This is a genomic window from Peptoniphilus indolicus (assembly GCF_900454665.1).
GTDB lineage: Bacteria > Bacillota > Clostridia > Tissierellales > Peptoniphilaceae > Peptoniphilus > Peptoniphilus indolicus.
In genome coordinates, this window is record NZ_UGTH01000001.1 from 1,093,112 (window position 1) to 1,150,782 (window position 57,671).

General features: G+C 32.9%; 52 protein-coding genes and 1 pseudogene (2 of these 53 running past the window's edge). 16 read left to right on the forward strand and 37 right to left on the reverse strand.

Annotation, left to right across the window (positions count from 1 at the left end; genetic code table 11):
* Both DYE58_RS05230 and pdxR read right to left on the reverse strand, forming a co-directional pair.
* Positions 1-1,326, reverse strand: the 5' portion of a protein-coding gene (locus DYE58_RS05230; protein WP_004820199.1) for a hypothetical protein. 837 nt of this gene lie to the left of the window's left edge; the window shows 1,326 of its 2,163 coding nt (coding positions 1-1,326); it begins with the start codon at positions 1,324-1,326; its stop codon lies beyond the left edge, outside the window.
* Positions 1,327-3,333: 2,007 nt separating this feature from the next.
* A complete protein-coding gene (gene pdxR, locus DYE58_RS05235) occupies positions 3,334-4,692 on the reverse strand; it encodes a MocR-like pyridoxine biosynthesis transcription factor PdxR (protein ID WP_004820196.1) in 1,359 nt (452 codons plus the stop codon).
* 89 nt (positions 4,693-4,781) lie between these two features.
* Here pdxR and pdxS point away from each other — a divergent pair, with 89 nt between their 5' ends.
* Positions 4,782-5,642, forward strand: a complete 861-nt coding sequence (gene pdxS, locus DYE58_RS05240; protein ID WP_004820195.1) for a pyridoxal 5'-phosphate synthase lyase subunit PdxS — start codon at positions 4,782-4,784, stop codon at positions 5,640-5,642.
* A gap of 220 nt (positions 5,643-5,862) precedes the next feature.
* On the opposite strand, the gene DYE58_RS05245 is transcribed toward pdxS, so the two are convergent.
* Positions 5,863-7,833 carry an S-layer homology domain-containing protein gene (locus DYE58_RS05245; protein WP_004820192.1) on the reverse strand — a complete coding sequence of 657 codons (1,971 nt, stop codon included), beginning with the start codon at positions 7,831-7,833 and terminating at the stop codon, positions 5,863-5,865.
* A 151-nt stretch (positions 7,834-7,984) separates the two neighbouring features.
* Here DYE58_RS05245 and DYE58_RS05250 point away from each other — a divergent pair, with 151 nt between their 5' ends.
* Complete coding sequence (locus DYE58_RS05250) at positions 7,985-9,010, forward strand: NAD(P)-dependent oxidoreductase (RefSeq protein ID WP_004820190.1); 1,026 nt, start codon at positions 7,985-7,987, stop codon at positions 9,008-9,010.
* Positions 9,011-9,075: 65 nt separating this feature from the next.
* On the opposite strand, the gene DYE58_RS05255 is transcribed toward DYE58_RS05250, so the two are convergent.
* The 10 genes from DYE58_RS05255 to gloB form a co-directional block, all read right to left on the reverse strand.
* On the reverse strand, positions 9,076-9,387 hold the full coding sequence (locus DYE58_RS05255; RefSeq protein WP_004820189.1) for a DUF1904 family protein: 312 nt from the start codon (positions 9,385-9,387) through the stop codon (positions 9,076-9,078).
* Positions 9,388-9,581: 194 nt separating this feature from the next.
* A complete protein-coding gene (locus DYE58_RS05260; protein ID WP_004820188.1) occupies positions 9,582-10,544 on the reverse strand; it encodes an alpha/beta hydrolase in 963 nt (320 codons plus the stop codon).
* 487 nt (positions 10,545-11,031) lie between these two features.
* A complete protein-coding gene (aroQ, locus tag DYE58_RS05265; RefSeq protein ID WP_004820187.1) occupies positions 11,032-11,466 on the reverse strand; it encodes a type II 3-dehydroquinate dehydratase in 435 nt (144 codons plus the stop codon).
* A complete protein-coding gene (locus DYE58_RS05270) occupies positions 11,447-12,658 on the reverse strand; it encodes a shikimate kinase (protein WP_004820186.1) in 1,212 nt (403 codons plus the stop codon). The genes aroQ and DYE58_RS05270 overlap by 20 nt, the downstream gene beginning before the upstream one ends.
* Positions 12,659-13,732, reverse strand: a complete 1,074-nt coding sequence (gene aroC, locus DYE58_RS05275) for a chorismate synthase (RefSeq protein WP_040552232.1) — start codon at positions 13,730-13,732, stop codon at positions 12,659-12,661.
* A complete protein-coding gene (gene aroA, locus DYE58_RS05280) occupies positions 13,722-14,960 on the reverse strand; it encodes a 3-phosphoshikimate 1-carboxyvinyltransferase (protein WP_004820184.1) in 1,239 nt (412 codons plus the stop codon). Before aroA ends, aroC begins: the two co-directional genes overlap by 11 nt.
* Positions 14,957-16,003, reverse strand: coding sequence for a 3-dehydroquinate synthase (gene aroB, locus DYE58_RS05285; protein ID WP_004820182.1), 1,047 nt, complete (start codon positions 16,001-16,003; stop codon positions 14,957-14,959). Before aroB ends, aroA begins: the two co-directional genes overlap by 4 nt.
* A gap of 24 nt (positions 16,004-16,027) precedes the next feature.
* Positions 16,028-17,038 carry a 3-deoxy-7-phosphoheptulonate synthase gene (aroF, locus tag DYE58_RS05290; protein WP_004820180.1) on the reverse strand — a complete coding sequence of 337 codons (1,011 nt, stop codon included), beginning with the start codon at positions 17,036-17,038 and terminating at the stop codon, positions 16,028-16,030.
* Positions 17,039-17,298: 260 nt separating this feature from the next.
* On the reverse strand, positions 17,299-19,035 hold the full coding sequence (locus DYE58_RS05295) for a glycerophosphodiester phosphodiesterase (protein ID WP_115312082.1): 1,737 nt from the start codon (positions 19,033-19,035) through the stop codon (positions 17,299-17,301).
* 92 nt (positions 19,036-19,127) lie between these two features.
* Positions 19,128-19,823, reverse strand: a complete 696-nt coding sequence (gloB, locus tag DYE58_RS05300; RefSeq protein WP_004820173.1) for a hydroxyacylglutathione hydrolase — start codon at positions 19,821-19,823, stop codon at positions 19,128-19,130.
* Between the two features lie 81 nt (positions 19,824-19,904).
* Here gloB and DYE58_RS05305 point away from each other — a divergent pair, with 81 nt between their 5' ends.
* The 4 genes from DYE58_RS05305 (at position 19,905) to DYE58_RS05320 (ending at position 22,328) form a co-directional block, all read left to right on the forward strand.
* A complete protein-coding gene (locus DYE58_RS05305) occupies positions 19,905-20,417 on the forward strand; it encodes a hypothetical protein (RefSeq protein WP_004820172.1) in 513 nt (170 codons plus the stop codon).
* A 67-nt stretch (positions 20,418-20,484) separates the two neighbouring features.
* Positions 20,485-20,904, forward strand: a complete 420-nt coding sequence (locus tag DYE58_RS05310) for a MarR family winged helix-turn-helix transcriptional regulator (protein ID WP_040552229.1) — start codon at positions 20,485-20,487, stop codon at positions 20,902-20,904.
* Between the two features lies 1 nt (position 20,905).
* Positions 20,906-21,760, forward strand: coding sequence for a pirin family protein (locus tag DYE58_RS05315; RefSeq protein WP_004820168.1), 855 nt, complete (start codon positions 20,906-20,908; stop codon positions 21,758-21,760).
* Position 21,761: 1 nt separating this feature from the next.
* Positions 21,762-22,328, forward strand: coding sequence for a nitroreductase family protein (locus tag DYE58_RS05320; protein ID WP_040552227.1), 567 nt, complete (start codon positions 21,762-21,764; stop codon positions 22,326-22,328).
* Between the two features lie 99 nt (positions 22,329-22,427).
* Here DYE58_RS05320 and DYE58_RS05325 read toward each other — a convergent pair whose 3' ends face one another.
* From DYE58_RS05325 to DYE58_RS05335, 3 genes are all read right to left on the reverse strand, one after another.
* Positions 22,428-23,645 carry a Zn-dependent hydrolase gene (locus DYE58_RS05325; RefSeq protein WP_004820164.1) on the reverse strand — a complete coding sequence of 406 codons (1,218 nt, stop codon included), beginning with the start codon at positions 23,643-23,645 and terminating at the stop codon, positions 22,428-22,430.
* A 201-nt stretch (positions 23,646-23,846) separates the two neighbouring features.
* The gene (locus DYE58_RS05330) at positions 23,847-25,004 is read right to left on the reverse strand and encodes an amidohydrolase (RefSeq protein ID WP_004820163.1); all 1,158 of its coding nucleotides are present in this window, start codon (positions 25,002-25,004) and stop codon (positions 23,847-23,849) included.
* A gap of 9 nt (positions 25,005-25,013) precedes the next feature.
* The gene (locus tag DYE58_RS05335) at positions 25,014-26,402 is read right to left on the reverse strand and encodes a YfcC family protein (RefSeq protein ID WP_004820160.1); all 1,389 of its coding nucleotides are present in this window, start codon (positions 26,400-26,402) and stop codon (positions 25,014-25,016) included.
* Between the two features lie 110 nt (positions 26,403-26,512).
* Between DYE58_RS05335 and DYE58_RS05340 the strand changes: the two genes are divergently transcribed.
* Positions 26,513-27,436, forward strand: coding sequence for a LysR family transcriptional regulator (locus tag DYE58_RS05340; protein WP_115312083.1), 924 nt, complete (start codon positions 26,513-26,515; stop codon positions 27,434-27,436).
* Positions 27,437-27,687: 251 nt separating this feature from the next.
* Here DYE58_RS05340 and groL read toward each other — a convergent pair whose 3' ends face one another.
* Positions 27,688-29,307, reverse strand: coding sequence for a chaperonin GroEL (gene groL, locus DYE58_RS05345; RefSeq protein ID WP_004820157.1), 1,620 nt, complete (start codon positions 29,305-29,307; stop codon positions 27,688-27,690).
* Between the two features lie 19 nt (positions 29,308-29,326).
* Entirely contained in the window at positions 29,327-29,608 is a 282-nt protein-coding gene (locus tag DYE58_RS05350; RefSeq protein WP_004820155.1) for a co-chaperone GroES, read from the reverse strand.
* 339 nt (positions 29,609-29,947) lie between these two features.
* Here DYE58_RS05350 and DYE58_RS05355 point away from each other — a divergent pair, with 339 nt between their 5' ends.
* Entirely contained in the window at positions 29,948-30,670 is a 723-nt protein-coding gene (locus tag DYE58_RS05355; protein WP_004823545.1) for a hypothetical protein, read from the forward strand.
* A 524-nt stretch (positions 30,671-31,194) separates the two neighbouring features.
* Here the strand turns inward: DYE58_RS05355 and DYE58_RS05365 are convergent.
* Genes DYE58_RS05365 through DYE58_RS05375 form a run of 3 tightly spaced genes read right to left on the reverse strand, consistent with a single transcriptional unit; the run spans position 31,195 to position 32,893 of the window.
* Positions 31,195-31,341, reverse strand: coding sequence for a DUF554 family protein (locus DYE58_RS05365; RefSeq protein WP_004820154.1), 147 nt, complete (start codon positions 31,339-31,341; stop codon positions 31,195-31,197).
* Positions 31,338-32,201, reverse strand: coding sequence for a DNA-3-methyladenine glycosylase family protein (locus tag DYE58_RS05370; protein ID WP_040552224.1), 864 nt, complete (start codon positions 32,199-32,201; stop codon positions 31,338-31,340). The genes DYE58_RS05365 and DYE58_RS05370 overlap by 4 nt, the downstream gene beginning before the upstream one ends.
* Before the next feature lie 47 nt (positions 32,202-32,248).
* The gene (locus DYE58_RS05375; RefSeq protein WP_004820150.1) at positions 32,249-32,893 is read right to left on the reverse strand and encodes a redox-sensing transcriptional repressor Rex; all 645 of its coding nucleotides are present in this window, start codon (positions 32,891-32,893) and stop codon (positions 32,249-32,251) included.
* A 73-nt stretch (positions 32,894-32,966) separates the two neighbouring features.
* On the opposite strand from DYE58_RS05375, the gene DYE58_RS05380 reads away from it, so the two are divergent.
* Entirely contained in the window at positions 32,967-34,856 is a 1,890-nt protein-coding gene (locus tag DYE58_RS05380; protein ID WP_115312085.1) for an ABC-F family ATP-binding cassette domain-containing protein, read from the forward strand.
* Positions 34,857-35,569: 713 nt separating this feature from the next.
* On the forward strand, positions 35,570-36,208 hold the full coding sequence (locus DYE58_RS05385; RefSeq protein ID WP_040552222.1) for a YitT family protein: 639 nt from the start codon (positions 35,570-35,572) through the stop codon (positions 36,206-36,208).
* Between the two features lie 410 nt (positions 36,209-36,618).
* Here DYE58_RS05385 and DYE58_RS05390 read toward each other — a convergent pair whose 3' ends face one another.
* Entirely contained in the window at positions 36,619-36,885 is a 267-nt protein-coding gene (locus tag DYE58_RS05390; RefSeq protein WP_115312086.1) for a hypothetical protein, read from the reverse strand.
* A gap of 93 nt (positions 36,886-36,978) precedes the next feature.
* Between DYE58_RS05390 and DYE58_RS11680 the strand changes: the two genes are divergently transcribed.
* The gene (locus DYE58_RS11680) at positions 36,979-37,284 is read left to right on the forward strand and encodes a DUF1294 domain-containing protein (protein WP_115312087.1); all 306 of its coding nucleotides are present in this window, start codon (positions 36,979-36,981) and stop codon (positions 37,282-37,284) included.
* A gap of 52 nt (positions 37,285-37,336) precedes the next feature.
* On the opposite strand, the gene DYE58_RS05400 is transcribed toward DYE58_RS11680, so the two are convergent.
* The 9 genes from DYE58_RS05400 to DYE58_RS05440 form a co-directional block, all read right to left on the reverse strand.
* The gene (locus tag DYE58_RS05400) at positions 37,337-38,482 is read right to left on the reverse strand and encodes a 2-hydroxyacyl-CoA dehydratase subunit D (protein ID WP_004820140.1); all 1,146 of its coding nucleotides are present in this window, start codon (positions 38,480-38,482) and stop codon (positions 37,337-37,339) included.
* Positions 38,483-38,490: 8 nt separating this feature from the next.
* A complete protein-coding gene (locus DYE58_RS05405) occupies positions 38,491-39,819 on the reverse strand; it encodes a 2-hydroxyacyl-CoA dehydratase subunit D (RefSeq protein ID WP_004820138.1) in 1,329 nt (442 codons plus the stop codon).
* 27 nt (positions 39,820-39,846) lie between these two features.
* Complete coding sequence (locus DYE58_RS05410) at positions 39,847-40,668, reverse strand: acyl-CoA dehydratase activase (RefSeq protein ID WP_004820135.1); 822 nt, start codon at positions 40,666-40,668, stop codon at positions 39,847-39,849.
* 128 nt (positions 40,669-40,796) lie between these two features.
* Positions 40,797-42,557 carry an acyl-CoA carboxylase subunit beta gene (locus DYE58_RS05415; RefSeq protein ID WP_004820134.1) on the reverse strand — a complete coding sequence of 587 codons (1,761 nt, stop codon included), beginning with the start codon at positions 42,555-42,557 and terminating at the stop codon, positions 40,797-40,799.
* A gap of 17 nt (positions 42,558-42,574) precedes the next feature.
* On the reverse strand, positions 42,575-43,372 hold the full coding sequence (gene gctB, locus DYE58_RS05420; protein WP_004820131.1) for a glutaconate CoA-transferase subunit B: 798 nt from the start codon (positions 43,370-43,372) through the stop codon (positions 42,575-42,577).
* Positions 43,372-44,334 (reverse strand): glutaconate CoA-transferase subunit A, encoded by a 963-nt coding sequence (gene gctA / locus DYE58_RS05425; RefSeq protein WP_004820130.1) that lies wholly within the window; start codon positions 44,332-44,334, stop codon positions 43,372-43,374. Before gctA ends, gctB begins: the two co-directional genes overlap by 1 nt.
* Before the next feature lie 65 nt (positions 44,335-44,399).
* Complete coding sequence (locus DYE58_RS05430; RefSeq protein WP_115312341.1) at positions 44,400-45,485, reverse strand: sodium ion-translocating decarboxylase subunit beta; 1,086 nt, start codon at positions 45,483-45,485, stop codon at positions 44,400-44,402.
* 75 nt (positions 45,486-45,560) lie between these two features.
* Entirely contained in the window at positions 45,561-45,977 is a 417-nt protein-coding gene (locus DYE58_RS05435; protein ID WP_004820125.1) for a biotin/lipoyl-containing protein, read from the reverse strand.
* 18 nt (positions 45,978-45,995) lie between these two features.
* On the reverse strand, positions 45,996-46,289 hold the full coding sequence (locus DYE58_RS05440) for an OadG family protein (protein ID WP_040552221.1): 294 nt from the start codon (positions 46,287-46,289) through the stop codon (positions 45,996-45,998).
* Positions 46,290-46,569: 280 nt separating this feature from the next.
* On the opposite strand from DYE58_RS05440, the gene DYE58_RS05445 reads away from it, so the two are divergent.
* Both DYE58_RS05445 and DYE58_RS05450 read left to right on the forward strand, forming a co-directional pair.
* Positions 46,570-47,484 (forward strand): hypothetical protein, encoded by a 915-nt coding sequence (locus tag DYE58_RS05445; RefSeq protein ID WP_050794612.1) that lies wholly within the window; start codon positions 46,570-46,572, stop codon positions 47,482-47,484.
* Positions 47,481-47,678 (forward strand): DUF1858 domain-containing protein, encoded by a 198-nt coding sequence (locus tag DYE58_RS05450; protein WP_004820119.1) that lies wholly within the window; start codon positions 47,481-47,483, stop codon positions 47,676-47,678. Before DYE58_RS05445 ends, DYE58_RS05450 begins: the two co-directional genes overlap by 4 nt.
* Positions 47,679-47,916: 238 nt before the next feature.
* Here the strand turns inward: DYE58_RS05450 and DYE58_RS05455 are convergent, their stop codons facing one another.
* The 3 genes from DYE58_RS05455 to DYE58_RS05490 all read right to left on the reverse strand — a co-directional run bounded on the left by DYE58_RS05455 (position 47,917) and on the right by DYE58_RS05490 (position 53,452).
* Positions 47,917-48,600: a hypothetical protein gene (locus DYE58_RS05455; RefSeq protein WP_004820118.1), complete on the reverse strand. Its 684-nt coding sequence runs from the start codon at positions 48,598-48,600 to the stop codon at positions 47,917-47,919.
* A 483-nt stretch (positions 48,601-49,083) separates the two neighbouring features.
* Positions 49,084-51,534 (reverse strand): S-layer homology domain-containing protein, encoded by a 2,451-nt coding sequence (locus DYE58_RS11045; protein ID WP_004820115.1) that lies wholly within the window; start codon positions 51,532-51,534, stop codon positions 49,084-49,086.
* Between the two features lie 373 nt (positions 51,535-51,907).
* Positions 51,908-53,452, reverse strand: a complete 1,545-nt coding sequence (locus DYE58_RS05490) for a stalk domain-containing protein (protein WP_004820113.1) — start codon at positions 53,450-53,452, stop codon at positions 51,908-51,910.
* 361 nt (positions 53,453-53,813) lie between these two features.
* On the opposite strand from DYE58_RS05490, the gene DYE58_RS05495 reads away from it, so the two are divergent.
* The gene (locus tag DYE58_RS05495) at positions 53,814-54,524 is read left to right on the forward strand and encodes a hypothetical protein (RefSeq protein ID WP_004820112.1); all 711 of its coding nucleotides are present in this window, start codon (positions 53,814-53,816) and stop codon (positions 54,522-54,524) included.
* Positions 54,525-54,548: 24 nt separating this feature from the next.
* Here the strand turns inward: DYE58_RS05495 and DYE58_RS05500 are convergent, their stop codons facing one another.
* Positions 54,549-55,295, reverse strand: a complete 747-nt coding sequence (locus DYE58_RS05500; protein ID WP_004820109.1) for an NADPH-dependent oxidoreductase — start codon at positions 55,293-55,295, stop codon at positions 54,549-54,551.
* A 165-nt stretch (positions 55,296-55,460) separates the two neighbouring features.
* Here DYE58_RS05500 and DYE58_RS05505 point away from each other — a divergent pair, with 165 nt between their 5' ends.
* Positions 55,461-56,765 (forward strand): SLC13 family permease, encoded by a 1,305-nt coding sequence (locus DYE58_RS05505; protein WP_004820107.1) that lies wholly within the window; start codon positions 55,461-55,463, stop codon positions 56,763-56,765.
* A gap of 53 nt (positions 56,766-56,818) precedes the next feature.
* On the opposite strand, the gene DYE58_RS05510 is transcribed toward DYE58_RS05505, so the two are convergent.
* Together DYE58_RS05510 and DYE58_RS05515 are read right to left on the reverse strand one after the other, a co-directional pair.
* Complete coding sequence (locus tag DYE58_RS05510; RefSeq protein ID WP_004820105.1) at positions 56,819-57,133, reverse strand: thioredoxin family protein; 315 nt, start codon at positions 57,131-57,133, stop codon at positions 56,819-56,821.
* Between the two features lie 83 nt (positions 57,134-57,216).
* Positions 57,217-57,513 (reverse strand): hypothetical protein, encoded by a 297-nt coding sequence (locus DYE58_RS05515; protein WP_004820103.1) that lies wholly within the window; start codon positions 57,511-57,513, stop codon positions 57,217-57,219.
* A gap of 61 nt (positions 57,514-57,574) precedes the next feature.
* Here DYE58_RS05515 and DYE58_RS11345 point away from each other — a divergent pair.
* Positions 57,575-57,671 (forward strand): annotated as a pseudogene (locus DYE58_RS11345) (IS481 family transposase); its annotated part runs 309 nt beyond the window's last position; the annotation flags it as partial.

A 57,671-nucleotide genomic window follows, 5' to 3' on the forward strand; every position in this document is an offset into this window, starting at 1 on the left:
TGGCAATACTGTACCTGTGTCTTCATTGTTTCCCTCTTCAAGTTTAGCAATTATTTCTTTAATTTTCGATTCATCATTAAAATCTATATTGTCAAAATTTATGCCTAATTTGTTTAATCTCTCTATTTGAGCTTTTGTCAACATAGTTATTTTATCTAATGAATCATCATCTTCAGCATCTACATCCATATTCCATTTAGGAGAATTGTTAGGAACTTCTTTAATGATTTCTAACGGTTTTATTTCCATTCCGGCAGATGCTTCTTCTACTTGTTGTTCAATCTGTTGTTTTAATGTGTTTAAATAACTTATTCTTTTGTCATCAGTGTCTTTAATTTTTTCATAATCTCGTTCATCTAATCCCTTAAGGTCTTTAGGTCTAACTTTGCCTATAGCTTTAAAGAAGTCATTTAATGCTCCGTCTAAATTATCTTTAGCTTCTCTTGCCATTCTCAAATTTACTATTCCATTGAGCCATAATCTATCCCTGGCATTATATAAATCATTATCTGTTATATAGTTATAATAATCTTCTTTTACTTCCCCACCTGCTATACCTAGAGATAAATTCTTTTCTATTTCTAACATCTCTCTAGCTTCTTTTGCATCTAACGCATAATCAGATTTTAAAATAGCCATTATTTGATTATGCTTATTATAAATTTCTCGCATTATATCATTGTACTCTTTAAATTTAGAATCTCTACGATAGTACATTCTCCATAATCTATCGTCATCTGTATTATAAATATCTATATATCTTCCTAGATCTTCTTTTTTAATATTTTCTCTATCTATCTCTTTAATAAAATCTTTCATTGCCTTATTTATTTGAGACTTTACGTATTCAAACATTCCTACATCTAATTGATCTAAACCAGCTGTCAGGTATTCGTTAGCTATTTTTGCATTATTTTTTTCTTTTAAAGGCATATCTTTATTCCCTACTATTTTCCTATATTTTTGTATAAAATCAGTCTTTTGTTCGATGCTCTTCTTCTGCATAATCTTAAGAAAATTTGTATATGCCCCTATTTCATCTACATATCTATTTAAAGCCTCTAGATATTCCGGTTGATCATATTCTCTTTGATTGGCTAAATTATTAGCTTGAAAAATTAAATTATCCAATTCTTTAAAAGCTTGTCTAGCCCAATGATCTTTATCTATACGACCTCCCCTAGAATAATTTTTCACTTCCGCTTCAACATCTCTATATGTTCTATTTACTATTGCACTTACATTTGTTGAAGATAATATCATAACCCACAGAGATATTATCGCCACTGTCTTTCTCAATTTTCTGCTATTAAAATTTATTTTCATCTCTTCTCCTATTTCAATTTATTTTTGCTTATATTTAAGCCACTTATTGTTACATAATTTAGTACACTTTCGTTTTGTAAATATACCCTATGATTTTTAATTTCGCAATAGATTTCAACTAATCATACTGTTTTTTAAATGTTTCCGCTTATATTTTTTAAATACTTTTCTTCGTATTTATTTTCAAACTAATTTCTTAAAATTTTCTTGACTTATGTTCCATATTAAAAAAGTGTACTTTCCAAAACAAAAAAGTCCTCAAATGTAGTATTTAAGAACTTCTAATAATTTATGTGCTGTTTTTCTATTTTGCAAAAAATATTAAAGTATAAGTCAATCAATTCATGTAAACAAATTTTCATTTCACCAATTTATTTTATATAAATCGCCTGACCTATACTATTTTGTTATTTATTATTTTTATTTGTTTGTCTATATATTAATTCTCTATTTTTCTAGTGGATACCTGCCACCATTACACTTGTTGGATAGTCATGTTTTCTATATTTTTATATTTCGTTTTATTTTGGTTTGCGGATAGGTCTCACGCATTTGTGTTTATTAACCTCGTACGATTTTGAAAGCATGGTTGTTTTTGCGAGGTCCGCCCGTTAATGACATATGAAACAAATTTATAGGCCAGTTTTTTGTTTGCGTGAAATGATTTATGTTTTTTATATTTCGTTATTGATGGTGGATGGATCGATATCATCATTTAGTATTCGTGTGAGTCTGAAGGATTTTATAAATGCATATTTTTATTGAGGGCGGGCCTATACTGTTTTGTTATTTATATTTTTTATTTTTCTATTTTTGTTTTAATTCTTTATTTTTTTTGTAGCCACGTGCCGCCCCTACGGTTGTTGTTTATATTCGTATTTTTTATAAATATACAATTTGGTTTTGGTGTATCAATCTCTCTGTCACATTCGTGAGACATAAGTTTTTTATTGCCGGATTTGTTTTGGATTTGTTAAATTTTTTTAATGTGGTATAATGTGTTTAAAGAGGACACCGTTTAAGACGGTCGCCCTAAAGGTTTATTTTAATAAAAAACCACCTATGGTCGCGATACAGGTGGTATTTTTATATCCTAATTTACTTTAATAGTGTTAGGATGGCTATTATAAGTGTTGTTATCTTTATCACTAATGATAAGATTTCATAATCACTCATAATACACCTCCCAATTTTGATATTGGGCGACCATCTGTATGTCCTCATCTTTATTATAGTCATTTATTTTTTATTTTCAATTTATTGGTCCTTTTTTGGTTGACGGGCGGGCCTTTGTTGTTTTGATGTTTAAGTTTTTTATTTGTCTATTGTTTTTTAATTTCATAAATTTTCTTGCAGTCACGTGCCGCCCCTACGGTTGTTGTTTATATTGATATTTTTAAAATTTTTGATATTTCATTTTATTATGTTGACGGGCGGACCTTTGTTGTTTTGTTATTTATATTTTTTATTTTTCTATTTTTGTTTTAATTCTTTATTTTTCTTGCAGTCACGTGCCGCCCCTACGGTTATTGGTTATATTCGTATTTTTTATAAATATGCAATTTGGTTTTGGTGTATCAATCTCTCTGTCACATTCGTGAGACATAAGTTTTTTATTGCCGGATTTGTTTTGGATTTGTTAAATTTTTTGAATGTGGTATAATGTGTTTAAAGAGGACACCGTTTAAGACGGTCACCCTATGTGATATTTTTATTTAATACCATCTGTAGTGATGATACAGGTGGTATTTTTATATCCTAATTTACTTTAATAGTGTTAGGATGGCTATTATAAGTGTTGTTATCTTTATCACTAATGATAAGATTTCATAATCACTCATAATACACCTCCCAATTTTGATATTGGGTGACCATCTGTATGTCCTCATCTTTATTATAGTCATTTATTTTTTATTTTCAATTTATTGGTCCTTTTTTGGTTGACGGGCGGACCTCGCTTCTCTCGTACCGCCCCTACGGTGTAATAATTTTATTTTATGCATGGTCTTAATAACTAATAATCTCCAACAAGTTTCTGATCGCTTCTTTTAATTTTTCTTCTTTTAATCCACCAAAACCTATTATCAAATCTCTTTCGTATTTTCCTTGCGAGCTATAATCGGCAACTGTATTTAGTTTGATTGAATTTTTTGACAACTTCTCTTTTAAATTTTTCAAGTTCCAGATTTTTTCGTCAACTCTCATTACAAAGTATGTGCCGGCATCGGCTCCCAATATTTCAATGCCTTCTCTTTTCAATTCTTTTATTATCACACTTCTCTTTTTTCTGTAATGTGCATTCATTCTATTGATATGTTTTTCAAATGCTCCGGTTGCCATAAATCTTTCCAAAATATTTTGCTGAATAATTGAAGCTCCTGAGGTTGTGATTTGAATTTTATCGTATTTTTCTTTTAGCTTTTGTGGTAATACCAAGTATGAAACTCCTAAAAATTTGCCTACTATTTTTGAAAATGAGCCGGATAATATAACTTTGTCGTCTTTATCCAAACTCTTTAGGGCAGGTATTGGATTTCCGGCGTATTTGAAATCGCTGTCGTAGTCATCTTCAACTATGTATCTACAATTTTTATCTGCCCATTCGAGCAATCTCTGCCTACGTCTTAAAACCATAATTGTACCTGTTGGAAATTGATGGTTCGGTGTGACTATTGCTATATTTGCATTTGTCTTCTCCAAGTCTGCAACTGAAAAACCATATTTATCAAGGGGGATTCTATTTATTTTTTCGCTTAAACCATTTATTAAGTCCATTGTCTTGTTGTACCCCGGGTCTTCTACTGCAAATACGGGTTTGTCTATTAAAGACATGAGTATAAAAATATGTTCTCCATATCCACCTGTTATAATTATATTCTCCGGCGATACCACCACTCCTCTATGTTCTTTTAAATATTTTGCTATCTCAATTCTAAGCGTCCAAATCCCACCTTTTGGCAATGAAAAGTTTTTTAGGGAGTTTTCAATTGCTTCATTTGAGCATTTTTTAAGTATTGAAATTGGAAGTTTATCGGCATCTATTAAACTATGGGAAAAATTATATTTATATTCTGTAGCTGTTCTTTCTTCAAATACTATTTCAGGCTCGGGCATTTTCAATCTTTCTGCGTACAATTTATCTACAAAAAAACCTCGTCTTTGGTCTGAAACAATATAACCTTCTTCGGTGAGTTGGTCGTATGCAGTTTTGACTGTGTTAAGACTCACTCCCAAGTGTTGCGCCAATGAACGCCTTGATGGAAGTTTATCTTTCCATTTTAAATTTCCATTTTTTATTTCGTCTCTAAAGTATGTATAGATTTGTTCGTATAAATTTTTATTTTCTTCAAAGTGTATTGTAATCATATCTGGGTCCTTTATTTTTTATTCTTTTGAATCTTTCTACAGTTTCATTTTACCATTATAATCGTCTTATATAAACATGGAGGTATGAAATGACTAAATATTCTAGAGAAGAAATACATAATCAATTAGCCGGCGGAGTTATCATGGATGTAACTAATCCTGAACAAGCTAAGATTGCTGAAGCTGCGGGTGCTGTTGCCGTAATGGCGCTTGAAAGAGTGCCTGCTGATATAAGGGCTGCCGGTGGTGTGAGCCGTATGAGTGATCCTCAAATAATTCTCGATATAATGAATGCAGTTTCAATCCCGGTTATGGCTAAGGCGAGGATCGGACATTTTGTGGAGGCACAAATTCTTGAGTCTTTGGGGATTGACTATATAGACGAATCTGAAGTTCTTTCTCCCGCAGACCATGAACACCACATATACAAGAGAGTTTTTAACACTCCTTTCGTTTGCGGTTGTAGAAATTTGGGTGAGGCTCTTAGAAGAATTTCCGAGGGTGCCGCAATGATTCGTACAAAGGGTGAAGCCGGGACCGGAGACGTTGTACAAGCTGTTACTCACATGAGAACTATCCAAAGGGAAATGGCTGAGGTTGCTGCGCTTCGTCCTGATGAGTTGTATCACAGAGCCAAGTTACTTCAAGTGCCTGTTGATTTACTTGAATATGTGCACAAAAACAGAAAGTTACCTGTTTTAAATTTCTCTGCCGGCGGAGTTGCTACTCCTGCTGATGCTGCTCTTATGAGACAACTTGGTGCTGAGGGTGTGTTTGTTGGAAGCGGTATTTTCAAGAGCGGTAATCCTGAAAAGCGTGCTCAGGCAATTGTTAAGGCTGTTGCCAATTTTGATAATCCATCTGTTATTGCTGAGGTTTCTAAAAATCTTGGTGAAGCTATGGTTGGTATTAATGAAGATGAAATTGAAATTTTGATGGCTGAAAGATAATTTTATTGTGTTGGTTTTATGGGCGGTTGTTCCGCCCATTTTTTATTGGTTTTTATTTGGTTGGCGGGCGGGCCTATGCTTTTTTACTATCTATTATTTTCTTGCAGATACGTGCCGCCCCTACGTTTGTTGGTTATATTTATATTTTTTATATTTTGTTTTATTGCACAAAAAGAGACTCAAATTTGAGCCTCTTTAATTTGACACAGACTATTTAATTTTATCTAAGACCTCTTGAATAATAGTTTCCATAAATTGTTCTTCCATAGTTATCTCTAACTTCAAGAACACTCCAATCTCCATTAGAAAGTCTTGTTCCAATGACCTCTACTAAATCTCCTCTATTAATTGCCCTACCATTATCATAAGTTGTTTGAAGTGTAAATGAGTCATTGTTTCGTATATAGTTATTATCTGAATCTTTTACAGTTAAGTAGTAAGTTGTTCCGGCTTGATTAAATGTCGGGTCAATCCTGACATCATCTACTATGGCTCTTACTCGGAAATTAGAACCTCTTTCCAAAATCTCAACCAGCTTAGCATAGTTGCCACGCTCTCTAACTACGCTAACTTCTCTTCCTTGAAGGTCTCTTGGTGATAATTGCGTTCTTCCAATTCCATTTTCTCTGTAGTCTGTATTTCTACTTGTGTAAACTGTTTCAATATTTCCATTAAATGTTCTCACGTCAATTTTGTAACCATCGTAATCTTGGCGAACATCCACTATAGTACCTGTTAAGTTTTGTCCATTTACATAACCATTCCCAACGTTTGTTACTATTTTATAGTTTGTTGATAGTGTTATTCTTTCGCCTCTTCGAAGGTTGTCAAATAATCTTGTGTTTGTGTAGAATGGATTGTTTCTATTCAATTCACTTCCGTAGAATGTATAAGTTTTACCGTCTTGAAGTTTTATTTTTATATATTCTCTTGTTGTTGAGGACCCGTAATAAACGTCTGTTATTTCTCCTGTTACTCTTCCATTTTTAGGATATGCTACAACTTCTGAAACTTTTCCTGAGTTATCTGTTTTAAATTCCACTAAATCATCAAGTTGCAATTGAGATACTCTTGTTTCAACTCCCAGCGAATAAACTTTTGCCTTATTAGCTAAAGTAAATGTTGCTGTATCTGTTGTTGAAATTTGAGTTGCTGTTGTTGTATCTACTTTGCTGTCATCTACTCTGTACTTAGCTGTGAAACCGTCTTGCGCTCTATTTGTAATATAACCGACTAAATTCTTAGCTGAGTTTGTAACTTCCAATGTTGTGATTACATTGTTTGTGCTTTCATCTCCGGATTTTTGATATGTTACTTTAACTTCTTGATCCGGTTTCAAGTCTGTAAATTTCCAAGTTGTTCCATTGCTTGTAATCTTAGTGTTTGAATTTGTCTTTAATTGAATTGTAGATTTATTGCTTTGCTCAATAATAACTGTATCTACATTACTGATATTTGTAGCAACTACTATTTTCCCTGTAATCGTTGTAAGTTCAGGTGCTTTTTTCTTATTAGTCTTTAGATAGTCATAGGAAAGTTTAGTGATTTTTGCCATCTCACTTCTTCTTATACTTCTCGTTCCTTCGAACTTACCGTCTGAACCTGTTGATGAGAAAACTCCTTCTTTTACTAAATTAGCTAGGTATCCTCTTGTTGAACTTGGTATTGAGTTTTTATCTTCGTGTCTTAGGTATGATTCATCTCCTGTAGAAGATAATTTAAGGGCTCTTGCAAAGTAAACTGCGATAGTGTTTCTGTCAGGAACTATTTTACCTTTTTCTTCGCCTATAAATCCTTTTGTTGCTGCTTCTTTAACTGTTGCTTCTGAAAATACATTGTTTTCAATTGCAATTGCAAACGCATCTCTCGCCCATTCCGGAACTTTCGCTTCTTCTAATAAAGATTTATACTTAGCTCTTGCAGATGAAATTTCTGAACTGCTTGGACTCAAAAGACCTTTTATAAGTTCAACCGTCTCTTCTAAACTAACTGAATTATCCGGCTTAAATTCTCCGCTTGGATAGCCATTTATAATCCCTCTATCGCTAAGTTCGTCTATATACCCGTAAGCCCAACTATAAGGACCGTTTTTGGCAACGTCTTTGAATTCTTTAGCACTAACTAAACTTGGAGCAAGCACAACAGCACATAATCCAATTGAAAGTGCTTTTGTAATCTTATTTATTCGCATTTAAAAAACCTCCCTTGTTTTTTGTTATTATACCACATGTACATATAATTAATGTTACAAGATTGTTTCAATAAATTTAAAATAGTGCTAATATAGTTTTAAGATAGATATTTACTGTCAATTCGGTTATGAATATGAAAGAGGTGATCTTATGAGATATTTACCAATTAGTTATAATACTAAAGATAAAAATCTTCTTGTTTTGGGTGGAGGGTTATTAGCTTTGTCCAAAATAAAAAAAATGCTAGAAACTGAATTTAAGATTTACGTTATTGCTGAAAGTTTTGTAAATGAAATTTTAAATCTTCAAACTCAATATCCTGAACGGTTATTCCTAAAAGAAATGCAAATCAGTAATGATTTTGTCTTCTTTTCTTATGATTTTCTCTTGATTGCGACTACTAATTTCGAGCTCAACAATGCACTTGAAAATAGAGCAATAAAGACTAAAATTTTATATGAAAGATGTGATGTTGTTTCAAGTTCTTCGGCATTATTAAATGATTTTGTTTCCAGAGAGGATATTGTGGTTGGAATTTCAGATGAAAAGTTGAATCCTGCAATAGCTGAAATCATTAAAGATGATATTATCGAGCTTCTTTCTACTTACAATATGGATAAGATTAAAATTTTAAATAAAATAAGAGCTGAGTTAGTCAGAAAGAATGCACCTGATGTAGACGAAACTATCAAAAAATTATTTGATGAGGAAAAGATAAAGGCTGAGGACTTTTTAAACAATCTTCAACATCAAGATGCTCTTGAAGAAACTCATATTGAAGCTCCGATTGAATTTTCAGAAGAAAAGTCCGGCGATATAACAGATTCTCTTGAGCAAATTTCCAATGAAAGTATAGATTCTACAGAATCTAAACAATATGAAAGTGTTGAGCACCCGGAAATTTCGGAAAAAGAAAAACCTATTGTCGAGGAACTTGAAAGTGAAGTTATAAATGAGCCAAAGCTTGAAACTATCCAAGATTTTGAAGTTCAATTCGAAAGAAAACATACTTCAAGCTCACCTTATGATACAAGCAAAGTTGAAAAAATCAATGATGAATTAAATAGCTCTGAAAATTTTTCAAAAGAAGAGACTAAAAATACTGAAACTTTTCAAACCAAATTAAAATCAGGTTGGAATAAATTTTCTAAGTTTGATTTCTTTAGAAAAAAATAAATTTTAAAATTAAAAGCCCTTTAAGTTTAGGATAAAATTTTATCTTTTCACTTAAAGGGCTTTTTTTATTCGTAATAATCGTCTTCACTCACGTGTGTAAAGTAAACTTCACACTCGCTATATCCTAAATTTTTAACTTCTGTCTGTATTAATTCTGCCATTTTCTTTTCTAAGCTGAGACCTCTGTCAAATTGAATCACTTCAATTAGAGGGTACATTTCAAATTCTTTACCGTTCGAAAAATATTCTGTCATAGGTCGTTCAATTGTAAAATAGTCTATTGGCGTTCCTGTCATCTCAGATAACTTTTCAGGAAGTTTGGAACTTAACTCAATAGTGTCTTCTCTCTTAACTCCCTTAAATATCAACTGCGGCATAAATACCTCCTATTATTTCTACTGTTTTAGATAATTGTACTATGTCTTTATCACACAAAACTACATAATTTGAATTTTTTGTAACTTATAATCTCTGTGAAAGATCTATTATTTATCTTTATTCAGATTATTTTTTCATCTTTCTGCTGTATAAAAGAATGAAATTATAAATTAATCTCACTCTTATATAAATATTATTTATTTTCATCTATGAATTTAAAAACTTCATTCCAATATTCTTCACCTAGAGAATATTTTGCTTCTGTATGTCCGGCATTTTTTGCAACCAGTTTTTTCTTAGCTCCCATCTGTTTTGCATTATACAATTCATCAAGCATTCTAAATGGTACAAAGTTGTCATTCTCGGCGTGAATAAACATGACTGGCTTAGTTGATTTTGCAATTTGCTCAACTGCTGATGCCCCTTTAAAAGCATAGCCCGCCTTTATTTTGCTTATCATTCCGGCAACATTTAAAATCGGAAAGCTTGGCAAATTAAATCTAACTTTTAACTCGGATTTGAAAATATCATAAACGGAAGTATATCCGGCATCTTCTATAAATACTTTAACATTATCCGGAGTTTTTTCTCCTGCCAACATCATAGTCGTAGCTGCCCCCATAGAAAGACCGTGTACTACAATTTCCGGATTTTCATTATTTTTAACTATCCAATTCGCCCACGACCCACTGTCGTATTTATCTAAATACCCCATTCCTATATACTCGCCCTCTGAATTTCCGGATCCTCTTAAATCCGGCATCAACACGTTATATCCTTTTTCAAAATATCTTTGAGCATATGCATACATATCTTCGTGAGTATTTCTGTAACCGTGTATTATCAGCGCCCACTTTTCAGAGTCATTATTCAAATAGCAATATCCTTTTAAATTAAGTCCATCAAAGCTCTTTATGTTTATTTCTTGTGGTGTGTTTTTGTCCAAAAACTCGCTATTTTTCTTTTCTTGAAGTGTTTTATTTTCTTTTACAATTGGATTTTCTATCTTTTTTAGAGGTTTTACTTTTCTGTTTCCCCCATCACCTTGTCTTGCAAGTGCATAATTTACAAGATAATTTCCTGTTAATATGCTTCCCACTATAATCAAAAATAAGAAAACTCCAACTATTTTTTTTAGTATGTTTTTCTTTTTCATGCTACCCCCAAAGCACTGTATGAATATATTAAATTTAAATTATTTTTCATTTAATATTTTATAGCGTTTTATTCTAGTTCGCAAATTTTTTTGATATTGTAGTTGGTTGGGTTTGTTTTTATTAAATCAATTTTCGCGGGCGGGCCTTTACTGTTTTATTATTTATATTTTTTATTTGTTTATTTCTTTTTTAATTCTTTATTTTCTTGCAAATACGTGCCGCCCCTACGTTTTTTCAACCAAATCAACATAGTTTCAAAAAAGTATTAAAAACTTAGCAATATTACATACGAAAACCAGCCCAAAAGCGTTTTGAGGGTGTAGGGGGAGGGTGCTCGAGGGAGGGCGTGAGGGAGAATCGAAAGGTGAATTTTTTCGACAGAAAAAAGAGAGGTTGCCCTGGGGTACAACGCCCTTAGCCCTCCCTCGAAATAATATAATTATATAATAACCTAAAATATACAATAAATAAGTTTAATCAGTATTTTTATATTCTTAATTTCTCATTCAGATAGTCTATTGCTTCCAAATATCCTGTTAATCCTCTTCCCTGAATTGTATTCTCTGCAAAGAGCCTAATGTATGAAATTTTTCTAAAGTCTTCTCTTTTTGATGTATCTGTTATGTGAACTTCAACTGTCGGTATGGCAACTGCCTTTAACGCATCTAGTATTGCCACTGATGTGTGCGTGTATGCCGCCGGATTAATTACTATTCCATCATAATTTCCATAAGCTCTTTGAATTTCATCTACAATCTCTCCTTCGTGGTTCGATTGAAAAAATGAAACTTCAATTTGCTCTTTTCTACAAAATTCACTTATCATGTTCAACAAATCTTGGTATGTCTGTGTTCCGTATATCTCTTTTTCTCTTATCCCAAGCATGTTTATATTCGGTCCGTTAATAACTAATATTTTCATTAAAATCCTCTATAATTTCTTCAGCTGCTTTTTTTACACTTGTATTTTCTATTGTCTTGTCTGCAAATCTTAAGTATTGTTTCTCTCTTTTTTGCCAAAGTTGTTCAGCTGTCCCATATTCTTTTGAAAGCGGTCGATTTTCAAGATGTAATTCGTTCAATTCTCTTTTTAAGAGATAAATTTTTCCATTTTGTTTTAGTGGTTGATAGTTTTCTTCTCTGATCACAACTCCGCCACCTGTTGAGATTACCAATCCATTTAGCTTTCCAAATTTTTTACAAACTTCTGTCTCCATCTCTCTAAATTTAGCTTCACCGTATTTTTTAAATATATCATCTATTTTTTCGCCACTAAATTTTTCAATTTCCAAATCTAAATCTACAAACTCTCTACTCATTTTCTCAGCTATCAAAGGAGCAATACTACTCTTTCCGGAGTCGGGCATCCCAACTAAAACAATATTTTCTTGTTTCATCATCTCACTTGTGATTTCACGTATGTTTTCGATTTTAGTTTCTGTAAATATTTCAGCTGCCTTAACGGCCTGCGCTACCAACATCATAAGTCCATTTGAGTGTGGAATGCCCATCTCTCTTGCCTCAAATAAAAGCGATGTTATCAATGGATTATACACTACGTCTATCACACCTTTTAAATTTTTAAAATTTTTGATTGATATCAAGTTTTCTCCATTGTTTGGATACATTCCAATCGGCGTTGTATTCACAATGAGTTCAACGTTTAAAAATTCTTCTATCTGAGAATAATAAGGAGTTTTTTTTCGAGATATCTTCTGAAATTCAATTTTCTTATCTTCAAGAACTGTCGCTACCGTCTTAGATGTAGCCCCATCTCCAAGTATTATCGCCGAAGATATTTCCTCTTTCAAACTCTCCAATGTGTATTTAAATCCAAAGTAGTCTGTGTTGTCTCCTATCCACTTCCCATCTTTCTTGTATACAGTATTTACACACCCTATCTTTTTTGCAATTGGACTTATTTCGTCTAAATATTTCATAATTTCTATTTTATATGGAATGGTGACATTAAATCCGTATATGCCACTCTTCAAAAAATCTTCTATCTCATCTATTTTCTTTTCATATAAATCATATTGGTATTTTCCTATTAAATTGTGTATTTCTTTTGAAAAACTGTGTCCCAATTTTTCTCCGAGCAATCCGTATTCCATTTAATTCTCCATAAAATCTAAGATAGTCAATGCACAAACGGACTCTATAACCGGCAGTATCCTAATACCTATGCAAGGGTCATGTCTTCCCTTTATTTCCAAATCTTTCTCGACATTTTCCGATATTGAAAATGAGCGTTGGCTCAAACCTATGGAAGCTGTCGGCTTTATTGCCGTTTTAAAAACTATGGGCATTCCGTTGGTTATCCCCCCGACAACTCCACCCGCATTATTTGTGGTGGTCTTAACTCCATCATTCAATTCATATTCATCGTTGTGTTCTCTTCCGGTCATGGAGACTGCATCAAAACCGGCTCCGAATGAAAAACCTCTCACTGCCGGCACTGAGAACACAAGTTTGGCAAGCACTGCATCAAAACTGTCATAGTTCGGTTCTCCAAGGCCTATTGGCACTCCTGTTGCAAAACATTCTATTTCTGCTCCTATTGAGTTTTCTTCTTTTCGTATTTTTTCTATGCACTGTTTAATTTTTTCTGAAACTTCTTCTGAAATTACAGGAATCTCTTTTTTCTCGCATTCTTTTAAGGCTTTCATATCCGGCTTCGCATAGTCAATCTCAACATCTCTTATTCCCCCTATGGAACTTATATGAGACTGCACTTCTATTCCTTTTTTCTCCAATATTTGTTTTGCAATTCCACCAGCTATACAGAGCGGTGCTGTAAGCCTGCCTGAAAATGAACCTGAGCCTCTCATATCCATTTCAGTTCCATATTTTACATATGCAACATAATCTGCGTGAGAAGGTCGCGGAGTGTCTTTAAACTGCTCATAATCTGATGACCTTTGATCACTGTTTTCTATAATTGCACATATTGTATTTGCAACTATCTTTCCATCTTGAACTCCTGCTACAAATTTTGGTAAATCTCTCTCTTTTCGTTTAGTTCCAAATCTGTTTTTCCCGGGTGCTCTTCTCGACATAAACTCATTTAATTTTTCCATGTCAATTTGTGTTCCAATTGGCAACCCATCTATGACCACTCCTATATAATGACCATGAGACTCCCCAAATATTGTAACCACTATATTCTTTCCAAAACTAGAGCTCATATTTACCTCCCAATTTTTTAAAATCTTCATAGAACTTGGGATAAGATTTGTTTACTGCACTTGCTCCACTTAAGTATATCTCTCCGCCACTTATAATTGAAGCAATGCTACTTGCCATGGCTATTCTATGGTCATTATATGAGTCGACTTCTCCACCTGAGAGTCCGTTTGTTCCATAGACTAACAGCTCACTTTCTCTCTCTTCAACTTTCCCGCCCAAGTTCCTAATCATTTCAGCAGTTGAACTCAATCTGTCACTCTCTTTTAATCTAAGCCTTCCTCCGTTATAAAATTTAGACACTCCTCCATCTACTGAAGTTGCCAAAACCGACAAAATTGGAAGTAAATCTGGTACATCTTTCAAATCTACTTCTATATTTTTTCTAAATTTCGGTTCTATTGTGACTCGGTTTCCCATCTCAACTTCAGCCCCAAAATCTCTCAGTATATCTAAAATCTTTCTATCGCCCTGAAGACTTTCTGCATTCAAATCTGACATTGAAATCTTTCCTCCCAATGCTCCGGCAACTAAAAAGAACGCCGCATTTGACCAATCCCCTTCAACTCTATATTCTCGTGATTTATATCCGGTTGGCAAAATTTTATATGCATCATCTTTGAAACTTACTTTTGCGCCAAATTCTTTCATAACTTGCAAAGTCATATCGACGTAGTTTTTAGATTCTAAACTCGATGTCAATTTCAATTCTGATTTCTCGTTCATTATGCTCGCCGCCATCAAAATCCCTGAGATGTATTGCGAACTCACATTCCCAACAAGTTCATATTTCCCGGCTTTGAACTTTCCATGTGTCCTGAATGGAAGCCTATCTCTGTCAAATTCAACTCCATTTGCTTTTAAGACTTCAATCAATTCGGCAATCGGTCTGTCGGGAAGTCTACCCTCTCCGATAAATTCAATACTTTCGTATAAAACTGTGCTGACCGGCAACAAAAATCTAAATGTCGATCCACTTTCTCGCACGTTAATTTTGGGGAATTCCCCTAAGTTTATTCCCCTGATCTCCACTCTATTTAAATATCTCTTAACACTTGCCCCAAGCTCTTCAAGACAAGATATAGTTGCCTCTATATCTTCCGAGGTCTTGTCAAAATATATTGTGGATACTCCCTGCGCCAATGCTGCACATATCAAAGCTCTGTGTGCATAAGATTTAGAAGGAACGGCCTTCACTTCGCCTTCCAATATTTTTGAACTTATCTTCATTTCATTCCCTTTTTTATCAATTCTTTTAACTCTCCAAAACTAAACTTCTTCAAGTTGCAACTTCCTATGTCTTCAATTAATATTTCATTTATATATGAGCCCCTGCGTTTTTTATCTCTCTCTATTAGTTCAAATAGCTCATCTATGTTAAATTTGGTTTTTGTCGGCAAATTATTTTTCTCAAGGCAATTTTCTATATCGCTTATATCGCCCTTGAAAATTCCAATTTTATTACAAGCTCGTGCCATTATTGCCATCCCTATTGCAACTGCTCTCCCGTGAGTTATTTCATATTCGGATTTAATCTCTATAGCGTGAGCAATAGTGTGTCCTAAATTCAAAAGTTGTCTCTTGCCATTGTCGTATTCATCTGCCTCTACGACGTCTCTCTTCAACTCAACACATCTCTTTACTATATTGCTCAAATCTTGATTTTTATCTATTCCCCTGCTGAGTTCTTCAAATAGATTTTTATCGAATAGGACTCCATATTTTATTGCTTCTCCAACTCCTGAGCTAAAATCTCTATCTTCAAGTGTCTTAAAATATTCCGGATCACAATAGACGGCTATCGGTTGTTTAAAAAGACCCACTAAATTTTTACCTTCATTCAAGTTTACTGCCGTCTTTCCACCAACTGATGAATCCACTTGTGAGAGCAGTGTCGTAGGAAGTTGTATATAGTCTATTCCCCTGCGATAAACTCCCGCTGCAAAGCCGCCAAAATCTCCTATTACTCCTCCGCCAAATGCTATTAAAACATCATTTGCATTTATATCTTTTTGAGCCATAAACTCTAAAAACTTCTGCAATTCTTCAAATGATTTGGAATTTTCTCCGGGTTTTAATACATATTTTATAAGGTTGTATTTTGATAGAGATTCAAACAGTTTTCTGCCATACAACTTGTCTACATTTTCATCAGTTAGCACTATATACTTACAGTCTTCTCTCTTAGGCAAAATCTCTCTAAGTTTTAAACGAATACCCTTTTCTATTAAAATTTCATATTCACTTGAAGTGGATACTTTAATCTTTTGCAAATCAAATCCTCCAACTGCTATTCCTTAATCTTCATTCAAAACTTCTCTGAGTTTAAAGACCGTTTTCGCCGTTCTGTCAAATTCATCAGGTCTTAACGATTGAGCCCCATCACATAGCGCATTTTCAGGGTCGTTGTGGACTTCAATTATAAGTCCATCTGCTCCTGCTCCAACAGCCCCAAGAGAAAGCGGCCTTACCATTCTCGCCATTCCCGCCGCATGGGAAGGGTCGATTATAATTGGCAAATGTGTCTTTTCATGGAGAACCGGCACGGAAGATATATCCAATGTATTTCTTGTAAATGTCTCAAATGTTCTTATACCACGCTCACAAAGTATAACCTTTTGATTTCCTCCACTTAATATATATTCTGCCGCTGACAACAATTCATTATAAGTTGCAGATAGTCCTCTCTTTAAAAGAATTGGCTTGTCTATTTTCCCAAGTTCTTTCAAGAGTTCAAAATTCTGCATATTTCTTGCACCAACTTGTAGAATGTCTACATCTTCATAGTGTTCGATAAGATTTATATTCATTATTTCAGAAACTATCGGCAATCCTGTTTCGACCTTTGCCTTTGACAAAATTTTAAGTCCGTCCATTCCTATTCCTTGAAAATCATACGGGGATGTACGAGGTTTAAAAGCTCCGCCTCTTAGTACATTTGCCCCTGATTTTTTAACGCTCTTTGCAATTTCAATAACCTGCTCTTCCGACTCGACTGAGCAAGGTCCTGCTATCAATACAAAGTTCCCCCCGCCTATTTTAGTTCCGTTGTCAAGAGTTATTACAGTGTCTTGTGGTTTGTACTGTCTGCTTGATTTCTTTGCATTTTCTTGCTTTCTAAATACTTCGTCCACACAATCCATCTTTAAAATTTCGCTCAAGTCAACTTTTTCAGTATTGCCAATTATCTCAACTAATTGTATTGCATTTCCCTTAGAACATTCTACAGATAAACCTCTTTTTTCTATTCTATCTATTAATTCTTTTAATTGGTTTTCCTGCACATTAGTTCTCAATTTTATAATCATATATTTCCCCCAAACCGACCAAATTTTATCTAAATCAATTTATAATTATAAATGCTCCACGTGGAGCATTTTTTATATTCTGATTTAAAAATCTAAATTTTGTTTCGATTATTCAATTTCTCTCGTTAGAATTTATGTTGTCACTCTTAATTTTATACATATTCGACTTTAAATAGTCTAATCTTCAAATTATTTTGCATAGCTATTATAATTCAACAGCTCAAATTAATCTAACTGATATAACTCAGCCCTAATAAATTTTATATTAATTTGAAAACCCTGTCGAAAAAAGAGTTGTATTTTGTATTGTTATCTTTAATTTGCTTTATTTCATCCGGATTATCACTTATAAGTCCTGTAACTAATGTATTTAGATAGTATTCTATTCTGCTCTTTTCATTAACAGTCCATATATAAAGCTCTTTCTTATTTAAGATAGCTTGTAAAACCAATATTTCTCTATATGAAAAATCTTCTATTACCCAAAAATCTACACCATCATCAGAAAATTGTCCAAATTGTATTGGAATTACATATCCAACTTTCATTTGAGGTGCAAGTTTTTTTATTTTCTGCATCAAATCTAAATTAAGAGACATATACTTATATTCTTTGTCTATGCCCAGCCTTTTCATCTCCTCAACTATCAATTCAGCATAGTTATTCGGCTCATATCCATGTGGTTTTAATTCAACTAATAGTTTTATATTTAGTTCTTTTGCCTTTTGTACATATTCTTCAAATGTCGGAATCTTTGTGGTGAATGAATCTTGAGTTATATTGAGTTGTTTGATTTCATCTAAATTCATATCCCGCACATTCTTGTTTAAATTAGACAATCTCTTTAAGTTATAATCATGCATGACAATAAATTTTTTATCTTTTGTAAGCATTAAATCCATCTCAGAAAAATCTGCTCCTGTTTCCGCTGCGCCTTCTAACGCTTCTATGGAATTTTCAACACCTTTTTTGGCAAATCCTCTGTGCGCTACAATTTCTATTTTGGAATTTGGCTGTAATATATAGATTTTCATTCCATTATAAAGTACTCCTAAAATAAAAATTGTCATACTCAAAATAACTACCAACTTTTTATTTTTAAAGATATTCTTTTTATTTTTTATATTCTCAATAGGTTTATATTCTCTATACTCTATCAGTTCCAAAAGTATGAGTACTATTCCAAGTTTTGTAAGCGTTACAAATAAAATATTTACAGTCTTAATAATGGTAAGTACTACAGCTTCTATCCATAGTGAATCCGTAAATGTGGTTGCTATACTGAGGAATTTTAATAAAAAATATATCAATATGGCCCTTGAAAAATATATCACAATTTCAAACAATGATAATTTTAATATCATCTTCTTTCCATATTTTTTGGTAAGTTCTAAACTCTCTCTTATGTTTTTAAAAAAACTTTGATTTTTTATAACCGCCAAAACCAATATATAAATCAATCTAAAGTTTATATAAACTAGAGCCAAAATAAATACAGATGTAAAAAACGCTCCAAAATCTGTTTTAAATAATTCATCTGTAATAAATTGAGGAATATATATGCCTTTTGTCAACGATATACTAAATCCAATTTCTGCCAATGGAATTATTAAAATAATGTATATAAAAAATAAAATAGCATCTAGTAAAGAGCTGTTGGATATTCTATTTTTAAAGTTTAAAAATTCTCTTTTAAATTCAAAATTACTTCCCGACAACTGATTAGTACATAATTTAATTATCAAATATAGTTCAAAATATGCCACTATTGAAATTAAAATCAAATAAACTCCAAACCCCAAAATCAAAATAGGATTAGATAGAAGCTCTTTAAAATTAGAAAAATTTATATTTACTTCCCCTGATAATCCTATTATGTAGTTTAAAACCTCTACTGCTATTCCTCTTATTACATAAGACATAAATATATTCAATATAACTGCATAGAGTATATGTTTAAATTTTATATTGAAGTACTTAAAAATATTCTTACTCACATTCCCAACCTCTAAAATTAATATTTATATCTAAAGTATATTAAATTAATTTAACTAATACACTATTATTTATAAATTTTATTTGGACTTTTTTAAAAACCATCTCGTATATCTCTGTATTTTTTAAACTCTTCAAAACTCCCGGCCTTCATAAATGGATTTATATCAAGTTCCATTCCGATAGTTGACGGCAAAGATGGCCTACCCTCTTTCTCTAAAGTTTCTACAAGTTTCATCGCCGAACTCACTGCTTCAGATGGCATTACACTATCTGCAAACTTTAAATTTGTCTTAGAGTATTCATGCGCTGCAAACACTTTTGTATCTCCATTCAATTCTTTAAATTTTTGAATAGTATTGTACTGTGCTTCATAGTCACCTGTAAATACTCTTCCACACCCGGCTAAAAATAATGCATCTCCACAAAATAAATTATTTTCTATCAAGTATGAGACATGCTCTTCCGTATGACCTGAGGTCTTAATCACTTCTACTTTCTCATCCAAAATTTCAAAAATATCTCCATCTCGTACAACAATATCTGCTAGATTTTCTATTTCTTTCGGTCCATAAACTTTTAAATCAAATTTATTTTTTAAAGTTCTCACTCCACCTACATGGTCTGAATGTTTATGAGTTAACAAAATTCCTACCAGGTTGAGTTCATTTTCTTTTTTGTATTTTAATACAGGTTCAGCCTCTCCCGGATCAACTACTACTGCATTATTCCCTTTTATTAAAGTCCATATATAATTATCTTCAAATGCTCTTATCGGTATTATTTTCATCCTATCACCTCTTTTTAAATTTACCCATTTATATGATTATTTTAAAATTAAGGGTAAATATTTAATAAAAAGGATGATTCTATGTTTATTATAAAATTTATACAAAAAGAAAATAGCAAAAACTTTGGAATTTTTGAAACTGAAAAAGAAGCTATAGATTTTATTGAAAAAATTCCAAATGTAATAATTGAAAATTATGAATACTACAATAGTTATTTTATAGAAGAGAATAAGATGCGCCCAATTGAAAAAATATCTATTGGAAACAATGAAATACTCCTGAGCAAATTTATGTTTGAGCAAGATTCAACAATTGAAATAGAAATTGAAGAACTTCCATTACTTTCAAAAAATGAATGGAGAGATTTTACAACTAAAGTAGATGCTTACTCGGTAAATAATGATGAGCTTGAAAAATACATTACACTCCGTGAGCAAAATTATATTGAATTAAAAAAAGAGTGGGAATCTAAAGGCTATAAAGTTACAAGAGAGTATAGAGACTCCATTGACGGCGAGGCAATAACTTTAGAAAAAGACGGAGAAACACAATTTTACACACATATGGACCCAAGCTTTGTATATGAAAAATAACAAAATGTTTTAATAATTTTTTCTAGGGTATATTTATCTCTAGATAGAGATAAGTTAGGTGATGTTAATGAAAAATCTTGAGTTGAACAATTTTATTGCTTTACACAGAACAGTTATAAAAATGGATAGAACTCTTTCTAAAATTTTTGATAGCCACGGTTTAACTACCGGTCAATTCGCAGTATTGGAAGCTCTCTATCACAAAGGAGATCTTACAATTGGTCAAGTTCAACAGAAAATCCTCTCCACTAGCGGCACAATGCCCCTGATTATAAAAAATCTTGAGAGTAGAAAGCTATTGGAGAGATGTCCTGACCCAAACGATGGTAGGAGATGTATATTGCATATAACTGATGACGGAAAAACTTTGATGTCAAAAGTTTTTCCGGTAGTTAAAGATAAAATTATCCAAATGTTTAGTCCCATACCATTGAATAAAAAACAAGAATTGTTGGATATTTTAAAGTTATTTAGGGAGGAATTATAATATGAACAGAGAAGTTGTTAAAAAAGTTACGGGCTTTAGAACAAAGGACGGAGCCGGCGTAAGTTTAGTCAGAGTACTAGGTCATGAAACTACCGACACTTATGACCCAATATTGATGTTAGATAGTTTTGACTCCACAGACCCCGACGATTACACAGCAGGGTTCCCTATGCACCCACACAGAGGTATCGAAACAATATCATACGTATATAGAGGAAACATGGTTCACAAAGACTCTCTTGGAAATGAAGATCAAATTTCAGATGGAGAAGTACAATGGATGACAGCAGGTTCAGGAATTATGCACGAAGAAGTATTGCCGGCTTCAGAAAGAATGCTAGGCGTGCAGTTGTGGTTGAATCTGCCTAAAAAAGACAAAATGGTCAGACCGGAATATCATGCAATAAAAAATAAAGACATTGAAGAAATAAAAATTGACGGTGGCTATTTAAGGCTTTTAGCCGGAAACTACAAAGACCACAAAGGTCATGTTGGAAAATATCTGCCACTTGATTACTATGACATTCACATAGAACCGGGAAAAGAAGTTTCAATTGACACTGCTGACAACAAATCTGTAACAGTTTTTACTTTAATTGGAGATGTTGAAATAGAAAATAAAGTTGTAGAGGAAAAAACCTCCGCAAAACTTGGTGAAGGAAATAAAGTCGTTATTAAAAACCACGGACAAGAAGAAGCTTTAGTTCTGTTCCTATCTTCAGAGCAACTAAACGAACCCATTGCTTGGGGCGGACCTATTGTAATGAATACTAGAAGAGAACTTGAACAAGCTTTTGCAGATTTGCAGAATGGAAATTTTATAAAAGATAAATTAATTTTTGATAGAGGAGAATGATATGTTTAAAGGATTGGAAAAGAGAAGAAGTTATTATAATATTGGTAAAAATATCCCAATAAGCGATGAAGAATTAATACAATTAGTTGAAGACGTTACATTGGCAGTTCCGGATGCATTTAATATACAAAGTCAAAGAGTTGTCGTTGTGCTTGGCGCAGAACAAGACCGCCTTTGGGATGGAATCTACGATGCATTTGAGGGAAAAGTTACAAGAGAGAAAATCGATTCATTTAAATCCGGTCATGGAACCATACTTTACTTTACAGACAGAAATACTGTAAAAGAAATTCAAAAAAATTTGCCTAACTATGCCGAAAACTTTGATACGTGGAGTCAACACTCTATAGCAATGCTTCAAATTTCACTTTGGACTGAACTTAGAGACAAAGAAATAGGCGCATCTCTACAACACTACAATCCGGTTATTGACGATGTAGTAAAAGAAATTTGCCACATCCCTGACAGTTGGGAACTGGTTGCTCAAATGCCTTTTGGTGAAATACTTGAAGAACCGGAAATCAAAGAAAAACTGGCCATCAAACAAAGAGTAAAAGTAGTTAGATAAAATTTAACCCGCTGCAAATCAATCTTGCAACGGGTTTTCTTGTGTTTATATTTAATTTTATCAATTTTGCTTATAAATTTTGTATCCTCTCCAATTTTACTATTCAACATAACTCTTTATTACATCGAGCAATACATTCGCTCCGTTTTCCAGATCTGCACTTTCTGTAAATTCTTTTGGGTTATGGCTTATTCCATTTTTGCTTGGGACAAATATCATTGCAGTTGGGCAAATTCTACTCATCATTTGAGCATCTTGTCCGGCTCCTGATGTTATCTCCATGTGACTAAAGCCATTTCTCTCTGCTGATTCTCTTACTCTGTCTAGGATTTCTTCATCAAATTTTACCGGCTCAAAGCTTGCTATCTCTCTTACTTCTATTTTAAGGTCCTCTTGTTCTTCTATTTTTTTTAAATATTCAAAAAATTTCTTTTCTTGTTCTAACAAGACTTCTTTGTTTGAATTTCTTATATCCACTGTAAATTTTGCATACCCGGGAACGATATTTATTGCATTTGGTTTTATTTCAACTTCACCTATAGTAGTTCTGGAATTTGATTGTTCTGCTAACTCTCTTAAAAATACATTTATCTTCGCAAGAGCAAGTCCTGCATCTCTACGCATTGAAGTCGGTGTTGTTCCGGCATGATTTGCCTCACCTATTATTGTGACTTCTTTCCAAAATATTCCCTGTAGATCACTTACAACTCCAACAGAAATTCCCTCGTGGTCTAAAATTGGTCCTTGTTCTATATGTGCTTCTATAAATTTTTCAGGAACTATAAAGCCCATTTCATTTTCTCCAAGGTAATCTATTCTCTTTAATTCTTCCCTTAAAGTTGTTCCGTCTATGCCAACTGTGTCAAGTGCATCATCTAATTCACAACCACCTACATATGCAAGAGAACCCATCATTGATGGATGGTACCTTACTCCTTCTTCATTTGTAAAAGCAGCAAGCACCAATGGTCTTTTTATTTCCACATTATTTTCTTTTAGCGTTCTGATTACTTCAAGACCTGCCATCACTCCATAACATCCGTCATATATCCCGGCATCTATTACTGAATCTATATGTGAACCTGTCATGATTGGCTTTTTATCTTTGTTTTCTTCTGTACTCCATATTCCAAATATATTCCCTATCTTGTCTATTTTAATTTCGAGGTCAAGTTCTTTCATCCACTCTACTAATTTATCTCTTCCGGCTTTGTCCTGGTCACTCCCGGCAAGTCTTACCATTCTGCCATCTTGATCTCGTCCTATTTCCCCCAATGTTTTTAAGTAATTTAAAAGTCTCTCTCCGTTTACTTTCACTTTAATCCCCCACTAAATATTTTGCTTTTATTATCTCTCTATTCGTATACCAATTGCAAATAATTTTAGTAATGAGTGGATTGAACCTTAACCTTATTCTGCTTTCACATTTTTGTTTTGCGGGTGTGCCTCGTTTCTCTCGTGCCTCTCCTATGTTGAACTGTTAAACCAAAAATCCGACTCTTTCGAATCGGACTTCTATTACATTTCTGATTTATATTCTTCAAAATCTTTCTTTATTTTTGCTATATTGTCATTTTCTTTTAAGTCAAGTACCGTTGCAGCCAATATTTTTGCCGCATTGATTACACACTCGTGTGCTTCTTTTGACTTTCCATAATCCAAGAAAGTTTGTGAATGTGATACGGTGCCATCGGGAACAAAATGTACTCTTATACAAGCACCCGGCAAAATATATGTTACATTCCCAAAATCGCTCGAACCTGTTTTTTCTCTTGCAGGTTTTATATTTTTAGCTTCTATTAATTTTGCATTTTCCATCAATAAATCATTCAATTTATATGCCGGTATTTTGCTTTCCAATCTCTTTAATTCTTCTGTTTCTACAGTTGTCTCTGTCATCATAGCTGCTCCGTTTACTACTTTTTTAAATCTTTCTACTATTTCATCTAAGTATTTAGAGTTGTAGCTTCTAAGTGAAAATTCTGCAACTGCTCTTTCAGGTACAACATTAGCCGGTCCTGGAGTTTCCAAGATTGTGTAGTGCATTTTTGTATCTTCTTTTACGTGTTCTCGTAAAAATTCTATTCCTTGAAATGCTAAGAGCAACGCATCTAATGCACTTCTTCCGGCTTCCGGTTTTAATGCTGAATGTGCACTTTTACCATGGAATATAACTTTTTGAGATGACATTGCCATTGATTTTACATCTACTTGTGTGGCAGGACCTCCATGCATCATAAGTGCTATATCAAGTTCTTTCATAAATCCTTCTTTTAAGAGCTTGATTTTCCCACCACCGCCTTCTTCTGCCGGTGTTCCATAGACTATCAGATTAAATGGCAAATCTTCTTCTTTTAATGCCACTGCTGCTCCAACTATAGCTGGACCTTGCATTTGATGCCCACATCCGTGTCCCATCGGCAATGCATCGTATTCGCATAATAGCCCTACATTATATGCGTTTTCTTTTTCTTCTCCAATTGTTGCTTTAAATGCAGTTTTTAAACTACCAAGTCCTCTTTGTACTTTAAATCCATTTTCTTCAAGATAATCTTCTAAAAGTTTACTTGAAAAGTTTTCATTAAAACACAATTCAGGATTGTCGAATATTGAGTCTGACATATCTGTCAAACTTTGTTTCTGGTTCTCTACTTTATCAAAAATTTTTTCTTTCAAACTTACTCCTTATATATATCCTATGGCTTCAGCCGCTATCATCAGTATACTTCCGACTACTACCCAAACACCAAAGATTTTACCCATAAATATCATCCATTTATCATAAGGTATATCTGTAGCTCCTAAAACTCCCATAAGCGCTGTTGATGTTGGTAAGATATAGTTACAGAATCCATCACCAAAGTTAAATGCCAATACTGCTGTTTGTCTTGAAATGCCAACTGTATCTGCCAATGGTGCAAAGATAGGCATAATTGCCGCCGCTTGTCCTGATCCTGATGTTATAAATATATTTACTATTAAATTAACTATGAACATAATTGGCGCTTTTAAAATTTGTGGGAATATATTTATTCCTTGAGTCATTGCATGAATTGAAGTATCCATTATATTTCCGGCTGATAGCACTCCTGATACTGTTCTTGCAAATCCAATTATAAGTGCTGCCCCTATCATATTTTTACAACCTTCTACAAAATATTTTGCAATTGTTGAAGGTGAATATCCTGCTATAACTCCAGCTACTATTGAAAGCCAGATAAAAACTGCCGCCGTTTCATCTAACTTCCATTTTAATTTTATTCCGCCGTATACTATAATTCCAAGAGCCAAAAATAATGATGATATTATAAGCCATTTTTGTGTATTCATCGGTTTATTAAATTCATCATTTCCTTCTTTTTCATAGCTGCGATCCTTATCTAGTTCATACATAGGACTGAGTTCAGGATTTTTCTTTATTTTCATTGCATATTTGATAAGCATAAAGTTTGTAATTATATAGAATACTACAAAGCAAACTGCTCTAAAACCAATACCTGAGTAAGGTGCAAGTCCTGCTATCTCTTGTGCAACTATAGTTGTATTTACATTTAATGTCCCTGTTGAAAACCCTACTGCTCCGCCTAATAACAAAATTGCCGCTCCGACAATTGAGTCAAATCCAAGTGCAATTGCTATCATTACCATTATAGGAGCGAACCCTATAAATGTATTAACTCCTTGTGTTGTACATATCAATCCAAAAATCAACGTCAGTATTGGTATAAATAAGTACTCTTTGCTCTTTGTCTTTCTCGATACCATCCCAATTAAAGACTGCAATGCACCACTCTTAGTTATTATGTTAAAAGCTGCTCCTGAAAAAAGGATTACTGTGATAAGCACTGCACTCTTTTCAAAACCTTCAATTGCCAGGTTGAATACCTTAAGTGGATTTACCGGTGTCTTTTCTATGTAATTGAAAGTGTTTGGGTCTATTACTTTTACTCCCTGTGCATTTTCTACCCTTGTGTACTCTGCTGATGGTATAACCCATGTAAGTATAACTGCGAAAATTATTATTCCCATCAATATTACCAATGTATGTGGCATTTTTTTCTTTTTAGCTTCCATATATACTCCCCCTTTATTTAATTAAAGTATAACATCGTTTTCATTATTAGTGAAATTCATATTTTTCATAGTTTTTATTACTCTATGTTATAATTATTTTGGTGATATTAATGGATACGAGATATTATAATTATATAATTACAATTGCAAATACAGGTAACTTCTCTAAAGCAGCTGAGTTGTTATATGTTTCACAACCAACGCTTTCAAAATTTATAAGTTCTATGGAAAATAAACTGGGTGTAAAATTTTTTGAGAAAATTAATGGAAAATTTGTTCCAACCCCTTATGGTAAAGCTTATATTGAATATGGTCAAAAGATTCTGCAACTTGAATCTGAGCTAAAAAATAGCATAAATGATATATCTAATTTACGAAAAGGGACTCTATCTCTTGCAATTACACCTACTCGAGATTTATATATCTTGCCTTTAATTCTTCCTGAATTTAGAAAAGTCTATCCTAATTTTAATATAGATATTTTAGAGGAGAGTATAGACAAAATAGAGTCGTCTATTTTGGAAAATAAATCTAAAATTGGAATTTACATAGCTGATGAGCAAAATAAACATTTGCATTATGAAATTTTAGATGAGGAAGAAGTTGTAATCTGTGTTTGCAAGGATTTTAAATATATTGAGTTTGCAGAGAAGAAAGATGGTTTTAAATTTCCGTGGATTGACTTGAAACTTTTAAAAGACGAAACTTTTTTTATAAGCAATCCGAATACTGCTAAGCTCGGTAAGCTTTCAAAATTATATTTTTCAGAATGCAATATAGAGCCTAAAACTGTTGTAATAAAGAATATGGAAACTCGTCTTAGACTTGCCTCCATAGGTGAAGGTATTGCTTTTACATATGATATAGGTGAAAAGTTTTTTAAAAGTTTTGAGAAAACTCCGGTGTTTCTATCTATTGGAAATGTGAAACGTTGTAATAAATTTGTGGTTTCTTCTTTGAAAAATGTACATCTGGACAAGGCTCATTCTGATTTTATAAAAATAACTAAAGAGTTGTTAGGTTGTTATAAATAGCATTTTATTTGTTAGCAGACTTTACTACTATCGTGCCAACCCTACATTTTTATAGCTGCTTTGTTTTTACATTTTCGTTAGACGGGCGGGCCTCGCTTCTCTCGTGCCGCCCCTACATTCTTCCTTACCACATTTTATTTTAATATCTTTGTTACGCTGGTGGGTCTCGTTTCTCTCGTATTTCCTCTACGGTATACTGTTAAAACAAAAAATCCGATTCTTTCGAATCGGACTTTCTATTATATTTATTCTTACATCATACCCATTCCCGGGTTCATTGGCATTTGCGGTTCTTCTTTTGGTATTGAAGCAACTGCAGCTTCTGTTGTAAGAATCATTGATGCAACTGACGCTGCATTTTGCAGTGCTGATCTTGTTACTTTAGTTGGATCAACTATCCCTGCAGCTACCATATCCATATATTCTCCTGTGTAGGCATTATATCCTATGCCCGGTTTTTCAGCTTTTACTTTATCAGCTATAACTGAACCTTCAAGTCCTGCATTTTCTGCAATTTGTCTAACCGGTGCTTCTAAAGCTTTTAGAATTATTCCAACGCCTGTCTTTTCATCACCTTCAGATTCTTCGTAAAGTTTTTCTATAACTCCGATACAGTCCACAAGAACTGTTCCACCTCCGGCTACTATTCCTTCTTCTACTGCTGCTCTTGTAGCTGAAAGGGCATCTTCTATTCTAAGTTTTCTCTCTTTAAGTTCAACTTCTGTTGCCGCACCTACTTGTACTACTGCAACTCCACCTGAAAGTTTGGCAAGTCTTTCTTGTAATTTTTCTTTATCAAATTCTGAAGTTGTATCTTCTGCTTGAGCTTTTATTTGTTGTACTCTTGCAGCAAGGTCTTCTTTATTTCCTGCCCCGTCAACAATTACTGTCAAATCTTTTTCAACTCTAACTTTTTGAGCTTGCCCTAAAACTTCTATTGTCGCATCTTTTAAATCTTCTCCAAGATCTGAAGATACTACTTTACCACCTGTTAAAATGGCAATATCTTGTAGCATTTCCTTTCTTCTATCTCCATATCCGGGAGCTTTTACTCCCACTATGTTAAGAGTTCCTCTTAACTTATTTAATACTAAAGTAGCTAAGGCTTCACCTTCTATATCTTCAGCTATTACAAGTAATGGTTTTGATTGTTGAAGAACTTGTTCAAGAAGTGGAAGTAAATCTTGAATGTTTGTTATCTTTTTATCTGTAATAAGAATGTATGGATTTTCCATTTCAGCAACCATTTTTTCATTGTCTGTTACCATGTATGGAGATACATATCCTCTGTCAAATTGCATACCTTCTACAACTTCAAGGCTTGTTCCCATTGACTTAGATTCTTCAATAGTGATTACACCATCTTTACCAACTTTTTCCATTGCTTCAGCAATTAGTCTTCCAACTTCTTCATCTGCTGATGAATTTGCTGCAACTTGTGCTATAGCTTCTTTTGTCTCTACTGATCTTGAGAACTTTTTGATTTCTTCTACTGTTGTTTCAACTGCTTTTTTAATTCCCTTTTGTAGAACCATAGGATTTGCTCCGGCAGCTAAGTTTCTCATACCTTCTATTGTGATTGCTTGAGCTAAAAGTGTCGCTGTTGTAGTTCCGTCTCCGGCTACATCATTTGTCTTTGTAGCAACTTCCTTTAAAAGTTGTGCCCCCATATTTTCAAATTTATCTTCAAATTCAATTTCTCTGGCAATTGTAACCCCGTCATTTGTGATAAGCGGTGCACCATATTCTTTGTCAAGTATTACATTTCTTCCCTTTGGTCCAAGTGTAACTTTTACTGTATTTGAAAGCTTATTGATACCGTCAATAAGTCCTTTTCTAGCATCTTCTGAAAATTTAATTTCCTTTGCCATATTTCCTCCTTATTATGCTTTATTCAATTACCGCTAAAATATCTGTGTATTTTAGTATTGTGTATTTAACCTTTTCCAGCTCTACTTCTGTACCTGCATACTTAGAGAATATAACTTTATCTCCAACTTTTAATTCATCTTTTGTCTCTTCATCACTTGTAACTTTTTTTCCTATTGCCACAACTTCAGCTAAATTCGATTCTTCCTTTGCTGAATTTGGTAATACTATTCCCGATGCTGTTGTCTCTTCTTTTTCTACTTTTTTGATTACTATTTTGTCATCTAATGGTTTTAAAGTCATAATTACCTCCTTAATATTAGCACTCTTCCAGATCGAGTGCTTATATTCATATAATAATACAACAAATTTTGTTTTTCAAGTCCAAATTTTACCTTTTTTTACCTTTGATTTTATAATAATTTTTCTCTATATCATATATTATTTTTCTTTTATCACATAACCTTATTAGAAAATGTTTGACTTTTTCTTTTTTCTTTTTATAATTAATTTAATTAATACACTTGTTGGTGATATTTTAAAGGGGTGAGTCCAATGTACTAATTTTAATGCTATTTAAGATATGTTATTTTCAGCTTGATAGTTCGTTTTTTATAGTCATTCATATTTAGGAGGTACATTATGATAAAAAAATATAAATCAATAACCTCAATCGTTTTGCTACTCGTTATCTTTTTTCAATTTAATTTCCCATCACTTATTCATGCAATAGGTAATGAGCATGAAAATGACATCTTATATACACCTAAAGATTTTGTTGTAGAAGATATTATTGTATCTGATTCTTATATAAAAACCTCTGTTGTAGATAAAATAAAAAATACAACGGAATTTGTAGAAGTAAACATCTTTTCTGATTACAAAGAAATAATCGTAAAAAATGAACTTGGAGAAATATTATGGACTTCTGGACAAATTCCAACAGATTCTCTACAAAATTTTTCATTAAATAAAAATAGTTTAAACTCTATAGGATTAATGTCTTATGGAAATTGGACTGATTGGTATATATCTGAAACAAGATCTAATTTAGCTACTAATGTAACAGTTGGAATTGCTGTAGGCATTGTTGTTTCTGTGATAGTTGGTCCTATAATTGGCTCTGCTAGTGGTGTTGCAGCACTAATTACAAACTCAGTATTTTCCTTTATTTCAGAATTAATTAATGACGGTATTCCTGTAATCTATTATAGAGTATACACAAGAGTACGCAGTGATAGAAATAATTCAAAATATGAAAAACAGCGTTATGCTAAGCTATACAGATACTTTGATTACACTGGTCCTTATACTACAACCGGCACAATAAGTTGGGTTAACGACTATTCTGGTTTTGAACATTGAAAGTAAAAAAAGGATATTTTTATATGGTTACTACTTATTATATGGTTACTATTTATTGCCTGAACAATATTATTCTGCTAAGTTTTTTACTTGAAAATGACTTATTTAAAAATATTGTTGCAGTTTTTGGAGCGATAATCTTAGTTTTTGGCTTAAAAAAATATGGTAGCAGTTTAAAAGACATAAATACACCAAAATTTAGCCAATTCTTTTTATTGATACGATATCCATTTATTTACATTGGTACTTTTGATAGAAACTACTGCCATGGAAATTTAAAGACATTTCTTGTTATTCTTTTTATACTTGGTTTGTTATATGACCTGGGATGCATTGTTAAAATGCTATCCGAGTGTAAAGAGTAAAATATGCTTCTAAAATTTAACTATAATACCCAGACATCTTGTTCTGGGTTACTAATTTAATTATTATTATTTAAAACAAATTTTTCACTACTTCATATAATATTGGAATAATTAAAGCAGGTATCATATTGCCTGTCTGTATTTTTTATATTCATTATATTAAGTCCTATTGCTATAATACCCGCCGACTCCTGATAAATTTGCAATCATAATTGGTGTAAATAGGTCTTTTAATACTGTAGCAAGCAATACAATAAGCCTTTGATATAAAAATATGACAACTGATGAGAATGCAACTCCTATCATACTTTACCAACCTTATTTTCTCTTCCATAGTAAAAAAGATATTGTTGAGCAAATCCCGCATTTTCTCCAAATATTCTTCTGCCTTCATCTGCTATTTTATTCTTTGGGGTGGCTTTCCCAAGATATAGTTCTTCCATAACTCTTTTTATCCAAACATCTACAGGAAAAGACTCGCTTCTTTTAAATGCAAACAATAAAATGCAATCGCAAACCTTAGGGCCAACTCCCGGTAATTTCATAAGTTCTTTTCTGGCTGTTTCTATATCTGCCGTTCTCAACAGCTCCATATCTAACATGCCATTGCTAATCATCTGTGCCGACTCGACAATATATCTATCTCTATAACCAACTCTTGCCTTTTCTCTTAAGTCTTCTACACTTGCCTTTGCAAGCTCCTCCGGTGTGGGAAATCTTGAGTGTGTTTCATCTATTTTTTCTCCATATTTATCTGCAATAAAATTCACCGCTTTTTTTATGCGTGTTATGTTGGAATTTTGAGAAATTATAAATGATATTATAGTTTCAAATGGGTCTTGATTTAAAATTCTTATTCCTCTTCCATATTCCACGGCATCTTTTAAAGTCTCCTCAAAAGATAACTCCTCTATCATAGATAGATAGTCTCTGTCTAAATCAAAATAATCTCTCCAAATTTTTTCAAATTCTTCTATTGTAGTATTTAGTTCCACAACTCCATCCACTACCTTGACATTCAGCACTCTGCCAAATGCCACTGTAGTATATGAGCCATCTTCTTCAGCTTCCCATCTAAATGCTTGACCACACTCAAAAATTTGCTTAGGCATAAAATTTGTAACGCCCCTAAGTAATACTTTTCCTTCCAAGCTCTCTATTTTCATTTTTTCTCCTCATATTAAAATATATTAAAAAAACCGGTTCTACCGGTTTAATAATTGTTCTTTAAATAATAAGATAATTTAAAAAGTGAATCATTTATCCTTATATTTTCTATAACCGGACCTTCAACTGCCACATCAACGGGAGCAAAATTCCAAATTCCCTTTATTCCAAGTGATGCCAATTTATAAATTACATCCACAGCAGCATTTTTAGGTACTGTTATAACAGCAACTTCAACTTTATTAGTTTTTATAAACTCTTCTAAGTTTTTTATATCTAAAATTGAAACTCCACTTACATCTTTTCCTATTTTTTCTTTATCGTTATCAAATAGTGCAATAATCTTAAAGCCACTATTTTTTATACCTTCGTAGTCTGCTATTGCCATTCCAAGTCTTCCTGCGCCTACAACAACCGTATTATATGCATGATTCATCCCAAGAATTTCTGAAATTTCTTGTTTAAGCGCCTCAGTGTTGTATCCATAGCCCTGCTGACCGAAACCACCAAAATTATTTAAATCCTGTCTTATTTGGCTTGCCGTAAATCCTGTGAGTCTACTAAGTTCCTGAGATGATATTCTCTCTATCCCCTTGCTAACTACATCCGAAATCATTCTGTGATATATCGGCAATCTTCTTATGACAGTTTCTGATACTTTGTTCTTAGCTGCCACTTTTAACCCTCCCATTATGTATATGTCAATTATATCAATCTTTAAATTAAAAGTAAAATTTGATAGAATGAAAAATGAGGTTAAATAAATGATTTTAAATATAAAAAACTTATCAAAGTCATATGTAGTTGACCCTATTTTAGAGTCTGTAAATATGATTGTAGAAGATAGAGACAAAGTCGGCTTAATCGGAAACAACGGGAGTGGAAAAACCACTCTTCTAAAAATTATATCAAATGATATTTCTAAAGATGCCGGAGACATCATAATTCCCAAAGATATAAAAATAGGATATCTAAAACAAGAACATGATTTTGAAGATGGACTTTCTATATATGGTGCTTGTGAACAAGAATTCAAAAACTTAATAAAGATGGACTTAGAGCTAAAATCATTAGAGGCTAAGCTATCAGAGCCAAACAATCCTAACTTAGAAAATGACATAGAGCGTTACGGACACTTACAAGAGAAATTTATAGAACTTGGAGGATTCTCATATCCCTCTATGATCCGTGGCACTTTAATAGGTCTTGGATTTTCAGAGGAAGATTTTAATCGTAATGTAAACACACTATCAGGTGGTCAAAAATCCCGAGTGGGTCTTGCAAAACTATTATTGTCTAAACCTGATTTAATGCTTCTTGACGAACCTACTAACCATTTAGATGTGGATGCCATTTCTTGGCTTGAAAAATATTTAAAAGACTATCTTGGCGCTTGTATAATAATATCTCACGACAGATATTTTTTAAACAATGTCGTAAATAAGATAGTCTTGTTGGAAAACCATAGCTTGACAACATTCGTGGGAAACTATGATGTCTATGTTAAAGAACGTAAAAAACAAATAGAACAACTTACAAAACAATATGAAAACCAACAAAAAGAAATAAAAAGACAAGAGCAAATTATCGAAAGATATATGAGTTTAGGGCGTGATAGATTTATAAGACAGGGAAAATCTCGACAAAAACTCTTAGAAAAAATGAAGAGACTTCCGCCCCCTAATGAGAGTAAAAAAACTAAGTTGTCTTTTACTCCTCTCTACGAATCCGGTAAGGACGTACTACAAGTAAAGGAACTTTCCAAATCATTTTCTAATAAGAAAATTTTTGAGAATATTACTTTTAATATCTATAAAAATGAAAAATGCGGAATAATCGGCGACAATGGAGTTGGAAAATCTACTCTGTTTAAAATATTGACTGAAGAACTTGAAAAAACTTCAGGCTCAATCCAATACGGTTCAAAATTAAAAATAGCTTATTTTGACCAAGAAATGGAACATCTAAATCCTGACAATACAGTCATCGATGAGATATGGGATGAATATCCAAAATTAACTCACTATGAAATTCGTTCATATCTTGCAAAATTTCTATTCATCGGAGACGATGTTTTTAAAATAATCGGTGATTTATCCGGTGGAGAAAAAGGACGTGTATCCATTTTAAAATTGATGTTAAAGGGTGCCAACACTCTATTCTTGGACGAACCTACAAACCATTTAGATATAGATTCCAAAGAAGTATTTGAAGAAGCAATACGCTCGTTTGATGGAACAGTTATATCAATCTCTCACGATAGATATTTTTTAAATTCCACTTGCGATAAAATTTTGAAAATGAACTCCGATGGTATGTATGAATTTCTGGGAAATTATGACTACTATCTTCAAAAGACAAAAGGCGATGATGAAGATGATGAAGTTGTCCTATCTAAAACAATGATACAAAATCAAAAGAAACAAGAAAAACAACTTAGAGATGAGCAAAAAAAATTAAAGACACAAAAGAAAAACTTGGAACTACAAATATCAAATTTAGAACAAGCAATTCTAGAAATAGATACAGAACTCTCCAATCCCGATATTTATTCAGATATAGAAAAAGTTAAAGACCTTAGTAATAAAAGACAAAACTTATCAGATGAATTATCTACAGTTTATGAAGCTTGGATAGAACTTGAAGAACTATAGTGTGGAGAAATTAAAAAACACCAAAACTTATCCACAAATTTATATGGCTTAATTTAGAGATTCTCAATTAACATATATATTATTTCTTGATTTATAGCTAAATTAAGCCATTTTATTTTACACACTTATATTCACAATCAAAAACTCCCCTATCCCTTTTATTTACTTAATCCACAAATTTATCCACATTGTCCACACGTTTATATACAAATGTTCTATTATTTTTTGTTAATTCTTATCCACATATTGTGAATTTCATGTGTAAAACTGTACTTTAAAGAGTTATTTTAGCAGTTTATTTAACTGCTTTATGAATTCAGCTTAAATTTTTAAACCCCTCTACTCAATTCTAATATTTCACTTATGTATTTAGTTGTTTATTAAACTTTTAGTTTATAATTAAGTAATTGAGATATTTTTCAAAGAATGATAAACTATAATTAGATTTTAGCGTTTTGCGGTGGTTACCGTTTGGTAGTTTTTATCTGATGCCTAAATATTGATGAAGAGCCTGAAGAAGTCCTGATGTGGAATTTTTAAAGGCTAAAAAAATACCTAGAAGCTCAGAGTTTTTACAAGAAAAAATCCAAAAAATAAAAAAGCATCAACACCATCATTAGATTGCAAAGTACGAGGGATTTCCTTACGACCGTAGCTATCTTTTTTTGGTTGTAAAGATTTACCCTCTTCTTAAAAAACGAGGAGGTGTAAAAATGCTAAATTCACTATTAAATTTTTTCAACCTTTCTAAAAAGGGTTTTGTACGTATTATCATAGGTTCATGCATAATGGCTTTTACTCTTGTAAATATCCATATGCAATCAAACATAACTGAAGGTGGTGTCTTAGGACTGACAATGCTCCTATATAAATTACTTGATTTTGATCCCGCCATTATAAGTCCTTTACTTGACTTTGCTTGTTTTAGTTTAGGAGTTTCATTATTTGGAAAAAAATTTTTAAAAAGAACTGCTATAGCTTGTTTTAGTTTTGCTATTTTTTATAAAATATTCCTAATTACAGGCGCAGTTGTTCCCAGTCTATATGACTTTCCAATTTTATCTGCTATAATTGGCGGAATTGGCATTGGAGTAGGTTGTGGTCTAGTAGTTTCACAAGCTTGTGCTGCAGGTGGAGACGACGCATTAGCTCTCGTATTATCTAAAAAATTAAATTTAAATATCAGCAAAGTTTATTTTTTAACTGATGCAATTGTGCTAACTATGTCTTTAATGTATATACCAATGGGAAGAATTATATTTTCTCTTTTAACAACTATTGTATCTTCTTTAATCATTGGACAATTTGAAATGCCTGTTACAATCCATACTAAATCTGGCGTGAGAGTTTAATCGAGATTTAGCATAAATCTCTAAGATATTTAAATTTATTAGAATAAATCTTTTAAATAAAAAAGATATTTAATAAATTACTTAACTAATTTTAAAAACAACTTAATGAAATATTTTTATAAACTAGACATAATATTTCATGGTTTATTAAAAAGGTCAGCTTTACAAAACATTATTACTTGCATATGAGCTATGCCATCCAATGTAGTCTATCTTCAGTAATTTTGAAATCTAAAAACTGACCTTTTCCTATACCCTAAAATCATATAATGTATATACCAAATGTGAAGTATTATGTAAAAAAGATTATTAAACAATGCTAAATTGAAATTATTTGTTTATTATCTTCTCTAATTTATCCACACACTTTTTATGTACTATGTTATATTTTACTATGCTTTATAAGAAGGTTAATTACTATTAGAATTTTCAAAAAATTTCTTATTCTTTAACTCATCATAAAAAGATTTATCTTTTTCCAACTCCTTTAATTCTCTTATATAATTATCAAGTGCATTACTTTGTACATTAATAGTTGGTTGAATATTATGATTGGTTATTCTAATACTCATACTTATTTTATATGTTCCAAACAAAATAGCACTAGCAATTATCAGAGCTGCAATAATTACATCAAATTTTAGTATATAATCTAATTTACTATTATTTCTCTCCATAATTCACCTCGTAAATTTTATTTGATAAAAGTATACCACAAACTTTAAATTTTTTTAAAATTTGATATAATCATTTTATTTTAGGAGGAAATCATGAGCAACTTATTTTATCTATTAATTATTTCAAATTTATTTTCTTTTATCTTATATTTTAGTGATAAGAAAAAAGCTATCAAAAACAAAAATAGAATCTCTGAATTCAATCTTCTTTTATCATCTTTTTTATTTGGAAGTCTAGGTTCTATTTTAGCTATGTTGATTTTTCATCACAAGACTAAAAAATTTAAATTTAAATTTTTTGTGCCTATCTTTTTTGTAATTCACTGCTTAATTTTATTCTATTTCTTAAAATTTCATTCTTACAAATTTTGTTTGAACTCAATCCTATTTACATTATAATAATTTATTACGTAAAAAAAGACTTCTCGTTCTTGAGAAGTCTTTCATCATATTACATTCTGTTAAGTTGAACCATTTCGTTAAATGTTTCAAGTTGAGTTTTAACTTGTCCGAAGTCAGACATTTGTTGATCATATCCCATTTTAATAAGAGGTATGCCAGCTGCTTCGTAAGCTTGTTTAAGTGATGGATACTCCATTTCTTCCGTATCATTGAAGTTCATCATGAAAAGTAGACATCCATCTGCATCGTTATCTTTTGCAAGTTTAACTACAAACTCCGGTCTCTTCCAGATATCTGGATCATAAAGAATTGGATCTTCATCCATTCTTGCAAATTGGTCTGAAAGTGCCATCATCGGGTCTGCTATTGATGTATCAACATCAATTCTAAATCCTCTTGATTCACTTGCAACATCATCTGCTACTATGTTTATCTTATAATCATCGAATACTTTTAATAAACCTTCATTATCAGTGATAACACCGCTTGTAACTACTCTTGGTCCATCCCATTCTTCTACTGGAAGTTCTTTAAGTTTAGAATTTAATTCTCTGAGAAGTTCGTTGTGTTCTTCTTTTAACATATGCCATGATGCTTTAAGTACAAGGCATCTTTCAGAAGCTTTTACAGTTTGTCTGTGGTCTGCTGCTAACTTTATAAATTCTCTCTTTAATGCTCTGTTTTCATTATAGATTTCAAAAGTCTTAGCAAAGTTTTCATCCGGAATTTCTACTCCACAGATCTTTTCAAGTTCTTTTCTTGCTTTATCAAAAATCTTTGCGTTATAGATTTTTCCAAATTCTTCTTTTCTGTGTTGTCCGTGGTTTAAGAACACCATAGGTATTTTTCTGCCGGCAGATACTTTATAGTTTTGTGAGAATGGTCTTAATGTATCGTCAAGTGTTGTTACCATTGATGCACTAAGTCCATCAAGTGTTCCATCTAAAGCCATTTCTAAACATCTTAATGCCAATGAATAGTAGAAAGTTGGGAAGTAATTTTTAGCTTTATCAATTGGACCTTGTCCACCCCAAATTCCTATTGGAACTAATCCACCTGCATGAGCTATCTCTTCAGGTGCATAATATGGGAATATCCCCACTACTTTTTTACCTTCTGCAAGGTATTTGTCTATTTGTTCTCTTTGATTATTTGCGATATGCGTTAATTTATCTAATATTTCTCTAATTTCCATGCTACACCTCAATCAATAGTTGGCTTTGACCAGTCAGTCTCTTTAGTGTTTTCAAAGTTTGTATAAACTTCTTCACCTTTAGCTTCTCTTTCTTCTTTTCTTTCGTCCATTATTTCAACAAGACCTTGAACTCTTGTCTTATATTGTTCTTCAGAGAAGTTTCTTTCGTCAGCTTGGTCTCCATCGAAGTGAACTACCGGAATATCTAAATCTTCTTTCCAACGTCTTTCGATTTCAGGCATTGCTCCTGACCAAGGTTTACATGATCTGTTGTAGTTTACAAGAGCTCCACTGATTCCGTTTTCTTTAGCCATTGTTTCTCTCCACTCAACACCATCTTCTATACATACTGAACATGGTGCCTTTGAGTAAGCTGCTGCCATTTCTCTGATTCCGTTATATTGGAATCCAAATGCCGGTGCATATACAACTGCTGTTACGTTAACTCCTGCATTCTTTAATGGTTCAAATAATGGTCTAAGCGCCGGCCAACAAGGAATTCCTTCAAATAGTATTCTGTGTTCTTCTGGGTATTCCCAAGTTGAAGTACCTTCTCTTACTGATTGTTCAAATTCTTCTGATAAAAGTTCAAAACCTTCAGCAGCTCTTACATCACATCTTGCAGCCACGATATCTGCCATGTGATTGAATAGGTCAAATCCACTTAGCGGAGATGGTTTATACGCCATGTATGAACAAGCTTTCAACCAAGCTGCAGCTGTTCTGTTAGCTATGTTACAAGCTTCTTCAAATTTCTTTTGGTCGAATTTTTTACCTGTTAATTCTTCAAGTTGTTTTATAGCATGTTCAAATTGTCCTACCATGTAGTCAATTTTTTCTTCAGATACTTCTTTTGTATTTTGGAATGGAAAGTCTACCATTATCATAGGTATGTTGTGAATTCTTGCAATATTTTCATACCATTTTGTCATCATGTTACAGATATTGTTACAGCAAAGTACGAAGTCAGGTTGAGGCATCTTTCTTGAATCAGTAGGTTCCCCTGCCGCAAATGCTAAAGATATTCTTGCATATCCGCAAATATCATTATCATATCCCATATCCTCTGCTGCATTACACAATCTAAGTCCATCTTTCTTTGCTGCTGTTGTAGCTGCATGGTTTTCTGGATATACAACTTGTAAATCAAATGCTTTTGCAAGTTCAATTGGGAACTTAGATGAACTCCATCCTACCAGTTCTCCTCTTTGCTTTGCATCCCATGCATCTCCATAAACGGCGTCTACCACGCCTCTAAGTACTGCTGCTGCCGGTTTGTGTCCTTCAACCGGTCTTGGTTTGATTCCCGGTATTTTTTCTAAAACTTTTTTAGCCATAATTCCTCCTCCAAAAAAAGGCTTTTGTTATTTATTAGCGTCTCTCTGTTGCTTCTTTAAATTATTTTGGTATTTTTGATATCCAAACAATGCTGCTCCTAGAGCACCATTTAATTGACATAGCTCAGAAGTATGAATCTTATGACCGATATTTCTTTCAAGTGCTCTTACCATACCTTTATTCAGTGCCACACCGCCTGTCATTACAACATCATCTTGAATTCCTACACGTTTAGCTAAAGAACCTACACGACTTGCTATTGCAACGTGTATCCCCTTTATTATGTCTTCAATCTTAGTTCCCTGTGCCAGTTGAGAAATTACCTCTGATTCTGCAAAAACTGTACAAGTTGATGAAATTGCGATATCTTTTTCACTCTTCTCGTCAAGTTCTTCAAGTTGGGATACATTTACTTCCAAAACTTTTGCTATTACATCTAAGAATCTTCCTGTTCCTGCGGCACACTTGTCATTCATAACAAAGTTATCTAGAACTCCTCCATCTCCTATTTTAAGCGCCTTGGCATCTTGTCCTCCTATGTCTATAATAGTGTGAACTCTTGGAAATAAGAAATAAGCCCCCTTTGCATGGCAAGATAACTCAGACATTTGGAAATCTGCTTCCTCAAGCGCATTTCTACCATATCCGGTTGCCATTACAAATTGTATGTCATCTCTTGTCATATTAGCCGCTTCTAATACATTCTTAATTGCTCTCTTAGGTCCGCTTGTTCCTGCCCCAACATCTATAACAGTCTTAGCGATTATTTCCCTACCATTTTTTAAAATTACACCCTTTGTTGCGGTAGAACCAATGTCTATCCCCATTGTGTAAATAGATTCTGTCATACTTTCCCTTCCATACTTAAATTAATTATATTAAATTTATATTTGTTAAACATAATTGTACTACTTAGCAAACTTTATGTCAAAAACACCAAGTATGTAAAAAGCAGGCTTTGCAGCCTGCCTATTAATTACTTCCTATAAAGATTATCGAAATCTCTAATGATTCTTGGAAGAAGCATTTGATGAACAGGGCACACATGCTCAGGGTTTTGATAAGATGCTTCCGTGAAAGCAATCATGTAATTTCTGATTGCATTCAAGTTTACAATTTCATCAACCATTCCTGTCTTTGCACAGAATGCTGGTCTTGATTTTGTATTGTAATCTTCAATTAAAGCATTCATTTTGTCAATTGTTGGCTGAAGATCTTTTCCCGCTTTCTTATCTTTAGCAAGACGTCTTGAGTACATAGCTACTGCTGCTGTTTCTCCATTCATTACATTGATTTCTGTAGCTGCTGTTCCTATTGAGAATGCATTTGTTGAATTCCCTTGTGGACCACCTAGTACATAGTGAGCTGCTGCTGTACCTTTTCTCAAAGTGATTTCCATTTGCGGAATTTCAGAATTTTGGATTGAGTAGATTAGTGATTGTCCAAGACCTAGTAATTCAGCCCTTTCTGCATCATCACCTACATCAATTCCCGATGTATCTTGAATCCAGATAATAGGAAGTTTATCTCTAGAACAAAGTGTTACAAATTCATTCATCTTTATAAGACCTTGTCTATATAACTTACCTCCAATTCCAATAGCTTTTTCTTTGTATTCCGGATAGTTCATAAGGAACCCTTGAGCATTTGCAACAATACCCACTGGAAGACCGGCTATTTTTGCAACACCTGTTACCATTTCAGGGCCATAGCTCTTCTTATATTCCATAAATTCTGAACCATCTACAAGTCTGGCGATTACGTCGTAAATGTCATAAACTTTTTTAGGGTTCATCGGAACTATTGAGTATAGATCATTTACATCAAATGCCGGATTCTTAGGATCATCTACTCTGAAGAATTCCGGGTCGTATGATGGAAGCATATCTACATATTTTTTAATTCCTTCAAGTACGCCTTCTTCTTCAACATATACTTCTCTGAAGAAACCTGTTTGAGCAAAGTGAACTCCAACAGATCCCGGAGGAGCAACTTTCTTTGCATTAGTTGTTGCATCTGCAATTTGGTTTGCACTTTCTTCATCTATATATCCCTTAGGATTCATACCGCCAAGGATCCCGGCTCCACCAACCGCCATGTTGGCATCTTTGTGAGCTATAAGGATTGTAGGGGATATAGAGTGATATCCGCCACCTGCCGGATTAGTTCCGTAAATACCTACTATTACAGGTATGCCCAATTGATTAAGTTCAGCATTTCTATAGAATGGAGTACCTCCACCAATTCTATTTGGATATACTTGTTCTTGAACGTCAAGTTTTACACCTGAGCAGTTTAATACATATACTAGAGGCACTCTAAGTCTCTTGGCTGTATCAGATGCTCTGACAAGATTTTCTGCTTGATGTGGTACCCAAGCTCCTGCTAATTTCTTGTTATCTGAAGCTATTATCATAGCCCATTTCCCATTTATACGTCCAAGTCCTTTGATTATACCTGTTGAACCAGTGTCGTTGTCAGCCGGATCAAATAGCGAGTTTAATGGACACCAAGTTCCTTCGTCAACTAATTCTGCAAGTCTTTGAAGCGCTGTCCATTCTCCCTTTTCATTTATTTTATCATCCGGTTTTCCGGCAGCTTGAGCAGTTTGGATAGCATTTTGAATTTCAATTTCAACTTGTCTTACAAGGTCAAAATTTTCTTGGTTAGCCGCTTTTAAAGGGTTACCAATTGCTTGCATATGTTTAAAATATGGATTTAATGAATAATTACTCATGAATCTCCTCTCAATATTTATTCTTCTACAGGCACTTTAATAAACGCTTCGCCTGGATCAATTTCTTCTCTTATTAGCTTGATTACTGATTCATCCGGTGCTTCAAGTAATACTGCACGAGAAACATCTATATCAAATCCTGTATTTTCAAGCACATCTTCAGGACTTGATGTTGGATAATATCCGGCTAAATACATTTTCTTAGTTTCTTCATCAAACTTCAAAATACCCCTGTCAGTTACAACCATTTGAGGTCCTACATTTTCAGGAATTCCTGCACGAGTTCTTCCACCGGGACCATCCATCCAACCCGGAGATGTAATGTAATCTATTTTTTCCATAAATCTTCTTTTTTCATGTTGCATCATAATTACAGTGTTTACATATGAAGCAATACCGTTAGCTCCACCTGACCCTGTAAATCTGGTCTTAGGATTGTTATAATCCCCGATTACTGTGGAGTTTACATTTCCATATGGGTCGATTTGAGCTCCCCCGATAAAAGCTATCATTCTTTCTTTGTTGTGCAACCATTCACAAGCTTCAAACCCTATGAATCTAACATTTGGCCATTGAACAGCACATTGTGCCATAAATCTGTTATCCCCTACTGATCTTGGTACTTCGATTGGAGAACAGTCCATAAGACCGCTTTCTACTATTATTTGACATTCCGGAGCGAATGCTCTTTTAGCTACAGAAGCCCCTATTAGAGGAAGTCCTGTACCAACTATAACGATTTGGTCGTTTTTAATTTGTCTAGCGATTGTTACCGCTTGCATTTCTTTGTTTGTATAGTTATCATATCTTGCCATTATTTAACCTCCTTTAGGACATTTGTAGCATATCCAAAGCCTTGAACAGGATGTAAGTTAATTAATCTTGTCGCACCTAATTTATCTAAGTATTGATCATGTTCTTCAATGTCGTAAACCCATTCTTTCATGTATGCATTGAAGTCTTCTTCTGTCTTACTTACTTTGTCATACATTTTGTAGAATGCCGGATCATAATCATAGTAATCATAACATTGTGATGGGTGAGCACCGTATGGTACGTGAACTACTGCATCCACACAGAATCCCGGGATTGAGTTAAGAGTTGGGTCACGTCTGATTTGTTCGTTACTTACAAGTTCTTCACAAGTTACAATTGTTTTTCTCGCTGCTACAGCTATGTCAATGTCGTGGAATTCATCTCCGATAATTCTGCAAGTTCCGTCCGGTGATGCAACTTGTACGTGAATAACTGCTGTATCAATTACAGGTACCGGTACTGCAACAACTTTTTTGTCATCTGTGAACGGATTTTCTACATATACAAACTTGTCATTTGGAAGTTTGTCAATTTTTTGTCTTTCTTCTTTAGAAATACCCCACTTATCAACTAAGTCTGTACCCATCATAAGTTTTACCGGAAGATATGGAAGACCAAGTGATGCTGCGTGCAGTCTTAACATTTCAACATCTTGAGAATAATCTTCGAATAGTAATTCACCTTTTTCAATAGCTTTTCTAAATCTTCTTGATACATTTGTATAACCGGAGTTAGCAGTGTAGCAGTTGATATAAGCTTTTACTCTTCCTTCTCCTATAAGCATGTCCCAATCTCCACCAGCCGGACCTGCTTCAGCTATAAATTCTTTTTGTCCTTGTCTTAAAATTTCATAAACAGCTGCGTAAGGTTTTCTGTTTGTTGTAAATCCACCAAAGCTGATTACATCGCCGTCTTCTACATATTTGCTAACGGCATCTTTTAAACTCATTACTTTACTCAATGTAAATTCCTCCTTTTTTATTTACACATCAATTGAGAACCTTAAAATAAGGTCCTCAAAAATTCTTAACCAAATACTAATAAGAATAGTCCGGCAGCTACTGCTGAACCGATTACTCCGGCAACATTAGGACCCATTGCGTGCATCAATAGGAAATTTGTAGGATTATATTTTCTACCTTCAACTTGTGATACTCTAGCTGCCATTGGTACTGCAGATACTCCCGCTGAACCAATAAGAGGATTTATCTTTCCTCCTGTTGCATAGTATAACACTTTTCCAAAAAGCACACCGGCAACTGTCGCTGCTGAGAAAGCTATTAACCCTAGAGCTATAATTTGAAGAGTTCTAACATTTAGGAAAGCTTCTCCACTTGCAGTTGCACCAACTGTAGTTCCAAGCATTATAGTTACTATATTCATCAATGCGTTTTGAGCAGTGTCAGAAAGTCTTGCTGTTACGCCTGATTCTTTAAATAAATTACCTAACATCAACATACCTAAAAGAGGTGCTACCGATGGTAGTAAAAGCGCTGTAAATAATACCACCACTACAGGGAATATTACTTTTTCAGCTTTTGATACTTTTCTAAGAGCAACCATTTTAGTTTCTCTTTCTTTTTTAGTTGTAAGTGCCTTCATGATTGGCGGTTGAATTATAGGAATTAACGCCATGTATGAATATGCAGCTACAGCTATTGGAGCTAATAATTTCGGTGCTAATTGTGATGTTGTAAAGATTGCTGTCGGACCGTCTGCTCCACCTATGATACCGATTGATGCTGCTTCTTGAGGCGAAAAACCTAGAGCAATAGCTATCATGAATGCAACGTAAATACCGATTTGTGCTGCCGATCCCAATAATAATGAAACCGGATTAGCAATTAATGGCGAGAAGTCAGTCATCGCTCCAACACCCATAAATATTAGACATGGGAATAGGTTTGATTTAACCCCTCCGTAAATTATTCTCAATACCCCTGAATTATACCAGTGATCTGTCGCTTCTCTCATAAGACCCGCATCAGGTAAGTTTGTAAGCATCATACCGAATGCAATAGGTAAAAGAAGAAGTGGCTCAAATTGTTTTTTGATAGCAAGATACAATAGTATAAAGGATACTAAAAACATTACACCTTCTTGCCAAGTCATTGACGCAAATCCTGATTGGCCTAAGATGCCTTGTAATACTGAAAAGAAATTCAATTTAGTTTCCTCCTATTTATCTTACTTTATTTCTGCCAATAGTTGATCAGTATCAACTGTTTCTCCTTGTTTAACTTTTAATGAAACTGTACCTGAAGTTGTTGCAACAATTTCATTTTCCATTTTCATAGCTTCAAGAATTATTATAACATCTCCTGCGTTTACAGAAGCTCCATCATTAACGTTTACTTTAAGGATTGTTCCCGGCATTGGTGATGTAACTGCATCTCCGCCTGTTGATGCTGCCGGTGCTGCTTTAGCTTCCGGAGCCGGTGCTGCTGCGGGTGCGGGTGCCGCCGGAGCTGCAGGAGCTGCAACAGGTGCTGTTGGAGCTTGAGGAGCTCCGAAATCGGCCATGCTTAGTGATCTTGGTCCGCCGCCTACTTTTTCTACTTCTACTTCAAATGTTTTTCCATCTACCTTTACTTGATACTTCATCTTAAATTTGCCTCCTAATTATTTCTTTTCTTCAATAGACACTATTTTAAATTTATCTACTGATAATTTAGTTTCTTCTGATACTGCTGCAATTATAGCTGCAACAACGCTTAAATCTTGTTTCGGTTCAACCGGCTTGGATTGAACTGCTGCGGGTTTTGTAACAGATTCTTCTTTTACCACTGCGCCAACGACAGCTGAGATAATCTTTACAAATAATGCTATAGAAATAAGAGCCAAAAATACAACCGCTATTGCTGTTATAGAATAAATGGCAGCTTCTCCCAACGTCATAGTTTCGCTAGTCCACATAAACACACCTCCCGATTCCATATACTGGAACTAATCCCATCTTTATGTAATTATAACAAATAAAATCTACATTATCAACAAAGCCCTACCCAAATAAGGTTTTCTAACTATAGATTTTTCTTATTAGCCTACTGTTACAATACAAGTAACTATATCGTTCCCCATCTATTATAGCCCAAGTAGTTATACTATAAAAGTTAGAAATTGTTTTTATTTCTATTATGCTCAATTTCATATATGGTATAATCTAAAGTGATATATTATGAACAAGGAGGTACTTATGAAAAAGATAATTTTATCAGCTCTACTTGCAGTTTCTCTTTCAAGTGTAGTTTATGCACAAGAAGCTTCCGTAACAGATCAAGTTGTTTTGTTAGATGGCAATAAAGTTGAAGTTCAAGGTTATAATATTGACGGCAGCAATTATTTTAAACTTAGAGATATTGCCGCCATTTTAAAAGATACTAAAGTTAGCTTTGATGTAAATTTTAATGAAGACACTAATGACATATTGATTAAGAGATTTTCAAAATATGAACCGCTTCCAACAGATTTGCAAAAGTCTGATGTAAAAGACCTTGAAATTCAGCCGGCTTTTCAAAAAGCTCGTGTTGACAATGATAAAGTAAAATACAGCGGTTACTTAATTAACGGAAACAACTACTTTAAGCTTAGAGACTTGGGCAAAAATTTAGGATTTGTTGTAGATTACAATGAAGCTGAGCGTAAAGTCCTGATAAGGTCTGAAAAAATAGAACCCAAGGACCTAACTTCTCGTGAAGAAATAAAATTAGTTAACCTAACTGCAGCTGTTTCCTCTAACACAAAAGATTTAACTCCAGAAAAAGATGTTATCAGCATTTATGATTTTACTGACAAAGCAAATATCATAGGTCGAACTGACAATGGACAGCAACACGCTTTAGAGGTTGAATACCTGTCAGAGGAAAATGTGCTTTTACTTACGCCTATTCAACTTAAATTTAAAGGTAGCCTGAAAATTACTCCTATTGTAAAAGTTGAACAAGACGGTAAGAGTGAATTTTTTGTTTTGAAATCAAAAAATATTGAATTAAACAACTTGCCGGCGGGTATAGATAAAAATGCTAACTATGTTCTTACTCTTGGATACTATGAAGGTGAATCTACTTTTAAAGGTCTAAGTGTGATAAATGTTAAAGGAGGACTGAAATGACAGTTACTAAAGATACTATTATAGGAGAAATCCTTAAAGATAAACCCGAAGCTATTGGAACTCTTATGAGTTTTGGAATGGGTTGTATAATGTGCCCTGCTTCTCAAATGGAATCACTTGAAGAAGCAGCCATGGTTCACGGCATTGATGTTGATGCACTTGTTACTGCTATCAACAAATTAGAATCTAATTAAATATAAAAGCGAGGGTGGACTCACTCTCGCTCTTTGTTATTTTATATAAAAATAGTGTATATGAAAACTCCTTATAAAATAATAGTAATCATGAGGAATTTTTCCTTATTCTAATCAGGAAGTTCCATACGCAAAATTTTATAAAGTTTTAATACTGGTACATAAAAATGTATCAACCATTATCCTTATATCATGATTTAGGTTTATACACAAAATTATTTACAGACCCTATTATTTTTTAATATCCTCCTATTATAGTTAAAACACTAGACTCATCTTTCTTAAGATTTATAGTTACATTACTCCCCTTTCCAAAATTTCGTTTTTCCTTGTTCCCTTCTTCATACCATAATAAAGAAGTATTTTCTACTCCTCCAATTTTAAAATTAACTTTAGGTACGGTTATAGTTTCTCCTTGTTTACAAAATTTTTCTATTATACTTTTTCCATTTTCGGCAAATTCATTTTTTTCAGATACTCCACCATTTTGTAACTTAAATATTACTTTTACTTTTTGTTGTTGTTCAGGCGGTTGTGGTTCATCCGAAGATGGTGGATTAGGACTACTTGTTCCATTTTCTATAACAATCTCAAATTCTAATGTTTCATAACCTTTAGCACTAGCTTTTGCCTTATATGTTTTTCCAACTTCCAAATCTTTATTAAATTCAAATTTTCCATTACTGTTCAATTTAACTTTACCATATAATTCTGCATCTAACGTAGTTTGATCATTATTATCTAATGTATAAAGCACATTGTCCATTGGATTGGAACTTGGAGTAACTTTTAACTCAATGATGTATTTAGAGTCTATTTCTTGCAATTTAGATTTATCTATAATAATCTTTTTATTTTCTTCAAAAGTATAGCCTTCACCATTAGAAATTATAAGTGTGCCTTTTTTTTCTGTTAAAGTCACTTCTTTATCTAAATTGCTATTTAATGTTGAGCCAACTATAATTTGATTTTTACTAATATAGCCTTCTTTAGATACACTTAATTGATAATTTTTTTGTTTATCTAATATATATTTTTTACCTTCTACTGGTGTAATAGGTTTATCTTTTCCTGTTTCCGTGATTTTTACTATCGCATCCTCCGGTGTAGTTTTTACCGTGTATTCAATTCTATTTTCTTCTTTTATTTTTTCTATTCGTTTTTTTATTTCTTCATTTTTTGTCTTTAAACTCTCTACGGCTTTATCAACTTCATCAGGAGTTGTAGCTTTATCAAAAGCTTTTAAAACTTCTTCTTGTGTTAAATACTCTAAAGCTGGAAAATCAAACTTTGCACTAGTTATTTTTTCTATAAGAGTTTTTGCATCTTTTTGAATCTTTTCAAATACAGATTTTACTGATGTAGTTTTTTCTGTTTTATCTATTTCATTTTTAAAGAATTCTTTTTATTTTTCTGACAAATCAAGTTTATCAATTTTATCTTTTTCTGCTTCTATTTGTTTGTTTAGTTCTTTTTCTTTTGCTATCGCTTTTTCCAATTTTGATATTGCTTCTTTTACTTGTTCTAACGATTCACCGTTTACTGAAACTTTATTTGCTTCTTCATAAGCTTTTTTGAAGTCATTACTTACATTTTCATCTTGGTATAGCGGAAGTGATCCTTCTAATAGTTTATTTAATTTTTCTGTTTCTGTTGCTATGTCTAAATATTTTCTTCTAGCATCGTTTAATGTTGTTATTTCGTTTGTCTTTGCTTCTACGTTTCCTTCTCTTAGAATTTTTTCCGCTTTTGCTATTGCTGTTTTTAATTCTTCTGCTGCTTTTGCCGGCTCGTTGTTATTTTCTTCTAAGGCTTTTTTTGCTTTTTCTATTGTTTCTTTTAATTGAGCGCTTGCTTCTGCTTCTATTTGTTTGTTTAGTTCTTTTTCTTTTGCTATCGCTTTTTCTAATTTTGATATTGCTTCTTTTACTTGTTCTAGCGATTCACCCTTTACTGAAACTTTATTTGCTTCTTCATAAGCTTTTTTGAAGTCATTACTTACATTTTCATCTTGGTATAGCGGAAGTGATTCTTCTAATAGTTTATTTAATTTTTTTGTTTCTGTTGCTATGTTTAAATATTTTATTCTAGCATCGTTTAATGTTGTTATTTCGTTTGTCTTTGCTTCTACGTTTCCTTCGCTTAGAACTTTTTCTACTTTTGCTATTGCTGTTTTTAATTCTTCTGCTGCTTTTGCCGGCTCGTTGTTATTTTCTTCTAAGGCTTTTTTTGCTTTTTCTATTGTTTCTTTTAATTGTGTGTTTGCTGCTTCTTCTATTTGTTTGTTTAGTTCTTTTTCTTTTGCTATCGCTTTTTCCAATTTTGATATTGCTTCTTTTACTTCTTCCAGCGATTCACCGTTTACTGAAACTTTATTTGCTTCTTCATAGGCTTTTTTAAACTCATCGCTTGCATTTTTATATTGGTATAGCGGAAGTGATTCTTCTAATAGTTTATTTAATTTTTCTGTTTCTGTTGTTATGTTTAAATATTTTATTCTAGCATCGTTTAATGTTGTTATTTCGTTTGTCTTTGCTTCTACGTTTCCTTCGCTTAGAACTTTTTCTGCTTTTGCTATTGCTTTCTTTAATTCTTCTGCTGCTTTTTGCGGTTCATTTTTGTTTTCTTCTAATGCGTTCTTTGCTTTTTCTATTGTTTCTTTTAATTGAGCGTTTGCTTCTGCTTCTATTTGTTTGTCTAATTCACCTGGTTTTGGTTCTACTGGTTTTGGTTCTACTGGTTTTGGGTCCACCGGCTTTGGTTCTACAGGCTTTGGTTCTACAGGCTTTGGTTCCACAGGCTTTGGTTCTACAGGCTTTGGTTCTGCAGGCTTTGGTTCTACAGGCTTTGGTTCTGCAGGCTTTGGTTCTGCAGGCTTTGGTTCTGCAGGCTTTGGTTCTACTGGTTTTGGTTCTACAGGCTTTGGTTCTACTGGTTTTGGTTCTACTGGCTTTATTTTAGCCATATCAGTACTATATTTTGCAATTAAATCTATGTCTCTATAAACTCTATCATTAAATTCAAAATATTTGCCGGTATCTCTATCCATCCATCCTTCAAATTTATAGCCATCTACTTCCGGGGCATTTATACTTGAAACTCTATCTCCTTCATATACATACTTAGTGTATAGTTGAGCTTTGTTTATATCATAAAATCTTACTGCATATTCTCTATTAGCTAAATAACCATTATTCCACCACCAATTTATAGCGCTTGGTTTAGTGCTTTCTTTAACGCTTAGTTGCTTTTCAGCATTTTTAACAGTAAGTCTTATCTTTTCTTGACATAAATTGTATATCATCTCAAAAACATCTTGTCTAGTAGCGTTTTTATCATTTTTGCCGTCTAAATTTTTAATGTCTTTTAAGATATTATTTGTCTTTGCAAAATTTACTTCTGCTGTTGGCCATATTTTGCCCTCTGTTAAAGATGTTTTCCATTCAGGATGTAATTTAGAAAGTATCGTAATAATTTCAGCATTTGTTATTGGGTTTTCCGGTTTAAATGTCTTATCGGGATATCCGTTAACGTAACCTTTAGTAGTTGCTACATTAATATATCCGTTAGCCCAATGTTCTACATTTACATCAGTAAAACTACCTTGAGTCCCTTTAGCATTATCGGCTTCTTTTTCATAGTTTGAAATTAAAGCTGCCATTTTTGCAACTTCGGCTCTTGTTATTGTCTTGTCTAAATCCAGACCATTCCCTCTTCCTTTAACCCATCCTTTATTGATGAGCCACTGTACCTTTTCAGGAATTTGTTCTTTTGATGTTTCTGTTGCTAATACAGGGTTGGCAATTGAAATCATCATTACTAAGGTTAAAAATAAAGTAAATATTTTCTTTTTCATTTCATCCTCCTATTCTTTAATTTAAACCTTTAATTAGTCTATCGATATATATAAAAAGACCCAAGTATTTCAAAATACTTGGGTCTTTTTATGACAACTTATAATTATAAATTTTTAATATATTAGATAACAGTATACTCCCGTTTGTTTGTTTGTTTGTTTGTTTGTTTGTTTGTTTGTTTGTTTGTTTGTTTGTTTGTTTGTTTGTTGCGATTATCATATGCTATTACCTCATTGTCAAACATTCAATTTTAATAATTATATCATAATTCCAACTAATTTTCTATTCTATTTACAATATTTTAACATTGAAAATATTGTAAATAGAACTGGTATATGTTTTCAATTAATAAATTCTTATTTAGTCTTACTTTTATTTTACAGAATCTTTGCCGCCTATAATTCCTACTGAAGTTGCTTTTTCAGACTTATCAGCTTTTTCAAGACTTTCTTTTTCTTTCTTTGCAAATTCAGCTATCATAGCTTCTTCTTTTGCTTTAAGAGCTTTTGCCAATTCTTCATCTGATGTGTTATAGATATCTATCATATAGAAAGGTGCCATTTCTGCATTGAACTTAACTTTATATCCTAAGTTTTCAGATAAGAATCTCAAAGGTACCATTGTACGTCCATTTTCTATTACTGCCGGTACATCAAGAGTAACTTCTTTACCGTCTACAGTTGCTTTGTTTGAACCTATTTTAAGAACGATAGATTTATCAGCTTTAGTTGCTGTAACTGTTTGATTCTTTTCGTTCCATTCAACTTTCGCCCCTAATTTTTCAAGAAGTGCTCTGAATGGTACTAAAGTTCTTCCTTCAACTATTGTAGGTTGTTGGTCTGAAAATTCTAATTCTTCTGCATTGACTCTTACGTTTATTATAGGTGTTTGATCTATATGGAAAATTAAGTCCATATATTCTGCTGAAGTTAGTTTTTTAACTGATTTAGGTATCATAACTTTTACTGAATCATCTTTTACCGCTTCAGATTTCATAGTCATAGCCATATTGAACATATCTTTAACTTTTAGGTCTAATACCACTTCTTGTAGGTATCTTCCTTCTTTAAAATCTATTGATGATTTTAAGCTTGAACCCTTTATTGTTTCTTTTGCTTTATTAACTGACTTAGCAAAGTTGTCTTTCTTAAATTCTTTAACTGCTCCTTTGATAGTAGCTTCGTCTACGCCGGCTTCCATCTTGTTTGCTAATTTATAAATATCGCCTGAAACTTTATCCCAGTTTGCTACGATAGTTGTAACTGAATTTATAATTTCTTGTGCCATTTGGTCAGATGTAGCTTCGTAAGTGAATTTGTTTCCTTCAACTTTCATATCACCTAACGGTTTATATCCTTCAAGAGCCTTATTTAAAATGCTCATCACATCAGCGTTGAATTCAGCAGAGTTTACATATTCCATAACTGCTTTTTGCGGCATTATTGCAACTGAATTTTCTTCATCTGTTGCTAAAAGTACATAGTCTTCTTTGATATTTGCCAAAGCTTCTTTGTTACCCATTGCCATAGCATTAAAGTAGTCTTTATTAATATAAACTTTTGTGCCGTCTACAAACATATGCATTTCAAATTTATCAGGAATCATCTTCATAGCTTCTTCATCGTTTTCTGCAGGAGCCATTTTCTTAATAGCTGTCATATCCATGGATACTTTAACTTCTGCTTTTTCTTTTCCCTCTGAAACGCCTGATACTGTCATAGGCATTTTAACTTCTTGTGTTTTCCCTTGATCGTCTTTAAAAGATACTTTAACTTCTGCTTGTCCTGATATTTTAGAGCCTTTCCAGTTTTGTACCTCTTTAGTTTTTTCTAAATATGCTGTAATGTTTGGGGTACATCCTACTAAACTCATAACCATTGCAAGCATCATTACAATGCTTATTATTCTCTTCTTCATACTAATGCCTCCTTTTTTGATGAGTTCATTATATCATAAAAGCGATTCCTATTATATTACATTTATATTTCACTATTTTATAAGGGGAACAAAAAAACCGGATAAAAAATCCGGTCTATAATATATTTATTTTTAATTGTTCAAATTTTCTTCAGTAGTCAATAGCTTATCTAAACGATATTGCTTAAAACCTTAGTCTTCAATTGCTATTCTCTCTACTTTTTTAACTAAATCTACTAAGTCGTACATTGGTATCACTCCTTAATATTTTGTTATTTTTAATATACCCAAACTTTAGAACTATAATCATTTTTTTAATTTTTATGATATAATTTTTTTAATTAACTTATTTGGAGGTATCATGAAAAGCAATTTAAAACTTGGAATTATAATATTTATATCTTTGTTAATTCCGTTGGGGATACAAACTTTTTTTAAAAATCAATCTGCTATTGAAGGTTCGGTCTTTATGCATATGTTTTGGATATTTGCAAATTTCTTATTTTTATCGACAATCGATGAATTGTTTGCAGAGTATTCCAAGCTTACAAGACTAAAATCTCTAAAGATTAACTCTTTAAATTACATAGTTAAAATTTTAGTTTATGTTATATTTTTGATCTTTTTAAATTTATACATTGTAAGAACTATGTATTTACCTGAACACAAGCTACTCACAACTGTAACTAATCCAGCAGTGGTTGCTCTAATACTTTTGATATTCTTAGTAAATTTACTTTCAGGTCTGTTTGAAAACAAAGAAGAAAGTAAGGAAACAAATGTATACACTTTCAGCAATAAAAATTCTTTCAGAACAGGAAGAGATACTTTTAATGTAGCTGGCGGTACTTATGCTGATGGGTTTGTACTTGGAAATCTTGTGCTTCCCTATTCTTCGATCAAGTCAATTTATACAGACAAAGAAAATAGACTTGTTATAAAGGGCAAAAAAGAAGATGGTAACTATAGAATTTCTATAGACTCTGAAAAAACTATCTCATTTTTCAAAAATCTATTAAATAAAGCAATTTCTGATTCCAAAATAGATTCCAAAATAGTTAAAACTAGGTAGCTCATACACTGCCTAGTTTTTTATTTATAATCTCATTTCAAAGCCTTGTTTTGCTATGGATTTCAAAACATCTCTTCTGATTTCATTTGTCGATAAAAACTTTTTAACAACTTGATCCGTAAAACAATCTGACCTCTGTCCGTTGTCCCTGGTATCATAATAAGTTGTCATAGTTTCATCATAACCTTTAAATGCTTCTAAATAATTTTCATACTCTTTATATTCATTTTCAAATACTTTTAATTCAATCGGCATCTTAGGTTTTACCTGAGGTTTTTCAGCAGGATATCCAAAACCTAAACCAACTACAGGAAATGTATACTTAGGTAGTTTTAATAACTCAACCATTCTGTCATAGTCATTTAATATCGATCCAAAATAAACAGCTCCCATTCCCAACGACTCAATTGCAACCACCATATTTTGAGCGCCTATAATAGAATCTGTGAAGCCTTGGAAAAATTTATCCATGTGTTTATATGCGTCTTCTACATATCCTTTTTCTTCAGCTATTCTATAATTTCTGTATAAATCCACAATAAATATCAATAGTTCCGGAACATCTTCCAAATATTCTTGATTAGACACTTTCATTATCTCATGTTTTATCTTTGGGTCTGTAACTCTTATTATAGATGCTTGTTGCATTCCGGTTGAACTTGCTGAATGATTATATACATCAAATAGTTTATTCAACGTTTTGTTATCTACTTCTCTATCTTCAAATTTTCTTATAGTTCTATGTTCCAATTGATTTTCTATAGTATTCACGTTAATCACCTCTGTATATTTCTACCCAAACATTATATTATTAGATACTGCAGTAATATAAATTTATATCTTTTCCACTTTTAATTTAAAAATAAAAACCTTTTACCTAATTTGCTTTCTTTTTTCAATCTTACATAGTATCATTAAGATGATGTGAGGTGAACGATGATTAACTTTATTATTATATCCGCAATAGTGGCTGCAATTGCCATCGGATACAAAACAAAACTTAACGTTGGATTAATAGCGCTATCTTTTTCATACTTAATAGGATGTTTCTTACTTAAGATGAATCCAAAAGAAGTCATTAACCTTTGGCCAATGAGTATATTCTTTGCTATTTTTTCAGTTAGTATGTTCTATAATTTTGCCGTAGTTAATGGCACAATGGATAAACTTGCTAACCATATACTCTACAAAACCAAAAATTTCCCCGAAATGTTATACATAATTATCTATTTAATTTCTGTGCTACTATCTGCAATGGGTGCAGGATTTTTTACTGTTATGGCAGTATTTTGCCCTATTGCCATAGCATTGTGTAAAAAGAGTGGAAAAAATATACTTATTGGCGCACAAGCTGTAAACTGGGGAGCTTCCGGTGGAGCTAACTTGATGACAAGCGGTTCTGGCATTGTATTCCAAGGCCTTATGAAAGATGCCGGATTTGAAAACGAAGCATTCCAAATGGGAATTCCAATCTTTTCATTTACTGTTATCTATCCACTTATAGTACTTATAGTATTATTCTTAGTGAATCGTTTTAAAAATGGAAATATTTCAAAGACCTTGGAAGTAGAAAGACCTTTGCCTTTTAATGCCAAACAAAAGATAAATCTATTTCTAATCGCACTTACATTTGTCTTGGTTTTAATATTCCCTGTAATGAATATCCTAAACCCTGAAGTACAATGGATTGCAAATATTAACTCTATGCTCAACATAGGTCTTGTCTGTATAACTATGTCAGTTATCTCTCTTTTACTTCATTTAGCAGACCAAAAAGAAGTATTAATTCGCATTCCATGGACTACTATCATCATGTTGTGTGGTATGGGTATACTAATTCAAATTGCAGTTAAAGCCGGAGTTATAAGTCGGATAGGAACATTTATGGACTCAAATGTGCCGGAATTTTTAATACCTACAGCCTTCTGCTTAGTTGCCGGAGCTATGTCATTCTTCAGTTCCACACTATCAGTAGTTACTCCATCGCTTTTCCCTATAATAGGTGCTATGGTTGCTGCAAACCCCAACTTAAATGCGACTCTTCTATTTACTGCAACAGTTGCCGGTTCGCTCTCAACTAACATATCTCCATTCTCATCTGCCGGATCATTGATGCAGATGTCAGCGCCAACCGAAGATGACAGAGAGTGGATGTTTGACAAGCAGATGTTTGTAGGCCTACCCATAACTTATGGTTTGGCAATAGTCAGCGTTTTAATCTTAACTTTTGTAATGACATAAAATTAAGCTCAGTGATTTCTCGCTGAGCTTTTTATCTTAAATTAAATTTTTTATTAATTTGAAAGTTCCATAATCCTATCAAGTTTTTCTTTAAGTTCAACTATTGGCACAAACCTTGCCATTCTAAAAAATTCTTTCCCCTCAACATACATTATTAACACAGGAAAAGTAAATAATTGAAACTGCCCTCTAATTTCACTTATATCATCAACCCAAATAAATTTTTCTTTTATCATCGGATATTCACTTAAAAGCTTTTGAACTTGCGGTTTAAGCCCATGACATACAGAACAAGTCTCAGTTCCAAAATAGAGTAGGACATATTTATTTTCTAATATAAAACTTTCTATTTTTTGTAAATTCCTCATTCTTAAATAACTCCCATAAGTAAAATCATTTATACTAATTTATCCTATTAAACATTCTACTAACAATCAAAATTTCTCAACACCTATTTTATAAAGAATTCATAGACTATAAAAATAATCCCAACAACTAACATTAGGAGTGCTAATTTTTTATTTATCTTATACACTTCAACTACATCATTAATCCAAACTAATCCCCACAATATTAAAGCCAAAAAGATTAAAACAATTGCACACAAAGACAGTATTGTAAACCACGGATTAGGATATGCTACATCAAAAATCACTAATAAAACTAATAATAGTACTCCTATTGAACTTAAAATTATATTTACCCTTACCAGTTTCTTAAAAAAATCTCGTTTCTTTTTTCTTCCCATATAAATCTCCTTATTACTTAATTTTAGTATATTTAAAGACTATGTTCAAAAGCTCATATATCCAATTAATGAATCGTCTTCATATTCAACTGTAGAATTTTTAAAGATGTCCATTAGTTATTTTGGATATCAGCCTGAAATCATACAAACAGATAATG

What these genes read in the sequence shown, in the direction of transcription:
- DYE58_RS05385 (WP_040552222.1), top strand. Translation starts at nt 35,570, where the DNA reads ATGCTAAATTCACTATTAAATTTTTTCAACCTTTCTAAAAAGGGTTTT.
- DYE58_RS05375 (WP_004820150.1), bottom strand. Translation starts at nt 32,893, where the DNA reads ATGGGAGGGTTAAAAGTGGCAGCTAAGAACAAAGTATCAGAAACTGTC.
- DYE58_RS05490 (WP_004820113.1), bottom strand. Translation starts at nt 53,452, where the DNA reads ATGAAGAAGAGAATAATAAGCATTGTAATGATGCTTGCAATGGTTATG.
- aroQ (WP_004820187.1), bottom strand. Translation starts at nt 11,466, where the DNA reads ATGAAAATATTAGTTATTAACGGACCGAATATAAACATGCTTGGGATA.
- DYE58_RS05250 (WP_004820190.1), top strand. Translation starts at nt 7,985, where the DNA reads ATGAGATATTTACCAATTAGTTATAATACTAAAGATAAAAATCTTCTT.
- DYE58_RS05310 (WP_040552229.1), top strand. Translation starts at nt 20,485, where the DNA reads ATGAAAAATCTTGAGTTGAACAATTTTATTGCTTTACACAGAACAGTT.
- DYE58_RS05365 (WP_004820154.1), bottom strand. Translation starts at nt 31,341, where the DNA reads ATGATAGGAGTTGCATTCTCATCAGTTGTCATATTTTTATATCAAAGG.
- DYE58_RS05245 (WP_004820192.1), bottom strand. Translation starts at nt 7,833, where the DNA reads ATGCGAATAAATAAGATTACAAAAGCACTTTCAATTGGATTATGTGCT.
- DYE58_RS05410 (WP_004820135.1), bottom strand. Translation starts at nt 40,668, where the DNA reads ATGACAGAATCTATTTACACAATGGGGATAGACATTGGTTCTACCGCA.
- DYE58_RS05510 (WP_004820105.1), bottom strand. Translation starts at nt 57,133, where the DNA reads ATGAGGAATTTACAAAAAATAGAAAGTTTTATATTAGAAAATAAATAT.
- DYE58_RS05320 (WP_040552227.1), top strand. Translation starts at nt 21,762, where the DNA reads ATGTTTAAAGGATTGGAAAAGAGAAGAAGTTATTATAATATTGGTAAA.
- DYE58_RS05415 (WP_004820134.1), bottom strand. Translation starts at nt 42,557, where the DNA reads ATGAGTAATTATTCATTAAATCCATATTTTAAACATATGCAAGCAATT.
- DYE58_RS05355 (WP_004823545.1), top strand. Translation starts at nt 29,948, where the DNA reads ATGATAAAAAAATATAAATCAATAACCTCAATCGTTTTGCTACTCGTT.
- DYE58_RS05255 (WP_004820189.1), bottom strand. Translation starts at nt 9,387, where the DNA reads ATGCCGCAGTTGATATTTAAGGGAGTTAAGAGAGAAGACACTATTGAG.
- aroF (WP_004820180.1), bottom strand. Translation starts at nt 17,038, where the DNA reads ATGATTATAAAATTGAGAACTAATGTGCAGGAAAACCAATTAAAAGAA.
- aroA (WP_004820184.1), bottom strand. Translation starts at nt 14,960, where the DNA reads ATGAAGATAAGTTCAAAAATATTGGAAGGCGAAGTGAAGGCCGTTCCT.
- DYE58_RS05440 (WP_040552221.1), bottom strand. Translation starts at nt 46,289, where the DNA reads ATGTGGACTAGCGAAACTATGACGTTGGGAGAAGCTGCCATTTATTCT.
- DYE58_RS05340 (WP_115312083.1), top strand. Translation starts at nt 26,513, where the DNA reads ATGGATACGAGATATTATAATTATATAATTACAATTGCAAATACAGGT.
- DYE58_RS11045 (WP_004820115.1), bottom strand. Translation starts at nt 51,534, where the DNA reads ATGAAAAAGAAAATATTTACTTTATTTTTAACCTTAGTAATGATGATT.
- groL (WP_004820157.1), bottom strand. Translation starts at nt 29,307, where the DNA reads ATGGCAAAGGAAATTAAATTTTCAGAAGATGCTAGAAAAGGACTTATT.
- DYE58_RS05390 (WP_115312086.1), bottom strand. Translation starts at nt 36,885, where the DNA reads ATGGAGAGAAATAATAGTAAATTAGATTATATACTAAAATTTGATGTA.
- DYE58_RS05400 (WP_004820140.1), bottom strand. Translation starts at nt 38,482, where the DNA reads ATGGAAATTAGAGAAATATTAGATAAATTAACGCATATCGCAAATAAT.
- DYE58_RS05505 (WP_004820107.1), top strand. Translation starts at nt 55,461, where the DNA reads ATGATTAACTTTATTATTATATCCGCAATAGTGGCTGCAATTGCCATC.
- DYE58_RS05405 (WP_004820138.1), bottom strand. Translation starts at nt 39,819, where the DNA reads ATGGCTAAAAAAGTTTTAGAAAAAATACCGGGAATCAAACCAAGACCG.
- DYE58_RS05305 (WP_004820172.1), top strand. Translation starts at nt 19,905, where the DNA reads ATGTTTATTATAAAATTTATACAAAAAGAAAATAGCAAAAACTTTGGA.
- DYE58_RS05495 (WP_004820112.1), top strand. Translation starts at nt 53,814, where the DNA reads ATGAAAAGCAATTTAAAACTTGGAATTATAATATTTATATCTTTGTTA.
- DYE58_RS05260 (WP_004820188.1), bottom strand. Translation starts at nt 10,544, where the DNA reads ATGAAAAAGAAAAACATACTAAAAAAAATAGTTGGAGTTTTCTTATTT.
- aroC (WP_040552232.1), bottom strand. Translation starts at nt 13,732, where the DNA reads ATGAGCTCTAGTTTTGGAAAGAATATAGTGGTTACAATATTTGGGGAG.
- DYE58_RS05270 (WP_004820186.1), bottom strand. Translation starts at nt 12,658, where the DNA reads ATGGAATACGGATTGCTCGGAGAAAAATTGGGACACAGTTTTTCAAAA.
- DYE58_RS05315 (WP_004820168.1), top strand. Translation starts at nt 20,906, where the DNA reads ATGAACAGAGAAGTTGTTAAAAAAGTTACGGGCTTTAGAACAAAGGAC.
- gctB (WP_004820131.1), bottom strand. Translation starts at nt 43,372, where the DNA reads ATGGCAAGATATGATAACTATACAAACAAAGAAATGCAAGCGGTAACA.
- DYE58_RS11680 (WP_115312087.1), top strand. Translation starts at nt 36,979, where the DNA reads ATGAGCAACTTATTTTATCTATTAATTATTTCAAATTTATTTTCTTTT.
- DYE58_RS05380 (WP_115312085.1), top strand. Translation starts at nt 32,967, where the DNA reads ATGATTTTAAATATAAAAAACTTATCAAAGTCATATGTAGTTGACCCT.
- DYE58_RS05435 (WP_004820125.1), bottom strand. Translation starts at nt 45,977, where the DNA reads ATGAAGTATCAAGTAAAGGTAGATGGAAAAACATTTGAAGTAGAAGTA.
- DYE58_RS05430 (WP_115312341.1), bottom strand. Translation starts at nt 45,485, where the DNA reads ATGACTTGGCAAGAAGGTGTAATGTTTTTAGTATCCTTTATACTATTG.
- DYE58_RS05335 (WP_004820160.1), bottom strand. Translation starts at nt 26,402, where the DNA reads ATGGAAGCTAAAAAGAAAAAAATGCCACATACATTGGTAATATTGATG.
- gloB (WP_004820173.1), bottom strand. Translation starts at nt 19,823, where the DNA reads ATGAAAATAATACCGATAAGAGCATTTGAAGATAATTATATATGGACT.
- pdxS (WP_004820195.1), top strand. Translation starts at nt 4,782, where the DNA reads ATGACTAAATATTCTAGAGAAGAAATACATAATCAATTAGCCGGCGGA.
- DYE58_RS05450 (WP_004820119.1), top strand. Translation starts at nt 47,481, where the DNA reads ATGACAGTTACTAAAGATACTATTATAGGAGAAATCCTTAAAGATAAA.
- pdxR (WP_004820196.1), bottom strand. Translation starts at nt 4,692, where the DNA reads ATGATTACAATACACTTTGAAGAAAATAAAAATTTATACGAACAAATC.
- DYE58_RS05370 (WP_040552224.1), bottom strand. Translation starts at nt 32,201, where the DNA reads ATGAAAATAGAGAGCTTGGAAGGAAAAGTATTACTTAGGGGCGTTACA.
- DYE58_RS05350 (WP_004820155.1), bottom strand. Translation starts at nt 29,608, where the DNA reads ATGACTTTAAAACCATTAGATGACAAAATAGTAATCAAAAAAGTAGAA.
- DYE58_RS05445 (WP_050794612.1), top strand. Translation starts at nt 46,570, where the DNA reads ATGAAAAAGATAATTTTATCAGCTCTACTTGCAGTTTCTCTTTCAAGT.
- DYE58_RS05515 (WP_004820103.1), bottom strand. Translation starts at nt 57,513, where the DNA reads ATGGGAAGAAAAAAGAAACGAGATTTTTTTAAGAAACTGGTAAGGGTA.